63 protein-coding genes and 1 pseudogene are annotated in these 53,471 nt (G+C 66.9%); 44 read left to right on the top strand and 20 right to left on the bottom strand.

Features of this window, described 5'->3' with window-relative positions; translation table 11 throughout:
• Window positions 1-375: 375 nt before the first annotated feature.
• From ALA01S_RS11180 to ALA01S_RS11165, 5 genes are read right to left on the bottom strand one after another with little or no spacing between them, the layout of a single operon-like run.
• Complete coding sequence (locus ALA01S_RS11180; RefSeq protein WP_066336047.1) at window positions 376-1,080, bottom strand: hypothetical protein; 705 nt, start codon at window positions 1,078-1,080, stop codon at window positions 376-378.
• Window positions 1,081-1,134: 54 nt separating this feature from the next.
• Window positions 1,135-1,296, bottom strand: a complete 162-nt coding sequence (locus ALA01S_RS32860; RefSeq protein ID WP_157118925.1) for a hypothetical protein — start codon at window positions 1,294-1,296, stop codon at window positions 1,135-1,137.
• Window positions 1,289-1,510, bottom strand: a complete 222-nt coding sequence (locus tag ALA01S_RS11175) for a hypothetical protein (RefSeq protein WP_066336045.1) — start codon at window positions 1,508-1,510, stop codon at window positions 1,289-1,291. The genes ALA01S_RS32860 and ALA01S_RS11175 overlap by 8 nt, the downstream gene beginning before the upstream one ends.
• On the bottom strand, window positions 1,507-1,860 hold the full coding sequence (locus ALA01S_RS32855) for a hypothetical protein (protein WP_157118924.1): 354 nt from the start codon (window positions 1,858-1,860) through the stop codon (window positions 1,507-1,509). Before ALA01S_RS32855 ends, ALA01S_RS11175 begins: the two co-directional genes overlap by 4 nt.
• A gap of 17 nt (window positions 1,861-1,877) precedes the next feature.
• Complete coding sequence (locus ALA01S_RS11165; RefSeq protein ID WP_157118923.1) at window positions 1,878-2,234, bottom strand: hypothetical protein; 357 nt, start codon at window positions 2,232-2,234, stop codon at window positions 1,878-1,880.
• Between the two features lie 240 nt (window positions 2,235-2,474).
• Here ALA01S_RS11165 and ALA01S_RS11160 point away from each other — a divergent pair, with 240 nt between their 5' ends.
• Together ALA01S_RS11160 and ALA01S_RS31710 are read left to right on the top strand one after the other, a co-directional pair.
• Window positions 2,475-2,936 carry a helix-turn-helix domain-containing protein gene (locus tag ALA01S_RS11160; RefSeq protein ID WP_169805898.1) on the top strand — a complete coding sequence of 154 codons (462 nt, stop codon included), beginning with the start codon at window positions 2,475-2,477 and terminating at the stop codon, window positions 2,934-2,936.
• Window positions 2,897-3,448: an IS630 family transposase gene (locus ALA01S_RS31710; protein WP_084267442.1), complete on the top strand. Its 552-nt coding sequence runs from the start codon at window positions 2,897-2,899 to the stop codon at window positions 3,446-3,448. The genes ALA01S_RS11160 and ALA01S_RS31710 overlap by 40 nt, the downstream gene beginning before the upstream one ends.
• 95 nt (window positions 3,449-3,543) lie before the next feature.
• Here ALA01S_RS31710 and ALA01S_RS11155 read toward each other — a convergent pair whose 3' ends face one another.
• A complete protein-coding gene (locus ALA01S_RS11155) occupies window positions 3,544-4,035 on the bottom strand; it encodes a helix-turn-helix domain-containing protein (protein WP_066336040.1) in 492 nt (163 codons plus the stop codon).
• 138 nt (window positions 4,036-4,173) lie between these two features.
• On the opposite strand from ALA01S_RS11155, the gene ALA01S_RS11150 reads away from it, so the two are divergent.
• The 3 genes from ALA01S_RS11150 to ALA01S_RS34400 are packed head-to-tail and all read left to right on the top strand — an operon-like array spanning window position 4,174 to window position 6,626.
• The gene (locus ALA01S_RS11150) at window positions 4,174-4,623 is read left to right on the top strand and encodes a hypothetical protein (RefSeq protein ID WP_066336036.1); all 450 of its coding nucleotides are present in this window, start codon (window positions 4,174-4,176) and stop codon (window positions 4,621-4,623) included.
• A gap of 26 nt (window positions 4,624-4,649) precedes the next feature.
• Entirely contained in the window at window positions 4,650-5,015 is a 366-nt protein-coding gene (locus tag ALA01S_RS11145) for a hypothetical protein (RefSeq protein WP_066336034.1), read from the top strand.
• A gap of 36 nt (window positions 5,016-5,051) precedes the next feature.
• On the top strand, window positions 5,052-6,626 hold the full coding sequence (locus ALA01S_RS34400) for a toll/interleukin-1 receptor domain-containing protein (RefSeq protein ID WP_066336033.1): 1,575 nt from the start codon (window positions 5,052-5,054) through the stop codon (window positions 6,624-6,626).
• 72 nt (window positions 6,627-6,698) lie between these two features.
• On the opposite strand, the gene ALA01S_RS11135 is transcribed toward ALA01S_RS34400, so the two are convergent.
• The 3 genes from ALA01S_RS11135 to ALA01S_RS11125 all read right to left on the bottom strand — a co-directional run bounded on the left by ALA01S_RS11135 (window position 6,699) and on the right by ALA01S_RS11125 (window position 8,843).
• Complete coding sequence (locus tag ALA01S_RS11135) at window positions 6,699-7,430, bottom strand: hypothetical protein (protein WP_157118922.1); 732 nt, start codon at window positions 7,428-7,430, stop codon at window positions 6,699-6,701.
• 161 nt (window positions 7,431-7,591) lie between these two features.
• Window positions 7,592-8,200, bottom strand: coding sequence for a ProQ/FINO family protein (locus ALA01S_RS11130; protein ID WP_066336030.1), 609 nt, complete (start codon window positions 8,198-8,200; stop codon window positions 7,592-7,594).
• Between the two features lie 28 nt (window positions 8,201-8,228).
• Window positions 8,229-8,843, bottom strand: a complete 615-nt coding sequence (locus ALA01S_RS11125) for a 3'-5' exonuclease (protein ID WP_066336028.1) — start codon at window positions 8,841-8,843, stop codon at window positions 8,229-8,231.
• Window positions 8,844-9,268: 425 nt separating this feature from the next.
• Here ALA01S_RS11125 and ALA01S_RS11120 point away from each other — a divergent pair, with 425 nt between their 5' ends.
• The 10 genes from ALA01S_RS11120 to ALA01S_RS11080 all read left to right on the top strand — a co-directional run bounded on the left by ALA01S_RS11120 (window position 9,269) and on the right by ALA01S_RS11080 (window position 18,827).
• On the top strand, window positions 9,269-10,180 hold the full coding sequence (locus tag ALA01S_RS11120; protein WP_238455768.1) for an RNA-guided endonuclease InsQ/TnpB family protein: 912 nt from the start codon (window positions 9,269-9,271) through the stop codon (window positions 10,178-10,180).
• 1,242 nt (window positions 10,181-11,422) lie between these two features.
• Window positions 11,423-12,481 carry a DUF932 domain-containing protein gene (locus ALA01S_RS11115; protein ID WP_066336026.1) on the top strand — a complete coding sequence of 353 codons (1,059 nt, stop codon included), beginning with the start codon at window positions 11,423-11,425 and terminating at the stop codon, window positions 12,479-12,481.
• 90 nt (window positions 12,482-12,571) lie between these two features.
• Window positions 12,572-12,844: a hypothetical protein gene (locus ALA01S_RS32845; RefSeq protein ID WP_157118921.1), complete on the top strand. Its 273-nt coding sequence runs from the start codon at window positions 12,572-12,574 to the stop codon at window positions 12,842-12,844.
• A gap of 336 nt (window positions 12,845-13,180) precedes the next feature.
• On the top strand, window positions 13,181-13,591 hold the full coding sequence (locus ALA01S_RS11110) for a TrfB-related DNA-binding protein (RefSeq protein WP_066336023.1): 411 nt from the start codon (window positions 13,181-13,183) through the stop codon (window positions 13,589-13,591).
• Complete coding sequence (locus ALA01S_RS11105; protein WP_066336021.1) at window positions 13,588-14,415, top strand: ParA family protein; 828 nt, start codon at window positions 13,588-13,590, stop codon at window positions 14,413-14,415. The genes ALA01S_RS11110 and ALA01S_RS11105 overlap by 4 nt, the downstream gene beginning before the upstream one ends.
• Window positions 14,416-14,435: 20 nt before the next feature.
• Window positions 14,436-15,500 (top strand): ParB/RepB/Spo0J family partition protein, encoded by a 1,065-nt coding sequence (locus ALA01S_RS11100; protein WP_066336019.1) that lies wholly within the window; start codon window positions 14,436-14,438, stop codon window positions 15,498-15,500.
• An 823-nt stretch (window positions 15,501-16,323) separates the two neighbouring features.
• Window positions 16,324-16,926, top strand: a complete 603-nt coding sequence (gene mobC / locus ALA01S_RS31705; protein WP_084267440.1) for a plasmid mobilization relaxosome protein MobC — start codon at window positions 16,324-16,326, stop codon at window positions 16,924-16,926.
• Window positions 16,886-17,887 (top strand): relaxase/mobilization nuclease domain-containing protein, encoded by a 1,002-nt coding sequence (locus ALA01S_RS11090; protein ID WP_066336015.1) that lies wholly within the window; start codon window positions 16,886-16,888, stop codon window positions 17,885-17,887. Before mobC ends, ALA01S_RS11090 begins: the two co-directional genes overlap by 41 nt.
• A gap of 229 nt (window positions 17,888-18,116) precedes the next feature.
• Complete coding sequence (locus ALA01S_RS11085; protein WP_066336013.1) at window positions 18,117-18,359, top strand: hypothetical protein; 243 nt, start codon at window positions 18,117-18,119, stop codon at window positions 18,357-18,359.
• 204 nt (window positions 18,360-18,563) lie between these two features.
• Window positions 18,564-18,827: an H-NS histone family protein gene (locus ALA01S_RS11080; protein ID WP_066336010.1), complete on the top strand. Its 264-nt coding sequence runs from the start codon at window positions 18,564-18,566 to the stop codon at window positions 18,825-18,827.
• A gap of 96 nt (window positions 18,828-18,923) precedes the next feature.
• Here ALA01S_RS11080 and ALA01S_RS11075 read toward each other — a convergent pair whose 3' ends face one another.
• The 3 genes from ALA01S_RS11075 to ALA01S_RS11065 form a co-directional block, all read right to left on the bottom strand.
• On the bottom strand, window positions 18,924-19,571 hold the full coding sequence (locus ALA01S_RS11075) for a helix-turn-helix domain-containing protein (RefSeq protein WP_066336006.1): 648 nt from the start codon (window positions 19,569-19,571) through the stop codon (window positions 18,924-18,926).
• Between the two features lie 29 nt (window positions 19,572-19,600).
• Entirely contained in the window at window positions 19,601-19,876 is a 276-nt protein-coding gene (locus ALA01S_RS11070; protein ID WP_066336004.1) for a hypothetical protein, read from the bottom strand.
• A gap of 102 nt (window positions 19,877-19,978) precedes the next feature.
• Window positions 19,979-21,070 carry a hypothetical protein gene (locus ALA01S_RS11065; protein ID WP_066336003.1) on the bottom strand — a complete coding sequence of 364 codons (1,092 nt, stop codon included), beginning with the start codon at window positions 21,068-21,070 and terminating at the stop codon, window positions 19,979-19,981.
• 537 nt (window positions 21,071-21,607) lie between these two features.
• Here ALA01S_RS11065 and ALA01S_RS11060 point away from each other — a divergent pair.
• Together ALA01S_RS11060 and ALA01S_RS11055 are read left to right on the top strand one after the other, a co-directional pair.
• Window positions 21,608-22,282: an XRE family transcriptional regulator gene (locus ALA01S_RS11060; protein ID WP_066336002.1), complete on the top strand. Its 675-nt coding sequence runs from the start codon at window positions 21,608-21,610 to the stop codon at window positions 22,280-22,282.
• A complete protein-coding gene (locus ALA01S_RS11055; RefSeq protein ID WP_066335994.1) occupies window positions 22,275-22,979 on the top strand; it encodes an RES family NAD+ phosphorylase in 705 nt (234 codons plus the stop codon). The genes ALA01S_RS11060 and ALA01S_RS11055 overlap by 8 nt, the downstream gene beginning before the upstream one ends.
• Before the next feature lie 505 nt (window positions 22,980-23,484).
• Here the strand turns inward: ALA01S_RS11055 and ALA01S_RS11050 are convergent.
• The 3 genes from ALA01S_RS11050 to ALA01S_RS11040 all read right to left on the bottom strand — a co-directional run bounded on the left by ALA01S_RS11050 (window position 23,485) and on the right by ALA01S_RS11040 (window position 27,155).
• Window positions 23,485-24,813, bottom strand: coding sequence for a cation:proton antiporter (locus ALA01S_RS11050; protein ID WP_084267438.1), 1,329 nt, complete (start codon window positions 24,811-24,813; stop codon window positions 23,485-23,487).
• A 93-nt stretch (window positions 24,814-24,906) separates the two neighbouring features.
• The gene (locus ALA01S_RS11045; protein WP_066335992.1) at window positions 24,907-25,707 is read right to left on the bottom strand and encodes a formate/nitrite transporter family protein; all 801 of its coding nucleotides are present in this window, start codon (window positions 25,705-25,707) and stop codon (window positions 24,907-24,909) included.
• Between the two features lie 143 nt (window positions 25,708-25,850).
• Window positions 25,851-27,155: a chloride channel protein gene (locus ALA01S_RS11040; RefSeq protein WP_238455767.1), complete on the bottom strand. Its 1,305-nt coding sequence runs from the start codon at window positions 27,153-27,155 to the stop codon at window positions 25,851-25,853.
• 310 nt (window positions 27,156-27,465) lie between these two features.
• Between ALA01S_RS11040 and ALA01S_RS11035 the strand changes: the two genes are divergently transcribed.
• From ALA01S_RS11035 to ALA01S_RS11020, 4 genes are all read left to right on the top strand, one after another.
• A complete protein-coding gene (locus ALA01S_RS11035) occupies window positions 27,466-28,314 on the top strand; it encodes a DUF3014 domain-containing protein (protein WP_066335986.1) in 849 nt (282 codons plus the stop codon).
• A 6-nt stretch (window positions 28,315-28,320) separates the two neighbouring features.
• Window positions 28,321-29,514: a cation:proton antiporter gene (locus tag ALA01S_RS11030; RefSeq protein WP_066335984.1), complete on the top strand. Its 1,194-nt coding sequence runs from the start codon at window positions 28,321-28,323 to the stop codon at window positions 29,512-29,514.
• Window position 29,515: 1 nt separating this feature from the next.
• Window positions 29,516-30,643: a YbdK family carboxylate-amine ligase gene (locus tag ALA01S_RS11025; protein ID WP_066335982.1), complete on the top strand. Its 1,128-nt coding sequence runs from the start codon at window positions 29,516-29,518 to the stop codon at window positions 30,641-30,643.
• Between the two features lie 191 nt (window positions 30,644-30,834).
• Window positions 30,835-31,794 (top strand): mechanosensitive ion channel family protein, encoded by a 960-nt coding sequence (locus ALA01S_RS11020; RefSeq protein WP_066335981.1) that lies wholly within the window; start codon window positions 30,835-30,837, stop codon window positions 31,792-31,794.
• Window positions 31,795-31,823: 29 nt separating this feature from the next.
• Here ALA01S_RS11020 and ALA01S_RS11015 read toward each other — a convergent pair whose 3' ends face one another.
• Complete coding sequence (locus ALA01S_RS11015; protein WP_066335980.1) at window positions 31,824-32,612, bottom strand: potassium channel family protein; 789 nt, start codon at window positions 32,610-32,612, stop codon at window positions 31,824-31,826.
• 11 nt (window positions 32,613-32,623) lie between these two features.
• Window positions 32,624-33,178 carry a DUF421 domain-containing protein gene (locus tag ALA01S_RS11010; RefSeq protein WP_066335979.1) on the bottom strand — a complete coding sequence of 185 codons (555 nt, stop codon included), beginning with the start codon at window positions 33,176-33,178 and terminating at the stop codon, window positions 32,624-32,626.
• Window positions 33,179-33,275: 97 nt separating this feature from the next.
• Between ALA01S_RS11010 and ALA01S_RS11005 the strand changes: the two genes are divergently transcribed.
• Window positions 33,276-34,616 carry a DUF2254 domain-containing protein gene (locus tag ALA01S_RS11005; RefSeq protein ID WP_066335978.1) on the top strand — a complete coding sequence of 447 codons (1,341 nt, stop codon included), beginning with the start codon at window positions 33,276-33,278 and terminating at the stop codon, window positions 34,614-34,616.
• A 189-nt stretch (window positions 34,617-34,805) separates the two neighbouring features.
• Window positions 34,806-35,129, top strand: a complete 324-nt coding sequence (locus tag ALA01S_RS11000) for a DUF1840 domain-containing protein (protein WP_066335976.1) — start codon at window positions 34,806-34,808, stop codon at window positions 35,127-35,129.
• Between the two features lie 113 nt (window positions 35,130-35,242).
• On the opposite strand, the gene ALA01S_RS10995 is transcribed toward ALA01S_RS11000, so the two are convergent.
• Window positions 35,243-36,172: a cation diffusion facilitator family transporter gene (locus tag ALA01S_RS10995; RefSeq protein ID WP_066336078.1), complete on the bottom strand. Its 930-nt coding sequence runs from the start codon at window positions 36,170-36,172 to the stop codon at window positions 35,243-35,245.
• Window positions 36,173-36,230: 58 nt separating this feature from the next.
• Window positions 36,231-36,415, bottom strand: a pseudogene (locus ALA01S_RS34710) (heavy metal translocating P-type ATPase); the annotation flags it as partial.
• A gap of 702 nt (window positions 36,416-37,117) precedes the next feature.
• On the opposite strand from ALA01S_RS34710, the gene ALA01S_RS32835 reads away from it, so the two are divergent.
• The 4 genes from ALA01S_RS32835 (at window position 37,118) to ALA01S_RS10975 (ending at window position 39,291) form a co-directional block, all read left to right on the top strand.
• Window positions 37,118-37,492 carry a hypothetical protein gene (locus tag ALA01S_RS32835; protein ID WP_157118920.1) on the top strand — a complete coding sequence of 125 codons (375 nt, stop codon included), beginning with the start codon at window positions 37,118-37,120 and terminating at the stop codon, window positions 37,490-37,492.
• A 98-nt stretch (window positions 37,493-37,590) separates the two neighbouring features.
• A complete protein-coding gene (locus ALA01S_RS10985) occupies window positions 37,591-37,926 on the top strand; it encodes a four-helix bundle copper-binding protein (protein WP_066335973.1) in 336 nt (111 codons plus the stop codon).
• A gap of 452 nt (window positions 37,927-38,378) precedes the next feature.
• On the top strand, window positions 38,379-38,825 hold the full coding sequence (locus tag ALA01S_RS10980; RefSeq protein ID WP_238455766.1) for a DUF1622 domain-containing protein: 447 nt from the start codon (window positions 38,379-38,381) through the stop codon (window positions 38,823-38,825).
• Window positions 38,815-39,291, top strand: coding sequence for an HPP family protein (locus ALA01S_RS10975; protein ID WP_218011451.1), 477 nt, complete (start codon window positions 38,815-38,817; stop codon window positions 39,289-39,291). Before ALA01S_RS10980 ends, ALA01S_RS10975 begins: the two co-directional genes overlap by 11 nt.
• A gap of 265 nt (window positions 39,292-39,556) precedes the next feature.
• Here ALA01S_RS10975 and ALA01S_RS10970 read toward each other — a convergent pair whose 3' ends face one another.
• Window positions 39,557-39,793: a hypothetical protein gene (locus ALA01S_RS10970; protein ID WP_238455765.1), complete on the bottom strand. Its 237-nt coding sequence runs from the start codon at window positions 39,791-39,793 to the stop codon at window positions 39,557-39,559.
• 74 nt (window positions 39,794-39,867) lie between these two features.
• Here ALA01S_RS10970 and otsB point away from each other — a divergent pair, with 74 nt between their 5' ends.
• From otsB to ALA01S_RS10890, 17 genes are all read left to right on the top strand, one after another.
• A complete protein-coding gene (gene otsB, locus ALA01S_RS10965; RefSeq protein WP_157118919.1) occupies window positions 39,868-40,659 on the top strand; it encodes a trehalose-phosphatase in 792 nt (263 codons plus the stop codon).
• On the top strand, window positions 40,656-42,035 hold the full coding sequence (locus tag ALA01S_RS10960; protein ID WP_066335960.1) for an alpha,alpha-trehalose-phosphate synthase (UDP-forming): 1,380 nt from the start codon (window positions 40,656-40,658) through the stop codon (window positions 42,033-42,035). The genes otsB and ALA01S_RS10960 overlap by 4 nt, the downstream gene beginning before the upstream one ends.
• Window positions 42,032-42,961, top strand: coding sequence for a mechanosensitive ion channel family protein (locus tag ALA01S_RS10955; RefSeq protein ID WP_066335958.1), 930 nt, complete (start codon window positions 42,032-42,034; stop codon window positions 42,959-42,961). Before ALA01S_RS10960 ends, ALA01S_RS10955 begins: the two co-directional genes overlap by 4 nt.
• Before the next feature lie 102 nt (window positions 42,962-43,063).
• The gene (locus ALA01S_RS10950) at window positions 43,064-44,242 is read left to right on the top strand and encodes a cation:proton antiporter (protein WP_066335956.1); all 1,179 of its coding nucleotides are present in this window, start codon (window positions 43,064-43,066) and stop codon (window positions 44,240-44,242) included.
• A 181-nt stretch (window positions 44,243-44,423) separates the two neighbouring features.
• The gene (locus ALA01S_RS10945) at window positions 44,424-44,882 is read left to right on the top strand and encodes a hypothetical protein (protein WP_066335953.1); all 459 of its coding nucleotides are present in this window, start codon (window positions 44,424-44,426) and stop codon (window positions 44,880-44,882) included.
• Between the two features lie 410 nt (window positions 44,883-45,292).
• A complete protein-coding gene (locus tag ALA01S_RS10940; RefSeq protein ID WP_066335947.1) occupies window positions 45,293-45,535 on the top strand; it encodes an alanine:cation symporter family protein in 243 nt (80 codons plus the stop codon).
• Between the two features lie 154 nt (window positions 45,536-45,689).
• A complete protein-coding gene (locus ALA01S_RS10935; RefSeq protein ID WP_084267435.1) occupies window positions 45,690-46,199 on the top strand; it encodes a MarR family winged helix-turn-helix transcriptional regulator in 510 nt (169 codons plus the stop codon).
• A gap of 249 nt (window positions 46,200-46,448) precedes the next feature.
• Window positions 46,449-46,934 (top strand): beta/gamma crystallin domain-containing protein, encoded by a 486-nt coding sequence (locus ALA01S_RS10930; protein ID WP_066335942.1) that lies wholly within the window; start codon window positions 46,449-46,451, stop codon window positions 46,932-46,934.
• A gap of 408 nt (window positions 46,935-47,342) precedes the next feature.
• Window positions 47,343-47,828, top strand: coding sequence for a beta/gamma crystallin domain-containing protein (locus tag ALA01S_RS32830; RefSeq protein ID WP_169805897.1), 486 nt, complete (start codon window positions 47,343-47,345; stop codon window positions 47,826-47,828).
• Between the two features lie 56 nt (window positions 47,829-47,884).
• Window positions 47,885-48,274, top strand: coding sequence for a carboxypeptidase regulatory-like domain-containing protein (locus tag ALA01S_RS10920; protein ID WP_157118917.1), 390 nt, complete (start codon window positions 47,885-47,887; stop codon window positions 48,272-48,274).
• A 220-nt stretch (window positions 48,275-48,494) separates the two neighbouring features.
• Window positions 48,495-48,986, top strand: coding sequence for a DUF4426 domain-containing protein (locus tag ALA01S_RS10915; protein WP_157118916.1), 492 nt, complete (start codon window positions 48,495-48,497; stop codon window positions 48,984-48,986).
• 114 nt (window positions 48,987-49,100) lie between these two features.
• Window positions 49,101-49,343, top strand: a complete 243-nt coding sequence (locus ALA01S_RS10910; RefSeq protein WP_066335927.1) for a hypothetical protein — start codon at window positions 49,101-49,103, stop codon at window positions 49,341-49,343.
• 27 nt (window positions 49,344-49,370) lie between these two features.
• On the top strand, window positions 49,371-49,616 hold the full coding sequence (locus tag ALA01S_RS10905) for a hypothetical protein (RefSeq protein WP_157118915.1): 246 nt from the start codon (window positions 49,371-49,373) through the stop codon (window positions 49,614-49,616).
• Window positions 49,617-49,652: 36 nt separating this feature from the next.
• Complete coding sequence (locus ALA01S_RS32825; protein WP_157118914.1) at window positions 49,653-49,826, top strand: hypothetical protein; 174 nt, start codon at window positions 49,653-49,655, stop codon at window positions 49,824-49,826.
• Window positions 49,811-50,395: a thioredoxin fold domain-containing protein gene (locus tag ALA01S_RS10900; RefSeq protein WP_066335925.1), complete on the top strand. Its 585-nt coding sequence runs from the start codon at window positions 49,811-49,813 to the stop codon at window positions 50,393-50,395. The genes ALA01S_RS32825 and ALA01S_RS10900 overlap by 16 nt, the downstream gene beginning before the upstream one ends.
• A 248-nt stretch (window positions 50,396-50,643) precedes the next feature.
• The gene (locus tag ALA01S_RS10895; protein ID WP_066335923.1) at window positions 50,644-51,936 is read left to right on the top strand and encodes an alpha-hydroxy acid oxidase; all 1,293 of its coding nucleotides are present in this window, start codon (window positions 50,644-50,646) and stop codon (window positions 51,934-51,936) included.
• Window positions 51,937-52,124: 188 nt separating this feature from the next.
• Window positions 52,125-53,471, top strand: a 1,347-nt coding sequence (locus tag ALA01S_RS10890; RefSeq protein WP_066335921.1) for a thiamine pyrophosphate-requiring protein, incomplete at its 3' end; no start/stop codon positions are given.

Raw genomic sequence — 53,471 nt, 5'->3', positions numbered from 1 at the left:
TCCGTGGCACTGCCACGGCGTTGTCATGCTGTGGCGGCCTGCACGAGGCGAACATTGGAGGCAACGCTTGAGCTTGTCGGCCTTCAGGGCCGTGCCCCAGGCTTCCAGTGCTGGCGGTGTGCCTTGCGGCATCTGGCAACTTGGCGATGGCCGGCGTTGCGCCTTCGAGCTCCCGGCCATCATCGTGGGCAGCATGTCACGAAGCTGGCCGGCGCAGCGCTTCACCCTCGAACTTCTTGCCTCGCTCTCGCTACAGAATGCGGTCGCGGTGACCAAGGTTGCCGCGCGCTGCAGCTTCATCGGCCCCGAGTCCGCAGACCGGGGCCTTTTTTTCGTTGCCAAGCGCCAGGGCGGGTCCAGGGCGGGACTGCGGCGTCAGAACGGGCAGCCGTTGGGGCAGCCCCACGCCCTGGCCTTGGCCAGCAGCCGGAACGAGCCGCGCCAGTACGAGGGGCCGCACCATGCGCTGCCGGGCTCGAACACCATGCCCAGGCGCTGCGGCTGCACGAGCGTCACGCGACCGATGCGCCCGTCCATGCCCTGCACCGTGTCGCCCACGGACAGCGGTTCGCTGTAGGGGTCGAAGGCGGTGGCGGCGCCCTCCCCTGCCATGGCCACCAGTTCATCGTCGCCCTCGGCAGGGCACACCGGCGCGAGATACGCCGGCATGAAAGCCCAGGGCACGCCGTCCAGCGTCACCAGCACCAGCCCGAGCGAGGCGCAGCCCGAGTACGCGACCACGACGCCCTCACGGCCGGCCAGGGCGGCGGCTTCTTCGGGCTCGAATGGATTCAGATCCTGCTCCAGCAGATCGTCGGCGGTGGCATCGATGCGCACGCGCTGCCCCGGCCGGAACGCGGAGCGCGCCGTGGCGGGCACCCTGGCCTGTATCGCAGCAGCGCCTTGCGGGAGGACATAGCTCGGCACGAACGACAGCTTCCCGTGCGTGCCGGTGGAGATTGCGCCCAGCGGCGTGCTGCGGCTGGCTTCCAGCGCCAGCCGCTGGCGCAGGTGGGGCTTGAGCGTGGCCTTGTGGGCATCGGTGAAACGGTTGCCAGTTATGGGACCAAGTGGCGACATGGCTGGTACTCCAGAAGGCCGGCAGGAAGGGCCGCCAACCAAGGCCCAGGGGACTCAGTACGGGACGAAGGGCGCGGACGCCAGCGCCAGCAGCAGAGCGGCGATGAAGCCAAGCACGTCCCAGGGAAAGGACCGGGGACGGTCGCGCGTGTGGTCGAACACGTCAGCCGCGGCCTGCTTGGCGAGGGCTTTGTCGGTGTCGTGCACATCAGGCATTGCCAGCCTCCGGATTGCGGATCGGACAGCCGCCGCCACGCAGGCAGCGGTGCTGGTACTGGCATGGCGGGCACGCCGGGTCCTCGCCCTCCTCGGCCACGCAGGCGGTCTCGTGCTCGCGGATCAGGGCATCGACCCGCAGTTGCCCGGTGGAGTCCGTGGGCCGGTGCGCTGCGAGCCAGTGAATCGCCGCTCGGCGGACGGCGCTGCTCATGCCATCGCTCCCAGGGCGCGCGACACCGCCACATGCGCCGCTTCCACCAGTACCGCGATCCGGGCCTCCAGGGCTTGTGCCTCGGACGCGGCGCGCAGAGCGGGAAGAGCAGTCAGTGCCTGGGCAACGGTGAACAGGTCCGGGGCCGCCTTGAGCAGGTGGGCTGTTGCCAGGACCGGCACCACAGCCACCAAGCCGCCAGGACACGGGAGGTTGTCGTGATGCAGGGTTCGCCCGCTGGCTCCCAGGTAGTAAGGGCCGGGCTCGAATGCGAAATGCAGGCCACCACAAGAAGGCTGCTGGCTGGCGGTTGCCGCATGGCCCCGCGCCGGGGGCCACGGGCTGCGCATGATGCACGGCCCTTCCATCACAGCCCCGCGCGGCAGTAGTGGACGTGATCGCGTTGGGCGATCCAGCGGTCTTCGGCGGCGTAAGCCGCCCAGAGGTCGGCGTAGTCGTCGGGCTCGCTGTCGTCAGCGAAGAGGCCGTTGTAGTGGCCTTCCGCTTGCGCGAGCCACTTCTTCAGCTGTTCGGCGTGGAAGAAGCCGGCGTCTTCGCAGAGATCGACGCCGCTTTGGCCGATGACGCAGACGGTCGGAATGATTTCGACGTCACGGCCCCGGTGGTCCTCGTTGACTTCGACCTCGTACCCGATGACGACCGGGATGCCGGCGAAGGTGCTGTCGAATTTAAAGACATCAGGAGAAAACTGGAAACTGCTCACTGCTATCTCCATTAGCACCTGCGCTGGTGCATGGAGATTATTTTAATAGAATGTGCGCATCATTCTCTAATGATGGTCAATAATACATAAGTCATTAACAACAAATATTTATATTTAAAGCCGAGTCATTGCGATTGACACCGGCGTATCCAGACGAAGTTTTGTGTGCGTATAGGATTGCGAGTCTGCGATGAGTTTGGGCATTGAACAGCAATGGGAAGACGTACACAGCCGCTGGTGTTGAGCGAGCAGGACAAACTGACGCTGGAGCAGGCAGTGAAGAAACACGCTGATTGGCGAGTGCGCGAGCGAGCACAGACGCTGCTGCTATTGGGGCAAAGCTTGGATTGCGCTGAGGTGGCCCGGCGCCAGGGGCTGTGTGTACTGACGGTGCGCACCACGCGCCGGGCGTGGCGTGAAGAAGGTTTGGCCGGGCTGGCTGACAAGTCCCGCTGCGGCGCGCCGCCCAAGCTCACGGAATTGGAGGTACGGCGTCTGGTGCAATGGGCCAATGATGAAGCGCTGACGGCGCCTGCGCTGTTGGCTCGCCACCAAGAGGCGCACGGCACTGAGGTGCACGTCAACACGTTGGTGACGGCGCTCAAGCGTCGGGGCTTGGTGTGGAAGCGCACGCGCCACAGCCTTAAAAAAGACGCGATCCCGTGCGCTTCGAGCAAGCCTGCCGAGACGTCCAAGCCCTGAGGACCCGGGCGCAGGCTGGAGAGATCGAACTGGCCTATCTGGACGAGGCGGGTTTTGCGCAAGTGCCGCCCAACCGCAGCGCCTGGACCGTGCAAGGCCAGCAGCACGGCATAGATGCCGCGCGGGGCAAGAGACTCAACGTCATGGGTGCTTTGCTCAGCAGCGGTGGCCTCTTCAGCGCGCATACGTGGTGCAGTTTTACCGCCGACCTTTTCGTTGCCTTTCTGGGCCTGTTGCGCCAGCACGTGGGAAAGCCGCTTACCGTCATTCTTGATAATGCGCGCTTTCACACTGCACAGGACATTCAGCCTCATTTGAAATTACTCCACGATCAAGGAGTGACGCTGTATTTCTTAAGCCCCTATAGCCCGGAACTCAATCGTATAGAAAAGCTGTGGTATTTGATGAAGCATCGCTGGCTTGCACTCAGACGACGCGACACGCAGGAACTGGAGCGCGATATCCTTCATATTCTTGATAACTTTGGATCAACTTATAAAATGGCATTTTGAGTAAAAATATTTATTGTTGATGACTTATCTAGTGGCACACGTTTTCGATTTAAAATTTAAAACAGTTCCGTGCAATGCGTATGAGATTGGAAAAGCTAACTTGAATCTTTTTTGAGATGGTTTCCCGGCTGCTCATTCAGACGCCCACCAGCAACCACACCGTTAAGGAAAGCGCGCACCTCGCGCTCATCGGTCAAGCCGCAGGCCACGGCATGCTGGATGACACGCACCAAGTCCGACATGGGCAACCCGATGGCGTCAGGGCGCCGGATGGGCGCGGCCTTGATCTCCTGGGGCGGTACCGGCGCGGGCTGCCGCTGCACGGTGTGTTCGATCCTGGCCTCGGGCTCCTTGAGTCCCAGCAACTCATCGACGGAAACGCCGTAGTGCAGCGCCATCCATCGCAGCACGAACGGATCGGGCAAGGCACGCCCCGTCTCCCAAGTCGAAACCGTGCCGAGTCCCTTGCCCAGAGCGGCGGCAACTTCGCCCTGCCTGAAGCCCTGGCCGTTGCGGGCGTTCTTGCGAGCCCGGCGAAACCGCTCGCCCATCTCCCGCCGCAGCTGAGCTTCGTTGTCATCTTCCATGCGGGCGACTGTAATGACTCAAGCGCAAGAAAAATCTAAATTCGTTCAAGTTCTATCCTGGACCCCCTTGTCAAGGCAGGCACGGTGCGAGGAAATTGCACCCAGACGACACTGCTGCAGATCGCCACGGAGGTTTCCATGTCGCCGCGCGCCGAGTTCGTTGATGTCCTGTTCGACCGGCTCTCACTGCGCTACGGCTGCGCCTTTCTCGCGCGCTGGAAGGGGCTGGATCTGCAAGCCGTGAAGGCCGACTGGGCGCGCGAGTTGGCCAGCTACGCCGAGCGGCCGGAAGCCATCGAGCACGCGCTGGCGCTGCTGGACCCGAATGAGCCCCCCACCGCGGCTTGCTTGCGCGACCTGTGCAGCACCGTGCCAGCGCCAGCGTTCCGCGCGAAACCCGAACCCAAGCAGGCGCAGCGCGCGGCTGAGATCCGGCACAAGTACCTGCGCCCGGTGCCGCCCAGAACGGGCCGAGAGCGCGCCTGGGCCGCCGACATGGTGCAGCGTGCCAACGCCGGCGAGCGCGTATCGGGATACGGACTGCGCCTGGCGCTGGACGCACTGAAGCGGCAGGGCCCGCTGCGATAGGCCCACCGCTGGCAGGAGCGCGCACGATGAAGAAGCCACAGCCGCAGGTGGAATGGACCGTGGACGGCATGGACGACGTGATCGTGACCGCGGACGGCGACCTGACGGAAGACGAGGTGCGCGACGCGCTGCACTTCGATGGCCGTGTCATGGCGCGTGTTGAGCTGTCCCCGCGCGAAGTCCCGGTGCCCAAGGGTTCGAGCCCCAAGTTCGGCAAGAACGCCAAGTACCACGCCCCCGCCCTGATCTACGCGCGTCAGGGTCTGTCGGTTGTTCAGGAGCGATACCAGGTCCAGTTGCCGCCGGGCAGCCTGAACACTCCCGCCCCGGAGATCGGCGTCAAGCTCGCGCGCATCGCCGCCAGCGACTGGACCGAGCGCACCGTGCATTGAAAGCAATGGCTACTCTTGAACGCCGTGGAGGTCCCGATGAACGTCATCACCGTGATGCTGTTCGATGAGCAGTTCGGCACGCTGGTCGCCGCGGCCAGGACCGCGCAGGACCAGGCCAAGGCGTGCGCGAGCAGCCTGGGGCTCTCGCCGGCGCTCGGGCTCCAGTACCGTGATCGCGCTGCGGCGCTGGGCAATGCCGCCATGGCGCTGCAGATGAACGCGCGCCCGGGCAACGTGAGCGCCGAGCTGGCGGACCTTAAGGAGCGGCACGAGGCTCTGCTGCGCCAGCTCGACAAGGAAAAGGCCCGCGGCGACACGCTGGCCGCAGCGCAGCGCTGCGCAACGCGCTGGAGCGGCTGGGCCCGGCTGCCGGCTCGGCGCCCGTCCAGGCGGCACCCGCGCACGTCTCGCACCCCTGAGGCGCCACGCTCCGCGGCCGTGCCACCGGCCACGCCCATGAGTGACCTCTTCCTGAGCTACCGCCGGCCAGACTGCCCCACCGCCACGGGCCGGCTGGCCGACCGGCTCCACGCCGAGTTCGACGCCGAGCGCGTGTTCCTCGACGTGGGCGACATCGTGCCCGGCGCCGACTTCGTGCAGACACTGGAGCGTGCGCTGGTCAGCGCCACGGTGGTGCTGGCGCTCGTGGGCCCCGGCTGGCTGCGTGCGGCGGCAGGCGACGGCCGCCGCCGCCTCGACGACCCGGACGACTTCGTGCGGCGCGAGATCGAGCTGGCGCTGCGCCAGGGCAAGCCAGTGATACCCGTGCTGCTGGAGGGCGCCCGGATGCCCGGGCCGCAGGACCTTCCACCCTCGATGCGGGACTTCGCGACCTGCCAGGCGGTGGTGCTGGCCACCGATCGCTGGGACGCCGACACGGCAGCGCTCCTCGACGTGCTGGCGTCGCGCTACGGTATCCATCCCGGTGCAGCCGCCGCCCGGCACGCGAGGGCCTGGTGGCGCTGGCCGGCGCGGTGGCTGACGGACCTGGCGGAGCTGCTGGCCCATCCCCGTGCCCTCGTCCTGCGGCGAGTGGGAAACGGCGTGAGTGCCGGCACCGACGCCGCCATGCTGCAGGCGCTGGTGCTGTGCCTGGTGCTGGGCGCGGTGCTGGAGGGGCCGCTGCAGCGCTGGGTGGTGCCCGGCGTCACCCTCGGGCTGCTGACGGCCACGGCGCTGTCGTCGGTGCTGGCCGGGGCCTGGCGCGTGGTGCGGCGCGCACCCTGCTGGCGCCGCATCTGGCCGCCGCTGGCCTACCTGTTCAGCGGCGCGTGGCTGTACTTCTGCGCAGGCGCCTTCGTGATGTTCCTGGGCGTCGAGCTGGTCCAGCCCCACGTGCTGGAGCGCTTCCTGGCGCAGGCCCGCCAGGAAGGCATGGCCGGGCTGCCCGCGGCATCCGCCTTGGTCGCGCAGGCGACCCGGGGCCCGGCACTGGCGGGTGTCGCGCTCGGCAGCGCGGTCTGGCTGGCGGGCGTGGCCTGGTGCGTGAGAGGCTGGGCGGTGTTTCGCATCGTCTTGGATGCGGGCCGCTTGGCAGCCTGGGGCGCCACGCTGCTGTGGTTGGTCGTGTTGGCCGCGCTTGGCACGCTGACCGGATGGCTCGCAGCGTAGCGCTGCGGGCTGCCGCTGCCGCGGCGGGCAGCGCACTGGCGATCCCGCTGCGGCTGAACAGGGTGTCCGCCCTCAGCGCCCGCTCGGTCCGGTGTGCTCGCCTTCGGGCTGCAGCCTTGCCAGCCGCCACATCACGCGCTGCGCGATCAACCGCGCGGTCCCCGGCTCGACCATCAATCGAACGGCCAGCAGGTCACCGCGCTGATCCTGCGACAGCCGCTGCCAGTCGGCTGGCGCCGACTCCTTGCCTGCGGCCATGCGCTCGATCAGGTTGCCGGCCTCGATCAGCAACTCACCCGGCTCCGGCGCGCATTGCAGCAGCACGGCGCCGCGCTCGTTCGTGGCGGCGTGCCAGCCCAGCGGCAGCAGCCCGAACAGCTCGTGGTCCAGCCAGGGCGAGGCATCGAAAGGGGCTGCTGCCGTGCTCGTGGACGGCTCAGGGGCATCCTCGCGCCACAGCTCGACGGCGTCAGGCCCGATGCGGCCCAGCCGGTAGGCCCTGGCCAGTCGAGCGCCGTCACGGCGACAGGCGTCCAGAACCCGGATCCGCTCCATCATGCCTTTCTGGTGACGAGCAGCGTGGCTGCGCACGGTGCAATCAACGGCCGATGTCCGCATCGTCGTCTCCCCCGCCAGGCACGCCGTCATGCCCCAGGCTGTAGAGCACGTATCCACACCCAGCCGCGCCCTGCAGTCTTGCAGGGCCTCCAGTTGCACGCAGGTCACCGGCGCTTCCTGAGGCTGCTGGTGCGGCATACCCCATGGCGCAGCAACACCAAGGAGCAGCGCGACGATGACGAGCATCAGCGTCAGGAAAGCGCCGCGCGACCCCGTGCGGGGGCTGTCTGGTCGGATGGCTCATGGGGTGGACGAGGTGGAGGGCTCTCGGTGGCAGGCCGCGGCGCCAAGGCCCGGACCATCGGCGCCTGGAGCCGCTGCAGGGTCTGGGCCGCAGGCTGTGAGACTTACTCGACAGGAGTAGCTGCAGGAGCCACCGCGTCACTTGGGAGCTCATGCCGCCGGGCCGCAGTGTCGCGACGTTTGTGCAGCTTCTTGGTGGCATAGGCAACCTGCTCGGGCGTGACCTCGCCTTCGACCTCGCCGGCCAAGTTGAAGCGCGCTCCGCCGGCCGCGACGGCCTCGAAGTAGGCGTCGGAGGTGGCCTGCGCCGACAGTGCCAGCTTGAGCGGGATGCACCCCAGTGGCAGGCGGCCAGCCTTGCGCTCGGCGTCGAGCACCTTGCCGGTGCCGATGGCCATCGGCCGCACGCTGGTGAAGAGGCCCGGGAAGTGCTCGGCGAGCACCCGAAGCGCGGCCTCGGCCTTGGCCGCCTGGCGGTGCTGGCGCTCGGCGTCGCTCAAGGGCTCCTGCCGGGGGCTGGCGGGTGGCACATCGGCGCTGGCCGCCTCCCCGGCTTGTGAGGGCACGGCGGGCGGCGTCGGCGCCTTGGCCTTGAGCCTGAGCACCGGCCGGTCCGCCCTTGTTTGCGCGATGGCCGGCGCCGCCTGGGGCTGCTCGTTGGCGACGATCACGACGCGGCGCTGCTTGCGATGGATGACGGGTTCGGTGCTCATCGTGGTGGGGGCATGCTGCCCGAATAACTCAAGCTGCCTGGCACTGCTGCGAGAAAAGCCGCTCCAGCCGCACGCGGGGCGTGGCCTGGGCACGCGACAGAAGCGCGTGGCTCACGTCCGTGACACCGTAGCGCCGGGCCACGTCGGCACCGATGCGGCACCACAGGTGGCTGGCCATCTCGGCGTCCACCATGGCGCGGTGGGCGCGGCCGGGCCTGGGCAGCTGTAGCGCGTCAACAAGGACCCCGAGCTTGTGGCTTGTGCACTCGGGGTACAGGCGCCGCGCCAGCAGCATCGTGCAGGCAAAGGGGCTGTTGGCATCCAGCGCCAGCCGCTGCAGCTCAGCCTGCCAGAACTTGCGATCGAACGAGGCGTTGTGTGCCACGACCGGCAGCGCGCCGATGAAGCGCGCCGCGTCTCGCATGACTTGGCCCACCGAGGGTGCCGTGGCCACCATCGCGTTGCTGATGCCGGTGAGATCAGTGATGAAGGCCGGGATGCGCCGACCCGGGTTCATGAGGCTCTGAAAACGATCAACGATGCGGCCGCCCTCCACCAGCACGATGGCGATCTCGGTGGGCCGGTCACCCATGTCCGGGCTCAGGCCCGTGGTTTCGAAGTCGAGGACTGCGACGCGCTCCATGTGTCTTCCCTGCAGCAGCCGCAAGGATAGCGACCACAGGCCACCTGCCCATCACAGCACGGCACTAAGCAAAATTCGTGCCATGTAATTGCCGCTGGGTCACCTTGAGGCCAGCGGAAAGAGGGTCGAGACCATCACAAGGCTCCGCAAGAAACCTCGGCATTCATGCCGGGGAGGGATAGCGGTACGCGCGAAGCGGTAATGCACTCGAGACGTGGTGTCCGCACGAGCGTTCTCCTATGCTGTACGGAATGACAGTCCGTATGCTTCGTCTGCGCATCAAGGACCGCCACGCCAAGTGGCTGTCCGAGCGCGCACGTGAGGTAAACACGGTCTGAAACTACTGCAACGAGCTCAGCTACAAGGTCTGGGAGCGCGAGCGGCGCTTCCTGAGCGGCTTCGACTTCTGGCCGTTCCTCAAGGGCGTGACCAAGGAAGGGCTCGGCCTGCCGGTACAGACGGTGCAGGAGGTCGCCGAGCAGTACGCGGTGAAGCGTCGAACGGCCAAGAGGACAAGGCTGGCGTGGCGCAAGTCCGGCGGCGCGCGGCGCAGCCTGGGCTGGCTGCCGTTCAAGGTGCGCACCATCCGCTACGCGCACGGGCAGGTCTGCTACGCCGGACAGTGGCTGTCGCTGTGGGACAGCTACGGACTGGGCAGCTTCGAGTTGCGCGCGGGTTGCATCAGCGAGGATGCGCGCGGGCGCTGGTACTTGAACGTCACGGTCAACGAGCCCGATTTCGTCGGCCCGCTGCCCATGCCGCCCGTGAGCGAATGCATCGGCATCGACCTGGGCCTGAAGGAGCTCGCGGCGCTGTCCAGCGGGGAGAAGATCGCCGCGCAGCGCTTCTACCGTGACCTCGATCCGGCGCTTGCCGCCGCGCAGCGCGCGGGCAAGAAGGCTCGCACCAAGGCGATCCACGCCAAGATCGCCAACCGGCGACGTGATCACCTCCAGAAGTTCTCCACCACCCTGGTGCGCCAGCACCGGGGTATCTTCGTTGGCAGCGTCAACGCCCAAGCCCTCGCCCGCACGAGCTTTGCAAAGAGCGTGCTCGACGCGGGCTGGAGTTCGTTGCGGACCATGCTGCAGACCAAGTGCGATCGCGCAGGCGTGTGGTTCCGCGAGGTCAACGAAGCGTTCTCCACCCAGACCTGTTCTTCGTGCGGATCGATGCCGCCGGAGCGGCCGAGAGGTATCGCAGGCCTTGGAATAAGAGAGTGGACGTGCAGCGCATGTGGGGCGGTCCACGACCGCGACGTAAACGCGGCACGGAACATTCTCGCGGTCGGGCATGGCCGTCTCGCAGGAGGAATCACCGTCCTTCGGGGCGTGTGAGGATGTCAATACAGGCGCCGAGCCTTCTACGGCCGCTGCGTTATGTTCCCAGGCCACACCGCAGCCAGCTTGGGTTTTTCCCGGTCGCGCAAGGGCTTGGAAACGCGCGCTTCGTGCTCGATCATCAAACTGTTCCAGCGCATGCTGAGCTGCAGTTCGAAAGGCCGACATGGGGCACGTGGTACACCAAAGTCGGGCCGTACACGGCCTGGCACTGATCCTGGCCCTTCTCTTCGCGCTCTAGCCTGCCGGCTTGTCTGCCCCCACTGTAGAAGCCGCCGGGGCTGCTGCGTTACAGGCGCAAGCCCTGGCTCCCTTGGTGCAAGGCTTCTGGGAAACGGTGGTGATGTACGCGGGCCGCTGACGCAGTTGATTGCTCGTTGCGCGAGCGGGGATGTCCAACGCCCCGGAGCAACGGAGCACACGCAACGCCGACAAGTTGCCCACGGCGGCGCAGTTGCAGCGACCTGTGCAGCACCGCGCCGGTGCGGGCTGTCACGCCGAGCCCTGACCCAAGCAGCCGCAGCGCATGGCCGAGGTCCGGGGCAAGTACCCGCCTCGGCGGCGCCCATAACCGGCAAAGAGAGCGGGCCTGGGCCTCGCAGATGGTGCAGCGTGCAAACGCCGGCGAGCGCGTGTCGGGCTACAGCCTGCGCGTTGTGCTGGATTCACTCAAGCGGCCAGGCTCGTAGGTTTAACCGGCTGCGGCGTGCACCAAGCGCGCCACGCTGACCAGCACCAAAAATCGGCAGCAAGTCGGCAGCCCCAGCCATCAAGGGGCTGCACCGCGCTGATCAGGCCAGTACCGGGTCCTGGGGCAGGCGGCGCGTGCACTGAACGTGTACCGCGCGGCTGCAGCTCACCTCAACTGACCGCGCAGGACGCCGGGAGCGCAAGGCCAACCAAGCAGGTGTCCGGCAGTAGTGGCCAAGAGCCGCCATCAGAAAGAATGAGGACCGAGCGCGGCAACGCCCGGACCTCGCCAACCGCTGGAGCGAAAGGCACAGCCTGAGGCTGCGCCGCAAGTCTAGTGCCTCGCGGCGGCCATCCAGGGTTAGGCCACCAACGAATTGACGAAGCCAAGAACGTGGTGTGAGCGTGTTCACACTCTGTATCTCTGCATGCCTTGTATTTTAGCTTTATATAATTTATATTTAATACATCGCAGCACACGAAGTGTAGCGATCCGGGGCCCAGGGACGGCGGCAACCGTCCCCCCGGTTCAACCGCTGGAGAACCTTGATGGCACATCTCATCGACACCACCACAGGCCGCGCCGCTATCGCTTTCGTCGGCGAGGCCCCATGGCACAAGCTGGGGCGGCGCCTGACGGCGGGCGCTGACCTCGAAACCTGGCGGCGCGAAGCCGGACTGGCGTACACGGTCCAGCGCACATCCGTCCTCTTCCAGCGTGCCGATGCCGGCGCCGCCGACCGCATCGAGGCGCTGGAAGGCCGGGACGTGCTGTATCGCTCGGACACGGGCAGCGCCCTAAGCGTCGTGAGCAGCGGCTATCAGGTAGTGCAGCCGGGCGAAGTGCTCGACTTTTTCGGCAAGCTCGCGGAGGCTGGCGGGTTCGTGCTGGAAACGGCCGGCGCTCTCTCGGACGGCAAGCGGGTCTGGGGGCTGGCGAAGGTCAACGACGGCGCCCCGGTTGTCGGCCAGGACACGGTGCGTCCTTACCTGCTGCTGGCGACCTCCTACGACGGGACGATGGCCACCACCGCCAAGTTCACCGCCATCCGGGTCGTGTGCCACAACACGCTGACGATGGCGGCCGGTACGGGATTGAACGTCACGGGCGGGCAAACCGAACAGGACACCACCGAAGGGCCGGTGGTGCAGTGCGTGCGCGTCCCGCACATGAAGAAGTTCGACGCGGGCGCCGTGCGCCAGCAACTCGGCATCGTGCTCACGGCCTGGGACCGCTGGCTGGTGGAGGCGCGGCTGCTGGTGCAGGTGGACGTGACGGAAGCGCAGGCTGACCGATTCGTGTCTGATCTGCTTTCCACCGTTCAGCGCCCGCCCAAGGGGCAGCCTCTGCCGGACGTGCGCGCGAGCCGCGGCTACAAGCGGCTGATGGGCCTCTTTGGCGGCGAACAGATCGGCGCCGACCTCTGCGGCAGGAGGAGCGCATGGGCGCTGCTCAACGCGGTCACGGACTACGTGGATCATGAGCGCGGGCGCAGCGACGACACGCGCATGACCTCGGCATGGTTCGGCGCTGGCGAGGGCCTGAAGTTGCGCGCCTGGGAGGCAGTGCGCGAGTTGGCCGCGAAGGCCGGCGCCCTGCCCGCCTAACGCCACTGCCTGCGGGCAGACGCCCCGCCATCCACGCCGGCCTTGCCCGGCGTGGTGCAACCCCCCTCCTCCACACCCAGGAGTGAGCTCATGTCCTTGCTCATCGTGACTGATCAGCCGCCCGGCCCGTTGCCTGAGCAGTCGTCAGCACATGCCCCCGACACCCATGCAGCACGGGTTCGCCGCGTATCGCATGAGGAATTTCAACAGACGCTGCAGCGGGCCAGCTTCGGACTGGGCGCAGGCTTGGCCTTCAAGTACGACGCCAGGCGTGACGAAACCATCTGGACGCTTGACGGCAAGCCCATCGGGCTCACGGTGGGCCGCGTCGGCGCCACGGCTGCCTGCTATCTGATCGCCTGACCCACGCGGCACACGTGCCCAGTGGAGTGCAGGAGTAGGGGGCAGCAAGGCTGCCTTCGAATGGTGCTGCGAGGCGTTGCGGGGCCGCCACGAAGCCGCATCGCTGCAGCTTGCCATGGGCCAGCAACACGCCGTGAATCTCGACTTGGTGGCAGCACTGCGTGAGTGCGTGGCCCAGCTGGAGCAGGTACAGGCTCCCCTGGCAGCCGGAGCACGCGACACCCTGGGACGCTTCCAAGTCAGCGCATCAAGCCCTGCAAGTAGCGGCTGCCGACAGGAAAATGCGTAATAATCAGGAATTACATCGGAATTACTTATGTTGATGCAGGCAGGAACATGTCAAAACCGCCCAAGGTGCTGCTGACACCGGAGCAGTTCGAGCGTGCCGTGCGAGAGGGGCACACGCTCGCAGACCGTTCGCTCAAGCTGGCCCGGGCGATGTTGGTGGACGGCGTCCCCACAGTACAGGCCGCAGAGGCGGCGGGCGTGAAGCCGGCGCAGGCCAGCCAGACCAAGGCGCGCGTCCTGAAGTGGCACGCCACGGCACAGAGCCGCAAGCTGTCCGCCGAGGATTTCATGGCAGCCAAGCCGCTGCGCGAGGCTCTGATGGAGGCGCTGCGGCCCGAAATGTTGAAGCTCCAGCGCGCGGGTTATCCAGTGACGGCGCTGGTCGAGTACCTGGCAGCCAATGACGTGACAGCAACGCCGGAAGAAGTGCAGGCGCTGATTGAGAAAGGCAACGTATGAAGATCCTGGCTCTGGCGGTTCGCAAGGGCGGCGTCGGCAAGTCCGCCGTCGCGTTCCTGACCGCGCGGCATTTCGCGCACAGCGGCCTGCGTGTCCTGGCCATCGACATCGACGACCAGGGCCACCTGTCCAAGCCGATCCGGCGCTCGGGCAAGGCCGTGGTGGCCGAGATCACGGCAGACCAGCTGTTCACGGACCCCGATGCCGCAATTCCCGTGGCGCCGTTCGTGCTGGTACCAGCCGGGCCTGGGCTCACGCAGCTTGAGCGGGAATCCGGTAAGGGTAGGGACGTTCGCAACACGCTGGCCTCCAACTTCCGGGCGGCGCTTTTGCGGGCGAAGGGGAGCTTCGACGTGGCCGTGATCGACACGCCGCCGGGCATTGATATCCGCCTGCTGGCCGCGCTGGTGTCGGCCAGCCACGTTCTGTCGCCGATCCAGCTCAGCGACCAGTCCATCAGCGGCCTTGTCCAGTTGCTCAAGGACCCGGCCGTGGGGATCGAGCGCATCAAGGAAATGCTCAATCCGCAGCTGGACTTCCTGGGCATCCTGCCCAACATGGTCGAGCGCAACCCGAATCAGGTTCAAGGCATGAACGACCTGATGGCAAACCCGACGTTCTTTTCGCGGCTGTTCTCACTCGTGGACGAACCGAAGACGGCAGCCGATATCTGCCGCATCCCGAAACGCGAAGTGATCCGCGAATGCCATACCGAAGGGCTGCTGCCCTTCGAGTGGAAGGACAAGACGGCGGCGCGAGACGCGTGGAAGGAACTGCGCCCGGTGCTGGATCGCATCGGCGTTCGGATGGGGGTCATGGCATGAGCAGGACTGCACGACTGGACTTGGGCGACCTGGATGCTCCCCTTGAGCGGGCCACGGTATCGGACGGCAAGCCGCTGCTGCTCGATCCCCAGACGATCCGGTCCAGCCGCTGGGCGAACCGGCATGAGAGCTCTTTTCAGGACGCAGATTTCGAGGAACTGAAAGCAGAGATTGAAAGTGCCGGCGGCAATGTGCAGCCGATCAAGGTCCGGCCGCTCGAGGCGGGGGCTGGTGGAGTGAGGTACGAGGTGGTTTTTGGCCATCGACGCTACCGAGCTTGCCTGGAGCTGGGCCTGAAGGTTGCGGCGATTACGGAAGAAGTCGGCGACCTCCAGTTGTGGATGCAGATGGAACGGGAGAACCGCAGCCGCAAGGATCTCTCTGCCTGGGAGCAGGGAGTGGCGTACCAGCGCGCGCTGGATGCTGGGTTTTTCCCAAATGCCTTGGCAATGTCCAAAGCCATCGGGCGCAGTGTCGGCGCGGTGTCCGGCGCGCTCGCCATTGCGAACTTGCCGGTAGAAGTGATCGCAGCGTTTGCCTCGCCAAGCGATGTTCAGTTCCGGTATGCGAAGGAGCTGCGGGATGCGGTGGTACAAGCGCCGGAAGCGGTGCTGGCCGCCGCCAAGGCGTTGAAGGACACCGGCCCCCAGCCAGCGGCCGAGGTGTTCAAGAAGCTCACCGAGGCTGCGTCTGGTGCTTTTCAACCCTTGAAAACGGCCAGCGACGCTGTAGCTGCTGCACCCAGTGAAGAAGAGGCTCCTGCAGTTCCAGACAAGTTTCAACCGTTGAAAACGGCTACTGAGGCTGACGTAGAAAACCCTCAGGACAGCCACTTCGACGCGTCGTCCAGCGATTTTCAACCGTTGAAAACGAACGGATTAGCAGTGCCGGGCGACAAGGGCAACGGGGCTCCGAAAAGCAGGACCGAGGCAATGGCTGTTCCAGAGCGCCGAGCGAAGATCGGTGGCAAGCCGGTTGTGTTCCGGGCCAGCGGCAAGAGCACAGTCCTGGAGATCGATGCTGCTTTGCTTCCGCAAGAGCAGTGGGCTGACTTCGAAAAGATGCTTCGCAAGTTGTGGAAGTAGGGCCACCAGCCACACAGCCGGGCACATCCGCTGAACCGAATGACGAAGCCGCTGCGGGCGGCTTTTTCGTGTTTTGACGGTGCAGGGCTGAAAACGCTTGTTGCCCGGCCAGTCCTGCAAAGCTGGCCGTTGGCCGCCTTTGACTGCGGCCGCGCCCGCTACAGCGGGCGTTCGGTGTGAAGCGATGCCCCGCTTGGCTGCCGTTTTCAACGGTTGAAAACGCCCTGCGACCGTCCAGTAGAGGTCAGCAGCGCTGGGAGTGGATGAGCGAACTCCCTCTCCAGCCGGTGTTTTCAACGGTTGAAAAACGCCCGCGCCCGGCCTACCAAGGCCAGCGACACCAGGGGTGTTCGATGATCGAACCCCCCTTCTTGGCCAACGTTTTCGACGGTCGAAAATGGGCCGCACTCGGCCCGCCGAGCACAGCGAAACGGGATGGACGCGGCTGCTTCCATAGCTTGCCGGTTGCCCCTCAGGAGCCAGAAGCAGCCGATCCATGTGCTGATCTGGCTTGATGACGTAGCTGGGGAAGGCTAGTCCAGCCGGCACTCTGCGCCGTGCCCAGCCGGTTGTCGGCTGTCGTAGTCGGTGATCGCACCCGATACAGCGGCCCCTTGGTACGACGCGATGCAAGCTCGCGTAACGCTCCAACACCCCACAGATAAAGCATTGCAGGATAGGCTGTCCGCCGTATTTGGTGTGCGCTGCGCTTTGGATTTCAAGGAGCCGCCGCGATGACCGACCTGTACACCGTGCTGCCTGATGTAGTCCACCCGCTGTACGCGAGCTGGCCGCCAACATGGGCTGGTAACGGGGAGGGCGCATGACGACACCCCGCAAGCGGGAAACGCTCACGGTCGATGTGCGCGGCCTGAAAGAGCCAATCGCCGAGGCCAGCGGCGGCCAGCCCAGCCCGTGGGTGCGATCGCTCATCGAGGCTGCCCTGCAGGCGCCCAGCCGTCCGTCCACGCGTGTCTCTCCCAGGCGGCCTCATGACAACGGGAGCAAGCTGACTGTCTGGCTCTCGACCCTCGAGCGCCAGGCGCTGTTGGAAGGCGCTCTGGCTGAAGGCCTGTCCCAAGCCGAGTACGTGGGACGCCTGGCCACCAGCCGCAACGCCGGCGGCGCCTTCATCGGCCATGAGGCGCTGAAGCGGCTTGCCGAATCGAACCTGCAGCTCGTGAAGATCGGCGTCAACCTGAACCAGATCGCGCGCGCGCTCAACGCCATGGGGCAGGGCGCTCCGGGGGAGTTCAAGGATCAGGACCGCGAGCGCATCGAGGCGGCCGCGCGGGCCGCGCTCGATCATGTCGAGCTGGTGGCCAGCCTCATCGACCACCTGGAAGTCACGCGGCGCAAGGCAGGGCGCCGGCGGAGGGCAGAGCATGCCAACGATCACCAGCACGCCCCGGGGCCCCGCGGTTGACGGCATCCTGCTGCAGTGGGGAGCGGTGCTGTTCGAGAACGCACCGCAGAGATTCAAGGGCGCCAAGGACCCGCATCCGAACTTGAAGCTGAGAAGCCGCAACGCCGGCGAGATCCGCGACGAGATCCGGGCGCTGACACGGCACGATCCCCAGGTCATGGTGAAGCTCCTGAGCGACCAGAAGGGCATGCGTGACGTGCGCAAGGTGCTCAAGTACATCAGCCGTGACCACACGCTGCCGCTGCAGGACGAGCAGAGAGACGTCTACGAGGGAGCCGCAGCAACCGTTGGCCTTGCTGAGCAGTTCAGGTACGCGAGCTACACGGTTCCCGAAGACGACGGCAAGTGGCGCGAGACCTTCCACATGGAGCTCGGGATGAGCCGCGGTTCGGTGGACGTGGCCACGCTCCAGGAGTCCGTGCGGGCGTTTGCCGAGGCCGAGTTCCCGGGCCACAAGTACGCATGGGCCTTCCATGACCATCAGGAGCACCCGCACGTGCATCTGGTCGTGCGCACCGTCAACAGCGACTTCAAGCGGCTCAATCCCCGCAAGGCCGATCTGCACCGCTGGCGCGAAACGTTCGCGGCCGAACTGCGGCTGCGCGGGGTCGAAGCCCGGGCGACACGCCGTGCGACGCGGGGTGCGACAAAGGCCAGCACTGTCCAGTGGGAAGCCGATGCTGCCGAACAGGGACGCTTGCGCAAGAGCCGCGGCAACGGCGTCGCCCTGCGGGAAGACACGATGCTCGCCGCCCTCACAGCCTGGAAGCACGTTTACAACGCGCTGGCCAGGTCAGACGATCCACAGGACCAGCAGCTCGCGCGCGATGTCAAAGCCTACTTGGCGCGCACGCCGATGGCGCAGCACTTGGCTGACTCTCGGCGAGCCCGGCAAACCCAGCAGCCCGATCCCCTAGCGGTCAGGCAAGAGCCAACGCGCCCGCAGCGCCGGTCACGCTGAGACGACGACGTGGAATCCATCGCAAGGCGGGGACCCGATGGCGAAGATTGGATGCGTGCGTGCTGGATGCCGGGATCGCTTTGGCGCAGCGGGATCCAAAGGCGCATCTCGACCTGCAATGCCAACTTCGAATTCCGCGAAATAAGCTGGGTGTGTCGAGGACTGATCGCTGGGACTACGATGGTCCCAGCCACTCCGCGTGGAACGCTACCGAGAAAGCGCAGTAGGGATGGATAACCGCAGACAGCAGTTCATGCTTGCCTTCGTGGCCTACATGAACTTGCGCCGGATCGAGGACGAGGAACTGCGGCGCAGGCTGCTTGCCGACATGAACCGCAAGGTGGACGAGATGGTGGCCAAGGGAGAGGCCATTCCGGACATCACGCCGGAAAGGCTGATCGAGCTGGAGATGGAGCGTCAAGCCATAGAGGAACGCGCACCGGAGCAGGACGGGCCGGAGATCAGTTTCTAGGGAAGGGCAGTGAGCGGCGGCTCGCAGACTTGCCGGCCCGGAAGCCGCGCAGGAATCGGGCACCAGTTTGGTCAGCCGGCGGAGCAAGACAGAGGGCCGGAACAGTCAGCAGCATGGCGCTTCAGGCCCGTTGCGTGATGCCGATAGGGGGTCACAATCTACGCATTCCGCGTTGCCCCAAGGAATTCGAAAGCACTTTCCCGCATGTACATGACTGATGAAGTCCCGACCGGCTGGGTCAAGCCGGTGGCCAAGCCCACGCCCGAATCCTTGAGGGCCCGCATTGCTGAACTGCGCGCCGAACTGGCCGAGGCCGAGAGCCAACTGCGCGAGATGGAAGAGGGCGCGCGGCTGGAGGCGCTGGTGAGAGTGCGCAACCTCATGCGCGCGTTCGAATTGACGCCGGCCGACTTGGGGTTGGTGCCGGTTCCAAAGCGCCGCGGCCGGCCGCCCAAGGTCGCGGCGTGATGTTGTAGCCAGCCCCGGTCTCTGGCCCTATTGAATATGCCGTCGACACAACGGCGGCGTCTGCGTGGGTCTGCTCCAACGTCGAACGCAGACGCCTCACCTGCGCCGGACTTCTACTACGGCGCGTTGGCCAACCTTGTACAGACTGCATGGGGCGCCGGGACCAAGCGGTTTGCAGCGAACCGCCCAACCGTGCTCCAGCACTTTTTCCAGCATCTCGGATTCGCTGACCTCTTGGCTTGCTGCGAGCGTCTTGCCTCCCTTGCCTCCCTTGCCTCCCTTGCCGCCCGGCGAGACGCGAAACGCTAACTTGCCGGTCGTGGAGTTCTGCATCATGCAGGGAAACACCTCGATGCCTGAGCGCAGGACGAAGGACAAGGCGCGAGACAGCTTGGTGCCGGGGTGCGGGCTCGGAGCATCGTTTCCTGGTCCAAACGCGTGGACAGTCCGAGCCGGCATTTCAGCAGGCTCGGCATGAGGCGTCTTGAGATGGCGCTTGATCACCGACCAGACGTCTGGCTCGTACTCTTTCAAGCACAGCGACAGGAACTCCAATTCATCGACGCCCAAGGCGGCAGCAAGCGCGGGCACGCGTGCAAGCGGCATCTTTGTTTCGCCGGTCTTGATCATCGAGAGGACATTGGAGCGCGGAAAACCAGCTGCCTCAGCGATTCGCTTCTGAGTCTTGGGAGACGCCTCGACGTGGTGGGTAATGAATTCGGCGACGGTGATGGCGTGGGTCATGGTGAATTTGTTCTTCCTGGGTGCGTTGGTCAGTGCCGACGGATGCGCTCAAGCCGATGGGCGGCCGTGATCAGAACGTCGTCGGCATCGTTGACCACCAGGTAGACGTCCAGATGCTGTTCGAGCACGCCGGCCAGCGTGCCGGCATAGGCCTTCACGCGGCGCCGCGCCCCCTTGTCGAGGAACACCTTGGACACCCCTGCGCCAGCTCGCTCGCGGGAGCCGAACTCCAGCAGCAGATCGACGACGAGCGGCGGGATGCCGCGTTGCTGGCAACGGGCGCGGGCGTGGCGGGAACTGTGCATGCGAGCCTCCTTGGTCTTTCGGCAATGCAGCGGCGTGACCCTTGGCCATCCAGGGCTGTCGCTGGGGGGTAACGGTGCGGCGACCAGCCAGGTCGCCAGTGATCAGGCCAGGTGGGATGGAGAAGCCAGACTGGCTTCGATCTCCTTGTTGATCGACTTCAAGGCCTGTGTGGCCAAGCCTTGACGGACGCGCATGACGAACAGATCAGGCGAGAGGCCAAGAGCCTCAGCGAGATCCCGCATCCGGGCCGCATCGGCAAGATCTTCGCTTTGGAGACCGACTCCCCAGAAGCCGCCTTCGGTGTAGGTCACGCCGAACTTCCTCAGCCGCGCGGCCAATGCCTCGCGCTGTGCGTCATCTGCCGCAGTGCTCCAGGCATAACGGGCGCTCTGACAGACCGCCTGGTGGATGTCGAACGTTGACGAAAAGGTCATTTTGACCAGATCGACGGGCGTCTCCTTGACGAACTTCACGACCGGCTCGACGTAGCGGCCCTTGGCGATCAGCCAGGCCTTGGCTACGTCCGCCGCGATGCGCGTGGACCCGTTCTCGTCACGGTGCGTCTTGAGCGCGTTGGGCTTCCTTGGGTTTGCAGCGGTGCGGATGCTGCTCTCCTCCATGCCGGCCAGCAGTGCCATCTGGCGGATCGTCAGCGCTTGGCCGGTATACCAGCCATCCTCGGCCGTGGAGCTACCCAGGCTCAGGAAGCCTTCGCCGCCCTCGAGCACTACGCGCGCGTTGGCGGTCTCGGCCACCTGTGCGCACAGCGCCGCGATCTGCTGGGCGTCCTTGGCGCCGGAATCCCGGTACATGGCCGCCACATAGGAAGTCTTCATGTCGAGGACAACGGCAGCCGCCCACGTGTAATCGCTGTCAGGCCCCATCGGCTCTGCGCCTTCGTAGCGCACGCCGTGGTACGCGAAGTCGTACAGCCGTGACAACGTGTCGATCAGCGGAGTGGCTTCAATGGCGCTGGGCGTCAGCCCCAGATCAGATGCCGAAAACTCTTGGGTCAGGAAATCACTGTCGTTCCTGCACGGGTTTTCCGGAAGCAATGCCCTGATGGCAGCCACCGGGACGAAGGAGGCGAGTTCCCGAAACTGGAGCAGGTACAGCTCAGGGATGGCGTTCAGAAGCTCTTCCTTGCTGACCGGAGCCGGCAGGCTGTAAGGAGTGCCTGTAGTATGGTTCATGCCTGACGCGTTGAATATATCCTTGATGCGTTGATGCACTGTAGCCGACCTTGCGGCACACTGCAACACACTCGATATATAGATGGTGCGTCACTTCGATGGAGACGATTTCTCGCACGAGCCTCCCAAGCAGCGGCAAGCTCATCGAGACAGCGGCCGCCGGCTTGGCAGCGCCGATGCCCTGATGCTTGCACCAGACGGCGTGACATTGCAGGAGTGGGCCGAGTCCTCGTCTTGAGCGTCGAGCCATTGCGCAAGGTGGTCCAGCCCTGGTTCAGCATCGACATGCAGGGCATGGCGAGCCTCATAGCCAAAGAAAAGCTCCGCGCGCAACAGACGGCGCAGTAAGCCACTTCGTTCAGGCAGCGACTTGGAGGCGATGGAGGGACAACGCGTGTGCCGAGACCTGTTTTCCAAGTTGGCCCGCGAAGAGAAGGGCATCGCCGTGCCCGTCGGCGCACAGGACGCTGTCGGCGTCTGGAGGTTATGGCAGATATGCTATCGTGCAGTAACCTTCATAATCCGTGGAGAGCATCCATGAACGCTGTTCAAGAGCATCCGGGGATCTCTACCCTGACCGGGACACCGGAGGAGGTCCTGGCCCGGCTTGGGAAGTCCCACGCGGATCGTGTGCTGGTGGTCGCCTTTGACCATATCCGACCGACCGACTTTGAGGCCCTGGCGGAGAACGTCTCCAATGTCGCGTCCTCCATGTTCGAGGTGCTGCTCGAACGTCATGGACCGGAGTCGATGGAGCGGTTGGCCCAGGCGTTGGTGCCGCGCACGCCACCTTCGCCACGCCTGCTCAAGGAGGCGGCCATGCTGGTGCAGGCGCGCAAGGCCGTACTGGAGAGCGGAGACTGGCTCAGCGCGGCCGACGTCGCCCAGTTGGCCGGACTGAGCACGCGCAACCCCAGCGCCCAGCCCAACAAGTGGAAGAGGCAAGGCCTGATCTTCGCCATCCATCACAACGGCGTCGACTACTACCCCGGCTATGGGCTGGATCGCGATGCCGGCTTTCGCCCGCTCAAGGCGCTGGCCCAGGTCATCGAAATCTTCGCCGGCCACAAGGATGGCTGGGGCATGGCCTACTGGTTCCGGTCACACAACGGCTTCCTGGGCGGCAAGCGGCCGCAGGACCTGCTGGGCACCCAGCCGCACAGGGTGATCGACGCAGCCCGTGACGAGGTCCAGGAAATCGCACATGGCTAAGCGCGCGGCCAGGCCCGCGGGCGGGGCAGCGTCGCCGGATGAGCCGTCCTCGTCCGCCACGCCGGCGCCGCCGGACCCTCTCCATGTCACCCTGACCCGCCTGAGCGCGGGTGACGTGCTGCATCGCGTCCACTTGGAGAAGTACGGAGCCGACCAGTTCAATCCCGGCGTCCACGGCAATGCACGCTTCAGCCCGATCCGCAACGAGCAGGGCCAGCCCATTCCCACCCTGTATGCCGGCACCACCATGCCCTGCGCGCTGATGGAAACGGTGTTCCATGACGTGCCGCATGTGCCGGGATTCAAGAGCTTCGACAAGGGCAAGCTCGCTGATCAGCAGCATTCGACCGTCGAGGTCACGCAGGAGCTCAAGCTTGCCGACCTGCGCAGCTTGGCGCTGCGCAAGCTGGGCATCTCTCGCAAGCAACTGATCGATACCGAAAAGGATCAGTACCCAGCCACGCGAAAGTGGGCTGAAGCGGTGCATCGCCAGTGCCTTGAGGTGCAGGGGCTGTCATGGGTCTCCAGGCAGGATGACTCGGCACGCGCGTTCGTCTTTTTCGGTGACCGCGTTCCCGCGGGTGCACTTCAGCAACGAGGCGATTCACGCAGCCTGCTGCAAGACGCTGACGCCTACAGCGAGGTCCTTAATCTGGCTGAGCGGATCGGCGTGAGCATCGTGCCGGGCAAAGTCTGAATGAAGCGCTTTCGGATTGGCAAAAGAGGGTGACACGTGCTGCTGCCGCATCGGCAGCAACTGGATCTGCTCGAGCGCTGCCATCACGGGCGTCCCTGCGCAATCGACAGGACTTTGCTGGCTGCCACCACATAACGGCACGGGATCGCGGCAAGTACTTGTCGCGCACCAGTTTGCCAGCTGCCCAGTGCTGAACAGCTCACTTGCTGACGGTTTCAGCTACGAGAGATTATGGGCAATTATCTGGGTTAAAAAGCGCTCCAAACCAGCTTCTGTGCTGTTTGCGCCATGAAGCCATGGCCCGCCACCGCCTGCACCAAGTACGCGGCTATGGGGCAAGTGGGGCGTGATGCCTGCAGCCGTTCCTGCTGGCGCCAGGGTGCGGCAATCGGCGGGGATCCCATGACTCTGTTGGGCTGCGGCCGGGCGCTGTGCAATCACGGCGGGCAGCAGCGTTTTCAACAATCACAGGGTGCTCAACTTGCGTAGTGAGCTGGGGCCCGCATCAGCTGCCGGAACGATGACTGCTCGGCTGACCAGCGGCCGCTGGCAGGCCCGGATCGTTTGGGCTGGCGCGCTCGCCAGCAGGTTCAAGGGCGGACTGGCACACGGAAGCCTTGACCACCTTGCGGATGGACAGGCCCTGCACCAGCACGGAGAAAACCACCACCGCGTAGGTCAGAGGCACCAGCAGCTCCCGCCCCGCACTCTCGGGCACTGACAGCGCCAGCGCCACCGAGATGCCGCCGCGCAGGCCACCCCAGGTCAGCACCCAGGCCGAACCGCCGGGCAGCTTGAACCAGCGCGGTGCCAGCGCCACCGGCAGGCCCACCGTGATGCCGCGTGCCAGCAGCGTGACGGCGATGGCCACGGCCACGGCGCCCGCGCTGTCCGGGCCGAAGGAGATGAGGATCACCTCCATCCCGATCAGCACAAACAGCACGGCGTTGAGGATCTCGTCGATCAGCTCCCAAAACAGGTCGACGTGGTGCCTGGTGTTGTCCGACATGCCAAGCGCCCGGCCGTGGTTGCCCACTACCAGGCCGGCCGCCACCATCGCCAGCGGTGCCGACACGTGCAGGTGCGCCGCCAGCGAGGAGCCGCCGGCCACCATGGCCAGCGTCAGCAGCACCTCCACCTGGTAGTGGTCGATGCTGCGCAGCAGCACGAAGGTGGCCCAGCCCAGCGCCAAGCCCAAGGCCAGGCCCCCTCCGGCCTCGTGCAGCAGCAGCACGGCGGCCTCGCCCGCGGTCGGTACGCTGCCGCTGGCGGCAATGCCCAACAGCAGCGCGAAAATCACCACGCCCACGCCGTCGTTGAACAGCGACTCTCCCGCGATAACCAGCTCCACGTCGCGTGGCGCTCCGGCGGACTTGAGGATGCCCAGTACCGCAATCGGGTCGGTGGGCGAGATAAGCGCGCCGAATAGCAGGCAGGTCAGCAGCGGCAGCTCCCAATCCACCAGCGGCAGTACTGCCCACAGCGCGATGCCCACCACCAGCGTGGACAGCAGCGTGCCACCCACCGCCAGCGCCGTGATCTGCCAGCGATAGCGGCGCAGCTCGCTGAGGTCGATGTGCAGCGCGCCGGCGAACAGCAGCAGCGACAGCATCCCCTGCAGCAGCACGTCCGAGAAGTCGATGGAGGCCATCAGGGAAGCCTCGAAGTCGCGCAGGCCGGGCAGCCAGCCCAGCAGGTCCACCCCTATCAGAGCCACAGACAGCAGCAGCGCGGCGGCCATGACGCCAATGGTGGTGGGCAGGCCGACAAAGCGCTGGTTCAGGTAGGCCAGCAGTGCCGTGACGACGAGGCAGATAGCGGCGATGTCGAGCATGGGGTGCACGGATGCGATGCGAGCGCGCGTGGCAACTCGCAGCGACGGGTTGACGGTAGGGGGCGGAAGGCAGGAGCCGTGCCCGGAACGGCTTCAGACTTCCTTCATCACCTGGGCGTGCGAGATCAGGGCAAACAGCGCGGTGCCACCGATCACGTTTCCCAGCAGCACGGGTAGCGTGAAGCGCACAAGCATGTCCAGCGCGCCAAACTCGCCCGTGACCAGCAGCAGGAACGCTTCGGTACTGCCGGCGATGATGTGGGCGAAGCCGCCAACGCCGATCAGGTAAGTCATCAGCGTGACGACATGAAATTGTGCCACCCCGGCCGCCGGAATCAGCCACACCATCGCCGCCATCAGGTAGCCCGCCGTGATGCCCTGTACGCCCGCGGCCAGGGCATCATGCCGCATGGCATGGCGGCTGGTCTCCAGCATGGCTTGGCGCAGCGCGTCATCGACCGCCGGCGTGAACGCGAAAAACAGCGCCGCCAGCAGCGTGCCGACCAGGTTGGCCACCAGCACGATGCTCCAGATGCGCAGCGCGCTGGCCAGCTTGCGACGGTCGGGCTGCTGGAGCAGCGGCAGCAGCACGGTGATGGTGGTTTCGGTGAAGAGCTGCTGGCGTGACATCACCACCATCAGAAAGCCCACGGGGTAGCCCAGCGCGACGACCAACTCGCGCCACGGCGCTGCGGGCAGGTGGTGGCGCAGCACCGCCTGCGCCAGCAACGAAAAGCTCATCGACAAGCCCGCCGCCACCCCTGACCACCACAAGGACACGGCCGGCCGCGCCATCTCCTGTTCACCCAGGCGGCGCACGGTTTCGTAGATCACCGGGGTGCGCGGTGTGGTCTGCTCCTCGACCTTGTCGGCCTCTTCCTGATCCTTGTCCATGGCTGTGATGCTGGCAACGCGCAAGCCCCGGTGGCAGCAAATGACACACCCTGAAACGGTTCGGCGAACCTTGGCCCGCGCTGCAGGCTTGCGGCGTGCGGAAGCTCTACGACTTGCGGGAGGCGATTCCAGTACCGACAACGTCAGGCGGGCCGCGCCTGCGGCGCTGCGGGCGACAAGCGTCCGGCGCGCTCTATATAGGGTAGCGAGAGCAGCTCGTACAGCGGATGGCCGATCCAGCGCGACACCAGGCTGGCACCCAGCGCCGCCGCCATCAAGCTCAGCACCATGGCGTGGCCGTCCACCATCTCCATCACGATGATGAAGGCCGTCAGTGGCGCCCGGGTCACCGCGGCCAGGAACGCAGTCATGCCCAACGCGATCAGTGGCGCCGCGTTGGTCTGCGGTCCCCAGAGCAGCGCAATGTCGTGGCCGATGCCTGCACCGATGGCCAGCGACGGCGCAAAGATGCCCCCTGGCACGCCGGACCAGGCCGCCAGCCACGTCGCCACGAAGCGGAACAGCACGTACAGGCCGGGGACATCGCCTGAGCCCTCCAGCAGGCCCCGGGTGTACTCGTAGCCGCTACCCCAGCTGGTGCCGCCGCTGGCCAGTCCCAGCGCGGCAATGGCCAGCCCGCATGCGCTGGCGAAGGCCACCGGATGCTGCCGTCGCCACGGCGCGATGCGGCCCTGCGTGCCGGTCAGCGAGGCGTGCAGCAGCCGTGCGAAGACTCCACCGGCCAGGGCACTGACCAACACCACGGCAACACCCGACCATAGCCAGCCCGCAGCCGTCGCAGGCACGCGAATCACGCCGAAGTACGCGGCGTTGCCGAAGGCCGAAACGCCCACGACGCCGGCCAGCACGATGGCGCAGATGATGAGGCCACTGCTACGGTGCTCGATCTTGCGGTGCAACTCCTCGATGGCGAACATCACGCCCGCCAATGGCGCATTGAAGGCCGCGGCGATGCCCGCGGCGCCGCCGGCGATCAGCAGCGCGTGGCTCGACACCGACGTGCCCGCGGGCAGCCAACGCCGGGCGTTGTGCATCACGCCGGCGGCAATCTGCACCGACGGCCCCTCCCGTCCGATGGCCAGGCCGCCAAGCAGGCCGCCGGCAGTCAACAGCATCTTTGCCAGACTCAGCCGCAGCGACACCAGCCAATGCCGCCCGGGCTCGTCAACCACCGGGTCCAGCGCGGCCATGACCTGTGGAATGCCGGAGCCCGCCGCGCTGGGGAAATGCCGCAGCGTGAGCCAGGCCATGGCGCCACAGCATGCTGGCGTCCACAGCAGCGGCAGCCATGTGGCCGAACCCTGCACGAGGTGAAAGCCTCTGAGTGCCTGTTCCGTCAGCCAGGTGAAGGCCACGACGGCCGCGCCCGCCAGGCCCGCATGCACCAACACTGCAATGCGCGCCAGCCACTCTCGCCAGTTCGCCAAGTCTTGCCGCACCGCTGCGGCGATGCGGGGCTGGCGCGGTGGCCGGTGCGGTTCGGACCGTTCGTGCATCGCAAGGCCTATCAATGTTTGTACAAAACAGTCATCGTACTGCCGTCAAAAAGATCACAGACCGGCGAACGGCCAGCCCACGCCGCATGTCCCAGCATGCGGAGCGTGCCGCGGTTTGCATCTGCCACAAGCGGCGTGGTGAGACCGCGCTCCTGACGCGAGCCGATCCCTGTAGCCTGCGTTGTACATTTATACAAATGAACATCTGTTTTCTGTCCTGCACTGGCGGTGGAGCCTTGTCATGACCCCCATCGGCCGCGCATTGTCTGCGGGCGCCGTTGTCGCTACGGCTGCGGTGGCAACCTTGCTGTGGCGTGGCCACGAAGACGCCGCTCCGTCCGAGCCCACACGGCCCGCTTCCGAGACGGTTTCCGCGCCAGCACCAGGTGCCTCCAGCACAGCGCCGCCGGCTGCCGTGGCGGCCTCGCAGCCCGACGCGGGGCAGGGCGTCGAGGTGCCTGCAGCCGCGGTGCCGTTGGCCGCGGCGGAACTCGGCACGGCGCTTACCGATCTGATCGGCCGCAAGGCCGTCCTGACTTTCCTGCAGCTGGACGATTTCGCGCGTCGCCTGGTCGCCACGGTGGACAACCTGGGCCGCATCCATGCGCCGTCGCGGCTGTGGCCGGTCAACCCGATGCCGGGCCGCTTCATGGTGGAGCCGCGCGAAGGGGGCACCGTCATCGCCGCCGACAACAGCTTGCGCTACACCCCGTTCGTGCTGCTGGTCGAGACGGTGGACGTGGCGCGCGCCGTCGACCTGTACGTGCGCCTGTACCCCGAACTGCAGAGGAGCTACGAGGAGCTGGGCTACCCGCACGGCTACTTCAACCAGCGTCTGCTGCAGGTGATCGACCAGCTATTGGCCACGCCGCAGGTGCCGCAGCCCCTGCGGGTGCAGCTCACCGAGGTCAAGGGCCCGATTCCGGCCGAACAGCCCTGGACCCGTTATGAGCTCGCCGACCCTGAGCTGGAGGCGATGTCGGCAGGGCAGAAGATGCTGCTGCGCACGGGCGAAGTGAACGCACGCCGGCTCAAGGCCAAGCTGGCGGAGTTCCGCATGGAGCTGCTGCGCCACATCGGGCAGCGGTGACGCACGGTGGAAAGCTTCGAAAAACTCTTCGTCACCACCGAGCTGGGCTGGCCGCTGCTGCTGGCGCTGGCCTGGGTCGTGGGCGAACTGGGGCACCGATGGACGACGCTGCCGCGCATCAGCCTGTATGCGCTGGTGGGTTTTGTGTGCGCCCAACTGCACGGCACGCTGCTGCCGACGGTGGGCGACAACACCGGCATGCTGCTGGCCAACGTCTCGTTCGGGCTGATCCTGTTCGAGTTCGGCTACCGCATCAACCTGCGCTGGCTGCGCACCAACCCCTGGCTGGGCGCGACAGGGCTGCTGGAGTCGGCGGCAACCTTCCTGGCGGTCTATGCGCTGTCGCGCGCGTGGGGGGCGCCCACGCTGACGGCGCTGCTGTTGGCCTCGCTGTCGATGTCCACGTCGCCCGCGGCCGTGATGCGGGTGGTCAACGAACAGCGCTGCTCCGGTCAGGTGACGGAGCGCCTGCTGCACCTGGCCGCGCTCAATTGCGTGCTGTCGGTGTTCGTGTTCAAGGTCGTCGTGGGCTTCTGGGCTTTCGAGAGTTCCGGCAACGTCTGGCAGGCGATGTCTAGCAGCGCGCTGGTGCTTGTGGCCTCGGCGGCGTTGGGCGTCGTTTTCGGTCTGGGCATGCCGGCCTTGCTGCGCTACCTGGGACCGGCCAGCCGGGATGCGACAGTGGCCTTCGCCGTCGCCGTGATCCTGCTGGTTGGCATTACCCACGCCTTCAAACTGTCGCCGCTGCTGGCGGCACTGGCCTTCGGCCTGATGGCACGCCATCGGCGCATCGTGCTGACGCAGACACAGCGCAACTTTGGCGCGCTGGGAGACCTGCTTGCGGTGGCGCTGTTCACCTACACGGCCATGACACTGGAATGGAACCGGGTTCTGGCCGGCCTGGGGCTGGCGCTGACCCTGGTCGTATTGCGCCTGCTGGTCAAGGTGGCGTGCGTCACGGCGCTGGCGCATGCCAGCGGCAGCTCCTGGCGCAAGGGGGCGTTGACCGGGCTGGCGCTGACGCCGATCTCCGTGTTCGTGATCCTGCTGCTGGACCAGACCCGCTACCTGGGCATAGACCTGCTGGACCAGCTCGCGCCGCTGGCTGCGGCGACCTTGCTGCTTGAATTCATCGGCCCGGCGGTGACGCAGCGCGCGTTGCGCAGCGCCGGCGAATGCCGTGACATGGAAGAGGCCTGACATGCCCCTGGAACCGTTCAAGACCTCCGCGCCGCTGACACTGGGCGTGGAGCTGGAGTTGCAGCTGGTGTCGCTAAGCGACTTCGACCTCGTCGAAGCCAGCCCCGACATGCTGGAGCTGATGCAGCGCAAGCGCTTCCCGGGCCACGTCGTGCCCGAGATCACGGAGAGCATGATCGAGGTGTCCACGGACGTGCACGTGGACCACGACGGTCTGCTGCGGCAGCTGCGCGACATCCGCGATGCGCTGGTGGCGGCTGGCGACACGCTCAACGTGGGCGTGTGCGGCGGCGGAACGCACCCGTTCCAACAGTGGAACGAGCGTCGCATCTACGCCAAGCCGCGCTTCAAGGAGGTGTCGGCGTTGTACGGCTACCTGGCCAAGCAGTTCACGATCTTCGGCCAGCATGTGCACGTGGGCTGCCGCAGCGGCGACGAGGCGCTGTTCCTGCTGCATTCACTGGGCCGCTACATCCCGCACTTCATTGCGCTGTCGGCCTCCTCGCCCTTCGTGCAGCGCAACGACACGCTGTTCCACTCGGCGCGGCTGAACTCGGTGTTTGCCTTTCCCCTGAGCGGGCGCGCGCCTTTCGTGCTGCGCTGGGACGAGTTCGAAAGCGGCTATTTCGCGCACATGGAGCGCACGGGCATCGTCAAGAGCATGAAGGACTTCTACTGGGACATCCGGCCCAAGCCCGAGTTCGGCACGATCGAGCTGCGGGTGTGCGACACGCCGCTGACGGTGGAGCGCGCGGCGGCGCTGGCCGGCTACCTGCAGACGCTGAGCCACAGCCTGCTGGAGCGCACGCAGGCGCCGCCCGAGGAGCAGGACTACCTCGTCTACAACTACAACCGCTTTCAGGCCTGCCGCTTCGGCCTGGACGGCACGCTGGTCGATCCCAAGACCTACACGTCACGCTCGCTGCGCGAGGACATCCAGGACACGCTGCAGCGGCTGGCACCGCATGCCGACACGCTCGGCTCCCAGGCCGCGCTGGAGCACATCCGCGAGCTCACTGCTGTAGGTAACGACGCTTCCTTCTTGCGCGGCCAGTACCGCGAGCGGGGCAGTGCCGAAGGGATGGTTGAGGCCGCCATCAAGGGTTTCAGGCGTTCCCGCCCGGACTGACTGCAGTGGGTCGTACACGGGCCCCACGCCCGTGGCTCGCGCAGCGCCTGGTGGATCGTCGCGCTGTCCGTGTGGGCATGAACCTGCTGTTTGGCGCTTTTCACCTCACCGCTGGCGTGTGCCTGGGGCCGGGGAACGTCCGGGCACGGGAACCGTGCTTGCCTTCCAGGGCATCCACCCTGGGGTTCACGATGCAACTGTTTGGCATCCGTCTGGTCGGCATCAACGAGGTCACCGGCCACAAGCTGCTGCTCACGCTGATATTGATTGCCGTGCTGGCGCTGCTCGGCCTGGCGCTGGGCGCGCTCATCCGCGCGCTCACCACCCACGCCGGCGCGCGCCGCGAGCGCGTGCGCTTCTGGGCCCGCCAGGGACGCAGCCTGCTCATCGCCGTCGTCGGGCTGGTGGGCGTGCTGTCGATCTGGTTCGACAATCCCGGAACGCTCACCACCGCGGTGGGTCTGGTCACCGCCGGCTTGGCCTTCGCGCTGCAGAAGGTCGTCACGTCGCTGGCGGGCTACTTCGTGATCCTGCGCGGCAAGAACTTCACGGTGGGCGACCGCATCACCATGGGCGGCGTGCGCGGCGACGTGGTGGCTCTGGGCTTCATCCAGACCACCATCATGGAGATGGGCCAGCCGCCAGCGGTGCAGGGCGCCGACCCGGCGATGTGGGTGCGCAGCCGCCAGTTCACCGGCCGCATCGTCACGGTGGCGAACTCCAAGATCTTCGACGAGCCGATCTACAACTACACGCGCGAGTTCCCCTTCATCTGGGAAGAGCTGATGCTGCCCATCGCCTACCGCGACGACCGCGCCCGGGCCGAAGCGATCCTGCTCGAAGCCGCCCGCAGGCATGCCGTGCGCGCCGACGACCTGCCGGCCGAGCTGCGCGAGCGGCTGCAGCACCAGTACCACGTCAACCCGGCCGACTTCGAGCCGCGCGTGTATTGGCGGCTGACCGACAACTGGCTGGAGCTGAGCGTGCGGCTGCTGGCGCGCGACCATGGCGTGCGCGAGCTCAAGGACGCGATGAGCCGCGAAGTGCTGGCCGCGCTGGACGCCGCAGGCATCGGGCTGGCCTCGGCCACCTTCGAGGTTGTGGGCCTGCCGCCGCTGCGCATCCAGCGCCAAGCGCCGCAACAGGGCTGAGAAGCCCCGGAGGGCACCTGCCTCCCGGGTCACCGCCGCTGTCGCACCAGCTCCTCGCGCAGCGCCGCCACCTCGCGCCGCAGCGCCTCGATGGCCTGCGCGCTGGGCAGCTCGCCCTCGTCGCTTTCGGCATCGCGCCCGACGAAGTAGGTGGCCAGCGTCGCCGTGACGTAGCCGAACACCGCGAAGGCGTAAAGCGCCAGCAGCACGCACAGCGCCCGGCCTTCGGGCGTCTCGGGCCAGTACTGCGAGCCCATGGTGGTCATCATCATCGCCGTCCACCACAGCGCCTCGCCGTAGCTGCGCAGGCCGCCCTGGACCTCGCTTTCGAAGGCGTACATGCCGGCCGCCCCGGCGACCGTCACCAGCGCGGTCAGCAGCACGACGTAGCCGAAGCCGCGCCGGCCGAAGCTCGCGCTCAGGGCGCGGATGCCGCGGTTGAGCGAGCCCACCACGCGCACCAGGCGCACGCCGCGCGCCGCCCGCAGCAGCCGGGCCAGGCGGAACACCCGCAGCGCCGGCAGCAGCAGCGACACCGCCGTGAGCCAATGCGTGCGCAAGTAGCGCAGCTTGCGCGGCGCGATGGTGAGCTCCACCAGGAAATGCACCACGAACACGGCCCAGATCACGGTGCTGACCGTCTGCAGCAGCGGCGCCAGCCCGCGCGTGAGGTCCAGCACTAGCAGCGCCAGCCAGACGAAGCTCAGTACCAGCATCGGCGTGTCGAGCAGGTCGGCCACGCGGTGCAGCAGGTCCGCGCGCTCGGCCTCCACGGCTTCGTCGTCCGGGCTGGGCAGGGTGGGCAGGGACGCGGACATGGCGGGGCGGCTCAGGACTGGTCCGTCCGGGGCACCGAGTGGCGCCGGGCCTCGGCCTGGGCGCCCTGCACGTGCGCCAGCGCCGTGCGCGGGCCGTCCACGGGCGCACGGATGACGTTGAGGCTGCCGTCGGTCTCCAGCACCACGGCGGCGACCTCTTCCAGGCGCCCGATGCCCTGCTGACGCACGGCCGAGCGCAGCTCGTCTTCCGTGACGCGATCGCGCTTCATCGCCGCTTGCAGGAAGCGGCCCTCCAGGAACAGCAGGCTGGGCTCGGACTTGATCAGCCGGCTCACGCGCGGTGAGCGCACCGACAGCCAGGTGAGCGCGCCCTGCAGCAGCACCAGCAGCGCCAGCGCCGTGAGCCCTTCGGCCAGCGCCACGTCCTTGGACAGCAGCACGGTGGCCAGCGTCGAGCCCAGCGCCACCGTGACGATCAGGTCGAAGGCGTTGAGCTTGGACAGCGTGCGCTTGCCCGTGACGCGCAGCAGCAGCACCAGGGCCACGTAGGCCAGCGTGCCGATGACGAGGATGCGTGCCAGCGGCATCCAGCCGTCGAAGAACATTTCGGGGCCTCCGCGCAGTTGCGTGCCGTGTCCAGCAACGCGCATACCGCCAGCAACGCGCGTACCGCGGGCGCAACGGTTGCCCAGGAGCCATGCGATGAGCCCCCTTCGAGAGCTGTGGCTGCGACTGCAAGCGAGCCTGTGGTTCGTACCGACGCTGGTCGTGGCCGGCTGCATCGTCTTGGCCGTGCTGCTGGTGGAGTCGCACGGCTGGGTAGACGCCGATCTGGCAGCGCGCTGGCCGCGCCTGTTCGGCGCTGGCACCGACGGCGCGCGCAGCATGCTCTCGGCCATCGCCACGTCGATGGTCACCGTGGCCGGCGTGGTGTTTTCGATGACGCTCGTGGCACTGTCGCTGGCATCGAGCCAGTACTCGCCGCGGGTGCTGCGCAACTTCATGAGCGACCGCCCGACGCAGCTGGTGCTGGGCGTGTTCGTGGGCATCTTCGCCTACTGCCTGGTGGTGCTGCGCACGGTGCGCAGCGACGACGACGGTCCCGCTTTTCTGCCCTCGCTGGCGGTGCTGGGCGGCGTGGTGCTGGCGCTGTTCGGCGTGGCGATGCTGATCTACTTCATCCACCACGTGGCCACGGCGATCCAGGTGTCCTCGATCCTGGAGCGCATCGCGGGCGACACCCTCCAGGCCATCGACCGGCTGTTTCCGCAGGTACTGGGCAAGGAGCTGCCCGCCGAAGAAGCTTGGCAGGGCAGGCTGCCGCAACACTGGTGCGAGGTCACGGCGCCCGCGACGGGCTATCTCGTGGGCGTGGACGACGCCGGGTTGCTTGATTTCGCCGTGAAGCGCCAGCGCGTGGTGCAACTGGCCCACTGCATCGGCGACTTCGTGATCCAGGATCGGCCGCTGGTGCGGGTCAGCGGCACCGAGCCGCTCGACGCCGCCGAGGCCCGCGCGCTGTGCCGGCTGTTTTCCCTGCAGCCTCAGCGCACCGTGCACCAGGATGCACCCTATGGCGTGCAGCAGATCGTGGACGTGGCGCTCAAGGCGCTGTCGCCCGGCATCAACGACCCCACCACGGCGGTGATGTGCATCGACCACCTGTGCGCGCTGCTGGTGCGTCTGGTGGGGCGCCATGTGCCGTCGCCGTACCGCAGCGACGAGCAGGGGTTGCGCGTGGTGGCCCGCGGGCCGGATTTCGAGGCCTTGACGGCGCTGGCCTTGGATGCCATTGCCGAGCACGCGCGCGGTGACGTCGAGGTCTTCGCGCGGCTGCTGCACACGCTGGAGACGCTGGCTGCCTGCACGGCAGAGCCCGCGCGCCGGCAGGCGCTGCTGCGCCGCCTGGTGCTGATCACGGACGCCGTGGCGCGCAGCGTCGAGTCACCACAGCGGCGCGAGGACCTGCTGGCACGGGCTTGCACGCTCGCAGCGCAGCTTGACGCTGCGAACACTGCCGGGGCTCGGTGGGCGGCAGGTTGAACGGGCCGGCAAGCCCCGGCGCTGGCGCTGCCGGACCGACGCTCCTGGGCGCCCCGCTTGCTTCGGTTCGCTTGTAACGTGGGTGTCCTGGCCGTGCACCGCACCCCCGGGCACGATACGCAGGAGCGCTGAGGCCCCGCTGCAGATGCGCAAGCAGTAATTCACTTCAACTCGACGACAAACCAAACCATGCTCTACAAGTTCAAGTCCAAGGCGGCCGGCGACGTGGTGATGCTCGGCCCGAACGGCGACCAGTTGCTGCGGCTGTTGGGGCGCGAGCCGGCGCCCCAGGGCATTTTCGAAGTCGCGGACATGCCGGCGCTGCGCGCCGCGCTGGAGCAGGCGGTGCTCGCGGAAGAGGCTGAACAGGCCAGGGCGCAGGCCGAGGCCACCGCCGAAGGGCATCGCTTGCCGGTGCACGAGGGTGTCGGCCTGCGCCAGCGTGTGTGGCCGCTGCTGGACATGATGAAGCGCGCCGAAGCCGCCCATCATCCGATCGTCTGGGGCGTGTAGCGGCCGGGCCGTCGAGCATCGCCGCGCGAGCGAGGCTCGGCGAGACGGGTGGCTTGGGCCCGGTGCTGGCCTGTGATGCTGGTCAGGGCGTGCGCCCCGCGCGTTTCTCCTGGTCAGTGCACGTGACCAGCATGGACGTCGGTGGCTGGACCATAGGCATGCGGCTCCTTGGCCTGCTCGCAGGGCTCCCGCTCCACCTGAACCGTGGCGTGGTGCAGGCCCCAGCGTTGCGCGGCGAGCTCGCGCACGCGGTGCATCAGCGCGAAGCCGTCCTGCGCCATCGGCGTGCACACCACATGCACGCTCAGGCTCGCCTTGCCGCTGGCGATCGACCACACGTGCAGGTCATGTACGTCGGCCACGCCTTCCATGCCGCGCAAGCCCTGTTCGATCTCGCCCAGGTCCAGCCCTTCGGGCACCCCTTCGAGCAGCACGTTCAAGCTCTCGCGCAGCAGTTGCCCAGTGCGCGGCAGCACCCACAGCGCGATGGCCACCGCCACCACCGAGTCCACCCAGGCCCAGCCGGTGAAGCGGATCAAGAGAGCGCCCGCGATCACGCCCAGCGAGCCCAGCATGTCGCTCCAGACCTCCAGGTACGCACCCTTGACGTTGAGGTTCGACTCCTTGCCGCCGGAGAGCAGCCGCATGCCGATGAGGTTGACCGCCAGGCCGGCCACGGCGACCCACAGCATCAAACCTGGTTCCACTGCCGCCGGCTCTTGCAGCCGCTGCCACGCTTCCCACAGGATGTAGGCCGCGGCCGCGATCAACAGCACGGCATTGAAAGCCGCGGCCAGGATCTCGAAGCGGTGATAGCCGAAGGTGCGGCGCGCATCGGCCGCTCGCCGGGCGACGCGCGTGGCCGCCAGCGCGATGGCCAGCGCCGCCGTGTCGGTGAACATGTGCGCCGCGTCGGACAGCAGCGCCAGACTGTCGGCCAGCACGCCACCGATGACCTCGGCCACGAGGAAACCGGTGGTCAGCAGCAGCGTGGCCTTGAGCGCATGCTCGTTGTCGCTGTCGTGGTGGTGGGTGTGGGCCATGAACGCTTCCGCCTTGGCCAGGCTCCGGCAACGGCCGTACCCTTGGGCCGCCATCACCTCATCGTGCCGCGCCCTTCCAGCGCCGCAACATCAACGCATTGGTCACCACGCTGACGCTGCTGAAGGCCATCGCCGCCCAGCCACGACCGGGTTGAGCAGCTCCAGCGCTGCCAGCGGCACGCCCACCACGTTGTAGACGAAGGCCCAGAACAGGTTCTGGCGGATCTTGGCGTAGGTGCGGCGCACCGTGCCCGGGGTGGGCGGCGAGCAGCTGCCACATGCTCAGGCCGTAGCGGGCCGAAGTGCCCAGGGCCACGAGCGAGCCGGTCCATGTTGCCGCTGCCCGCGCGCAACGCCTTCCAGCCGGCGCGGTAGAAGCGCGCGCCCAGCCAGAACTGCACCGGCGTGGCCGGCGCCCACTGCAGCCAGCCTGGCAATATCCAGTGCGCGCCCGCCAGCAACCCCAGCATTGGCAGCACCAGCACCAGCACCAGCACCAGCACCAGCACCAGCGGCAGCGGCAGCGGCAGCGACAGCAGCACCGCCACCACTACCGGCCACCACTCGGGCCGCGTCGTCGCATGCGCCGCGGGGGCGTCTGCCGGGCGTGCGGCATAGCCGGCCTTCTCGATGGCCGCGACCAGCGTGGAAGTGTCGGCCTCGCGCGTGGCAACGGTCAACGCTGGCAGCCCAAACCTTGCTACGATGGGAGGGTCAAGCAGCTTGGCTGCTGCCGTGGCGATGTACGTGGGCCATGGCTGTTCCACTGTTGCAGGCTCACGACAACGGCCGTGCCCCGATGCTGTCGGCGAGGTGCTCCACGCGTCATGACGCCACGGAATGTCGTTTGCTCGCGCCGGCCATACGCCGCGAGCCGTGGGGCTGTCCCTCGCGACTGCGCTTGGAGCTTCGAGTGCGCATGTGACTGCTCTTCCATGCATTGCCATGCTCTCCCGATTACGCCGTCTCCCACTACAGCGCGCGCTGGTCGCGCTGCTGGTGATGGCTTTGCTGTCGGTGGCCAGCGCGGCGCATGCCTGCAAGGCCGCGCAGATGCTGTCGCTGACGGTTGCCGCCGCAGCGGGCCTGCATGGCGGGCATGCCATGGCGCACGACGCCGATGCTGGCGATGCGGCGCATCAGCCGGCGGAGCTGCTGCGGCATGGCGGCCCTTGCCACCTCCTGATCAACGTGGCGTTGCCCAGCGGCTCCAGCCAAGCCGTCGCCGAGGCGCCTTCAGCGCCATGGCCGACGGTACTGAACTTGGGCTTCAGCTCCTGCAGCTGGCCGCCGCCGAAGCACCGGCCTCGCACTGCATGAGCTGCCGCTAGGTCCACCGCACCGGAAGGTCCGGCGCGGCTGGCTCCCCACGTCAACGGCCGGTGCGCCGGCCTTTCAGGACTTTCAGGAGATTCACCATGGCTCACGAGCAATTCCAAGCCTGCGTCCAGGCCTGCAACGACTGCGCCGACGCCTGTAACCATTGCGCTGCCGCCTGCCTGCAGGAGCCCGACGTACAGATGATGGCGGGCTGCATCGCGCTGGACATGGACTGTGCCGCCATCTGCCGGCTGGCCGCCGGCTATATGTCGCGCGGCAGCCGCTTCGCGGCCCAGCTCTGCCGCCAGTGCGCCGACGTGTGCCAAGCCTGTGGCGATGAATGCGCCAAGCACCAGCATGATCACTGTCAAGCCTGTGCGCAGGCGTGCCGGCGCTGCGCCGAGGAATGCCGACGCGTGGCCACGGCCGCATAAGCGGCTTCATCGTCCAGCCGGCTCCTTCACGGGCGCCGGCACATGGCCAAGGCCGGCCCGCTGCTTCGTCTGGCGGGCCGGCCTTGCAGCGTGTGCGTGCCGGCTGCAACACGGCAAGGTGGCCCCGCCTTGAACCTGACCCGCCGCCTCGCAGTGCACGAGGCGTCATGGCGTTTCGCATCGCGTGCGCTGTCCAGCACCTGCAGGGCGTTTGAAAACATTGGTGCAAATATGACAGGAGCGCATACCTGTCTTGGCAACGACCGGAGCGAGCCGGCGCGCGGCAGCAAGCCGATGCGGACCGTCTGTGATGCATGGGTACGCGCGTCGCAGTGGTGCCGCTCTCGGGGACCACGCCGTACCGCATTCGGCCCGTACAGCTCAAAGGGCTCGGCACGCGGGGGGCTCCTGACGGTCCGCTGCCTGCCGGCCGGCCTCACACGCAGGCACGGGTGTTCACCATCCACCGTGACGTCGAGGGATTGTCCGTGAGCTATGCCGATGCCGAAGAGTCTGTCCAACGTGCCGTCGAGTGGCTGCGCTTGCTGGTGGAGACGCTGGGCGCGATCGTCATTGCCACAGGCATCGTGGTGGCCGTCTTTGGCTTGATCCGGCACGCATTGCATGCCCGCGGCACGAGCTTCACGCCCATCCGCCTCTCCTTCGCACGCTTCCTGACACTGGCGCTCGAGCTGCAGCTGGCTGCCGACATCCTGTCCACCTCGGTGGCCCCGACCTGGGAGCGCATCGGCAAGCTCGCGGCCATTGCCGTCATCCGCACCGCGCTCAACTATTTCCTGAGCCGCGAGATGAAGGACGAGCAGGCCGCCGAGGAGCCCGCTCTGCGCGGGCACGCCACGGCGCCCGATGCGCCGGGAAAGTCCTCCCGTGGCCGGTGAGCGCCCTGCGCGACGCGGCGGTCTTCGCGGCGAGCTGTTGCTGGCGCTGCTGCCCTCCGCCACGGTGCTGTTGGTGTTGGCTTTCGTGGAAGCGCTGGCGCGGCAGCGGCTGCTGTTCGCGTCGCTGGCTTCCAGCGCGTTCCTGATCTACCTTGACCCCCAGCACGAGATGAACCGGGTGCGCACGCTGGTGTTGTTGCAGCTCGGCGCCGCCTGCATCGGGTGGCTTTGCCATGCCGTGCTCGGTTCAGGCTACCTGTTCGCAGGGCTGTCCATGCTGCTGGTGATCCTGGTCATGGTGTCGTTCCGGCTCATGCATCCACCGGCCGTGTCCACGGCGTTGAGCTTCGGGCTGCGAGCCGCGGGCGAACAGAGCCTGATCCTGTTCATGACGGCGCTCGCCATCACGGCCGTGCTGGTCGCGCTGCAGCAAGCCGTGTCGCGCCTGGCGCGGCGGCTGCGCTGAAGCGCACACCTCGGCCGCCGACGCGCGCAGACGGCGACCGGGATCGCAACCCTCACGACTGCGTCCAGCCGACAACGATCAATCGGCAGATCGGGTCCAACCACCGGCCGCTGGCGATGATCTTGGCTGCGGGCAGCCGTCAACCGGGCGCAAGAGCCGACACGACTTTGCAAGTCATGGAGCGCAAGGCCCGCTGACGGGCCGTGGGTGCTTGCATGGCCGCCGCGACGTTGGCCACCGTGAGCGCGAAATGCCCGCGCCGGCGTCAGTGCCGCCGTACCACCGGCCAGGCGAACTCGCGTCCGATCATGGCGCGCGCAAACAAATAGTTGGCCTTGGCGGGTTCGCTCAGCGCGTCAACGTCCACCCGTCCGTCAGCGTCGCACGGGAAGACCAGCGCGTAGCCATCACGGAAAAGCGACGGAAAGCGCAATTCGAACTGCCGTTGTTGCACAGGCGATGGCATATGAGCTTTCGACGATTCCTGCCCTGCTTGGTGCATCAAGCGTGCCTGCCTTGGCGAAGCTCAAGGCCAAGACGTTCTGAAATAAATTCGTACCAATGTAATATACGGTGATGGATATGTACCCGCACGAAGTCTTGCCCAGCATGGAAAGCGGTCCGGGCATGCCGGAGCCCGGTTGTGCTGTTTTCTTCGATTTCGACGGCACTCTGGTTGAGATCGCACCTGGACCGGCGGCGGTCGTGGTGGATCCAGGTCTGCCGCTGCTGCTGCTGCGGCTGGCGACGCAACTCAACGGGGCGGTGGCCGTCGTCAGCGGCCGTGCGCTGGCCGATATCGATGCCTTGCTCGGGCTGCCCGGGCTGTGTGCCGCGGGCGTGCATGGCGCCGAGTGGCGCACTCTGGACGCCCCTGTGCGGCGTGTCACAGGGCCGGCACTGTTAGCGGCCGCTGGGCCATTGCAGCAGCTTTGTGATCGGTTTCCGGAGCTGCATCTGGAGCGCAAGCCCGGCGCCATCGCGTTGCACTACCGGCAGGCGCCGGAGCTTGAAGCACAGTGCCTGCAGGCGATGAGCGAGGCGTTGGCGTGCGTGCAGGGCATGACCTTGCAGCGCGGCAAAATGGTTGTGGAGCTCAAGCCGCGTGGTGCCAGCAAGGCGGTCGCCGTGCGGCGTTTTCTGGCGCAGCGTCCATTCCGGCACCGGCGACCGTGGTTTTTCGGCGACGACGTCACGGACGAGTGCGCGTTCGAGGCGGTGCGGGCTGCCGGTGGCGTGGCGGTGAAGGTCGGCCCGGGCGAGACACTGGCGGAGCACCGCTTGGCCGGACCGCAGGAGGTCGGAGCCTGGCTGGCACGGGCCGTGCAGCGACTGCAGGGCGCTTTCGGCGCGGCAAGGGCGTCATGAGCCGCCTGGTGGTCGTTTCCAACCGCGTGGCCGACCCGCGCCGCGTGGCCGCAGGCGGACTGGCGGTTGCGCTGGGTGATGCGCTGGCGGCCTCGGGCGGGCTGTGGTTCGGGGCCGATGCCGAGGTCGCCGAGGACCACTGCGCGGGGGTCGGCGAAGTGCGCACGCAGCAGGCGGGGCGCGTGACGCTGGCCACCGTGGTGCTGGGCCGCAGCGATTACGAACGGTACTACCGCGGCTACGCCAACGGCGTGCTGTGGCCGGTGTTCCACTACCGGCTGGACCTGGCGCAGTTCGATGCCGGCCATCTGGAGGGCTACCGGCGCGTGAACCGCCTGTTCGCGCAGCAGTTGCGTCCAATGCTGCGTCCTGACGATGTGGTGTGGGTCCACGACTACCACCTCATTCCGCTGGCCGCGGAGCTGCGCGCACTGGGCTGCCAGCAGCGCATCGGCTTTTTTCTGCACATTCCGCTGCCGCCACCGCTGATCCTGGCGGCGCTGCCTGCGCACGACTGGCTCATTCGCGCGCTCTTCGCCTATGACCTGGTTGGGCTGCAAAGCCAGGCCGACCTCAACCATCTGCACCGCTACCTCGCGGTCGAGGCGCGCGCGGAAGTGCTCTCGGACAAACTGTTCGGCGCCTTCAACCGCGTGCTGCGCGCCGGCGCATTTCCCATCGGCATCGACGTGGCGGAATTCGAGGCGATGACGCAGGCCGCGCCGGCACAAAAGACACTGGCTATGCTGCGCGAGCAGTATGCGCAGCGCAGATTGCTCGTGGGCGTGGACCGGCTTGACTATTCCAAGGGGCTGCCGCAGCGCCTGCGTGCCATGCAAACGCTGCTGGAGCGCCATCCTGAAGCGCGCTACAGCGCGACGCTGATCCAGGTCGCCGCACCCTCACGCGAGGAAGTCGACGCCTACGGCGACATCCGCCGCGAGCTTGAGGGGCTGGCCGGCGCCATCAACGGCGACTTCGGCGACTTGGACTGGATGCCCGTGCGCTACCTGCACCGCACCATGGCGCGCAACCGTGTGCCGGGTTTGTACCGCGCCAGCCGCGTGGCGCTGGTGACGCCGCTGCGCGATGGCATGAACCTCGTGGCCAAGGAGTTCATTGCGGCGCAGGACCCGGCCGACCCGGGCGTGCTGGTGCTTTCGCGCTTTGCTGGCGCGGCCGAGCAGCTCACCGACGCGTTGCTGGTCAACCCCTACGACACCGAGGCCACGGCCGAGGCGATACGGCGCGCGCTGCAGATGCCGCTGCAGGAGCGCCAGGTGCGCCATGAGCGGTTGCTGGCCGAGATCCGACGCCATGACGTGCACTGGTGGCGCCGAACCTTTCTCGACACCTTGATGGAGACCAAGGCATGACCCAAGAACTGCTGGCGCAGGCCGCGCTGCTGTGGGGACCGCTGGGCGGCGCGACGCTGGTAGGCCTGCGCGTGCTGCTGATCATCGCCGCGAGCGTGGTGCTCATCCATGTGCTGCAGGGCGCCATCCGCCGCTTGCGCATCCGGCTCGCCAGCCGCATGGAAGACCGTGAAGCGGTGCGCCGGGCCGAGACCCTGGGCCGCGTCTGCCGCTACCTCACGGCGGTGGTGATCTCGCTGATCGCGGGCATGCTGGTGCTGGCCGAGATCGGCATCTCGGTGGCTCCCATCCTGGGGGCCGCCGGCGTGGTGGGGCTGGCTGTGGGCTTCGGCGCGCAGAGCCTCGTCAAGGACTACTTCACCGGCTTTTTCCTGCTGCTGGAGGACCAGATACGGCAGGGCGACGTGGTCAAGCTCGGCGCGCACGGCGGGCTGGTGGAGGACGTGACGCTGCGCTACGTGCGGCTGCGCGACTACGACGGCAACGTGCACTTCGTGCCCAACGGCGAGATCAAGACCGTGGTCAACATGAGTCGCGGCCACGCGCAGGCAGTCATGGACGTGGGCGTGGCCTACCGCGAGAACACCGACGAGGTCATGGCCGTGATGCGCGAGGTCGGTGCGCAGATGCGTGCCGCCCCGGACTTTGCCCCGAAGCTGCTCGACGAACTGGAGATCGCTGGCGTGGAAAGCTGGGGCGACTCGGCCGTGGTGCTGCGCTGCCGCTTCAAGTGCGTGGCGCTGGAGCAGTGGAACGTCCGGCGAGAGTACCTGCGCCGGCTCAAGCATGCCTTCGATGCCCTGGGCATCGAAATCCCGTTTCCGCATCTCACGGTCTATGCGGGACAGGACAAGCGTGGTGCGGCACCCGAATGGCCACTGCGCCTGGTCGGCGCGCAGCCGCCCCAGGCGCCACGGGGCGACTGAACGCCGCGCGGCTTGCCCACCGGTGAAGGAGCTCGCACCGCCGCCTGGCGCACGCACCCATCACACAATTGACGGTCCTCACACCCCAGGCTTCCAGCACGCATGCCCGTCCTCACCCAAGAACTTGCCTACATCGCCCTGATCTTTGGCCTCATGGTGGTCCCGCGCATGCTTCAGCGCTGGAACATGCCCGCGCCGCTGAGCGCTTTCGCCCTGGGCATGCTGGCCGCAGCCCTGATGGGTGGAAGCAGCGCTGACGGCACACTGGCGCTGCTGGCGACGCTGGGCATTTCGTCGCTGTTCCTGTTTGCAGGGTTGGAAGTGGAGCTCTCCGGGCTGCGGCGTGGCCTGTGGCCGTTGCTGGCGCATCTGGCCTTTCATGCACTGGCGCTGGGCGCCGCCGTGTGGCTGGCAACCCGGCTCGTGCCGCTGGAGTGGCGCAGCGCGACGCTGGTGGCGCTGGCGGTGCTGACACCGTCCACGGGTTTCATCCTGGAGTCGCTGCCTCGGCTCGGCCTCGATGAGTACGAAAACTTCTGGGTCATGAACAAGGCCATCGGTGGCGAGCTGCTGGCGCTGGTGGTCCTGTTCTTGACGCTGCAGTCCGAGTCGCTGGGGCGATTGGCGCTGTCCGGCGCCGCGCTGCTGGCCATGCTGGCCGGCTTGCCGCTGCTGTTTCTTGCGCTTATGCGGCACGTCGTACCGTATGCGCGGGGCTGCGAGTTCTCGCTGCTGGTGATGGTGGGCGTGGTGGCGGCCTGGCTCACCAAGCAGCTCGGCGTGTACTACCTGGTAGGCGCCTTCGTGGCTGGCCTGGTGGCGCGCCTGCTGCAAGAGCGCGTACCGACGCTGGCCTCGCCGGCCAACCTGCACGCGGTCAGGCTTTTCGCCTCCTTTTTCGTGCCGTTCTACTTCTTTTACCGAGGCCTGCACGTGCCTGGCGGCGCCCTGCAGTGGGAGGCGCTGGGGCTGGGGCTGCTGCTGGCCAGCGCGGCCCTGCCGCTGCGCGTGGGCTGGCTGTGGCTGCAGCGGCGCGTGATGTTCCGGGAAGACGCGCGCAGCAGCTTGCGCGTGGCCCTGGCGCTGTCGCCCACGCTGATCTTCACGCTGGTGCTGGCTGGCATCCTGCGCGAGCGTTTCGGCTTGCCTGATGCCTGGTACGGGGCGCTGCTGGTCTATGCGGCACTGAGCACGCTGCTGCCCTCGCTGGCCTTCCCCCTCGCCACCTGGCCCCTGGCGACGCCGGCAGCCACGCCGGCTGCCGGCAGGCAGGGAGCCTGATGGGCATGGACGCCCTTGCGAGCCATCAAACCGGCTTTATTCATCGGGGTAGGCCGCAAGCGCAAGAACGCGATCGAGATTCACCTGCAGGTTGCAGGTGCCAGATGTTTTGCCATAGAGGTGGCGCTGGGTAAATGGCGGGCCGGGCATGGAAATAATCAATGGTGTGTGGTAATTCAAGATGCGGATTTTAGATATTGTCATTGGCACAGGAGCCGCCGTGTGCGTGTTCGCGGCCCAGGCCGACGTCGTGGCGGTCCAGTACTCGGCCAGGACAAAAAACACTGATGCCCCGACCGTCCTTCCGCATGCCAAAATCATCTTGTTCCAGCCTTTCCATGCATACGAAATAATCGGGGATATCGAGGTTCGTGGCATAACGAGTCCTGCGGGCGACTTCACGGAACAAATGCGCGCCCTCGACGCCATGAACGTTGACGCGCTGACCTTGTACGAACGCGCAGAGGACGCGGAAGGTTCTGAACTGGTTGAGCAGGTGCTGTGCGAAGAAGCCACGAAACATGGGGCGCAGTTTGTCATCGTCATCCAAAAAGCCGTCGCGAAAATCTCGGGCAACGTCGTCATGCATTACGTCCGGGCAAAAGCTATCCGAAACATGGAACAAGCCGCAGCACCGTGAACGGTGCCGGCCCTGCAGCGTCTGACGGTTTCAAGCGTCGGCCACTTGTATTGGCTTTGAATCCTTTTAATTCCCTGAATTAAACGTGTCGCGTAGCCCGCCTGCAGGTACGCGAGGAGCCTTGCGGGACGTTTGCCAACGTCGTGGCGGTCACGCTGCAATGGCTGCGGTCCATCGCTTGCAATGGTATTGCCGCTCCTGCGTTCTGGCATTTATGGAATAGCGTTGATGGCAGGAGATATGGCTCCCGAACCTCGCCTGGTGAACGATGGAGCCGCGTGGCGAAACCTTGTCAGGATGCAGGGGTGCCAGGACACCGGCCCGGCCACAGTTGCACCGCCGGCGCCGACCGATTGCTTGGGGCTGACCTTCGACGGCACGGAGCAGGTCTGGCCGAGCACCTGCCTGGCATGGAAACGGGGCCGGGCTACACCCAGGCCGCGGTGGAGTCGATGCTGCCGGGCTTGGGCGCCAGCTTCGTGGCGCTGGCGCTGATGTTCTTCGCCTTCACCACCATCGTGGCCTACTGCTACATCGCCGAGACGAACGTCGCCTACATCAACCGTCGCGTGCACCGGCCGTGGCTGAGCCTGGTGCTCAAGGCGGCGATGCTGGGCTCGGTATGCGTGGGTGCGCTGCCTCTGCCCAGGTGACGGCTGCGCCAAGCCCGCAGCATCCGCCGCACGCCGAGCCCGACGCGTGAGACGCCGCAGGCATGGCGCCGCGCGCAGGCACTGGTTTCCCGGGACAATGATGCCGATGATTCGGCTGCTACCTGCCAGCCGCTCTCAGACAACGCCTCGTTCCATGCCCACAGCACGTATTTCAAAGTCCACTCCGGTGCAGCAGTCCAGACACGAGGAGCTTGCCGGGGAAGTCCTGCGCCAGTTCCGCCAGGTGTTCAACGCCGTCAAGACGCATTTCCAGCAAGTAGAGAAGAAAGTTGGACTGGGAGGTGCTCAGGTGTGGGCGCTCAGCGTGATTCGCGACCATGCCGGCATCCGGGTCACGGAACTGGCCCAGGCCATGGACATCCACCAGTCCACCGCCAGCAATCTGGTCAAGGGTCTCATCGAACGGGAGTTGGTCTCGTCGTTCAAGGACGGCCCGGACAAGCGCGTGGTGCGGCTCAAGCTCAAGCCTGCGGGCACCAAAGTGCTCAAGGCCGTGCCAGGCCCTTTCGAAGGGGTGCTGCCCAGTGCGCTGAATGCCATGGATGCCGCCACGCTCAAGCGGCTTCATGCGGATTTGCAAGCACTGCTCAGTGAGCTGCATGCCGACGAGGAAGCGGCCCAGCTCCCTCTGGCCGACATGTGACCCTGTACGCAGCGCAGGCAAAAGCTTCAGAACATTTGTACAAAATAGGTCTTGCCGGTTTTTTGGTGCGGGCTGGGGCCAGAGCGCTGCTCCACACGTGCACATACGGATGCCTGAAATTGGGGCAACGCTTTTCCCCATGTCGGGTTCGTGGAATGGGTGTTGCCGCCTCCCCATGGATGCTGGCGCTGCGGGCGCATCGAGCCCCGGACAGCCGGTCATCGGGGCCCTACTGCGAAGGAGGTGGCCATGTTCACGAGGCATGTCGTCCTGGCAGCCGCACTTGTCGTGTCGCTGGGCCGCGCTGTGTCTGCGCCGGGCGACCTTGAGGTCAACAAGCCGTACCGAGTTGGCGACACCGTCGTCCCGGCGCCCTACGCCACCAACCCGCGGCTCGACGGCATCCTGGTGTTGATGTCGGCCGCGCAAGGCAACAGCGACCGCCTGGGCGACGGCTGCTGGGTCAGGTTCTACGACGGCGAGAACTTCCGTGGCCAGATGCTGACGCTGGTGGGGCTGGTTGACCTGCCCAGGATGGGCGTGGCCAAGCCCGCGTGGCGGGAGTGGGACAGCGCCGTGGTCGGTCCGACAGCCAGGGTCGTCGCCTACGACAAGGAAAACTACCGCGACCGGACCGCCACGCTGACGGCGGGACAGCGCATCCCCAGCCTCGACGATGCCCAGTTGGGCTGGTTCGAGGACATCGAGTCCGTTCGCGTGAGCTGCTCCGAGTAGGGCCGTCGCGGCATGCGACGGCGTCGGCAGTGCCCGTTGGTGCGCAGGCTGCCAGCGGGCGCTGCGGCGCCATGCCAGAGCCTGCGTCCCATCCCGTGCGGCCCTGTCATCGGCATCGCGATCGCGAGGCATGCGCCTCGTGCCGACAAATGTTCAATGGCAACGGAACCTCCAAAAAAATATTTGTACAAATAATATGAGCCGGTTCCCGGCTTGGACGGTCAACGTACAGGGCATGTCCCTCGTTGAACAGTCACGTGGTGCGGCGTCATGCAAAGTGTATTTGTACAAAGAATTGTTGGATTTTTCATGGTGGGACGGCGTTGCCGATCCCTGGGGGAGACCGATTCTTGCGATGGGGAAGCAGGGCTCCGTGCCGACTTGCAAACCGCAGGAAAGGAGTCAGACATGGCCTTCAGAAAAGTTGCAGCCGCGACGGCAGTGTTGTTGGCGCTCAGTGGCGCCGTGATGGCCCAGGGGACGGCCGGTGACAAGAAGCCTGATCGGTCCCCACAGGCGACGGCGCCAGTGGACAAGGGCACTGTGCCGAAGCTGGACGCCGTGCTGGTGCTGATGCCCGCGGCGCAAGGCAGCAGCGAGAGTCTGGGCAACGGCTGTTGGGTCCGGTTCTACGACGGGGAGAACTACCACGGTGCCTCGCTGACGCTCGTGGGCCCCATCGACATGCCCAAGATGGACGTGCCTGGACCGGCATGGCGCGAATGGGACAGCGCGGTGGTGGGGCCGAAGGCGCGGGTCATCACCTATGACAACGAGAACTACCGGGACCGCACCGCGACGCTGGCAGCGGGGCAGCACTATCCCAAGCTTGACGATTCCAAGCTGGGATGGTTCGAGGAAATCCACTCGGCGCGGGTGAGCTGCACCGGGTGAGGCTCGTGGCAACAGCCATCCGTGAGCGCATTCTTGAATTGCAAAGGAGTTGGGCTATGAAGAACGGTATGACGGCCATCGCTTTCAGTGCAGCCCTGGCCATGGGCTCGGTCGCCGCGCTTGCGGCCCCGCAACAAGGCGGCCCTGACGTGATCGTTGGCGGGGTGGGGGCCACGTCGCAGCAGATGATGCGGCAGGTCGCGCCCCAGTACGGTCTGGGCATGACGTTCGCGACCCGCAGCGGTGACTACCTTGCCGACGTGGGCGTGGTGATCCGCGACCAGCAAGGGCGCGAGGTGGTTTCGACGGTGAGCGAAGGCCCGATGATGCTGGTGGACCTGCCTGGCGGGCGCTACGCGGTGGAAGCCACGTACCAAGGGCGGGAGCTGGAACGGCGGGTGACGGTGCCGGAGTCCGGCCACCGGCAGCTGGTGATGCACTGGTAAACATTTTGCAGTGCCAAGGCGCCGCTGGGACGCCTGGCGCGAGCCCTGGGCCTTGGACGGCTTGGGGCCGGGCCGTCGTCAGCGGGCTGTGTTGCCGCTGCCCGAGCCGGCAGGCTGTCCCGGCAGCGGACCGGTCGGGCGGACGTTGCCGGGGCGGATCTCGACGGCGGTGGACTGCACGTTGCAATCAGCGCAGGCTGTGGTGCCACAAGGAGCGGGCATGTTGAGCTTCGAAGGTCGATTTCTCACGCAACGGGCAGCTTCGCCTGCCGGCCTCGCGACATGGCGGGTGAGCTTTGCCGTGCTGGCCCTCGCCCCGCTGCTGGCCTGGGGACAGGCGCATGAGCAGCACGAGGGCAACTACGTGCTGCGTGCCAGCACCGTGAGTGCCGAGGCCTTGCCCGAGCCCATGCGCCGCGCGCATGGCATCCCGTCGGGTTCTGGCAAGGCCGTGCTCAACGTCACGGTGCAGCGCCTGCTCGGCAGCCAGACCCTCAACGTGCCGGCCCGCGTCGAGGTCACTGCGCAAAACCTCATGGGCGTGACCACCAGCGTCGACGTGCGCCAGGTCTTGACCAACGGGATGGTGTCCTACCTCGGCGTCTATGACTTCCTGCCGCGCGAGGTGCTGGAGTTCCGCATCCGGGCGTGGCCGCAGGGGACGAAGTCCAGCATCGCGCTGAGCTTCACCGACCGGCTCGGCCTACAGTGAGGATGGGCATCCTGGCTGCTGAGCGTGCCGTTGCCATGCGCGCTCAACCACCGAACTGAGGAGACTGCGATAAGCCCGAAGTCGTTCAAGCCAGCCTGGGCGGTTCCCCTGGCCTTGTGCTGTTCGCTGGCGCTGGCCCAGGGTGCACCGGGCACGGCGCCCAGCGGCACCGGGGGGGCGGCCAGCAGCGCCGCCATGCCGGGGGCCAGTGCCAGTGCGTCCGGCAGCACCCGCAAGGCCGCTTCCGCGAAGCAGGCCGACGCCAAGCCGATCCGTGAGCTCGAAGCGGCAGCGCAGCGGCTGCGCGACGCGATCCATGCCATGGCGCAAACGCCGGCGGGACCCCGGCGCACGTAGGCGATCAAGGACGCCAACAAGGCCCTGTTGCGCACCCACCAGGCGATGGCGGGCTTGCCGCCCGAGCTGCTGACGGCCGGTGCAAACGAGGACGACTACAAGCAGGCCATGGACCGGCTGCAGGCCGCGGCGCAGGATCTGCGCGATGCCGCGCACGCGTTGGCTCAGGACAAGGCCAGCGACCACCGCAACGAAAGCATGAAGCCCATCAACAAGGCGCTGCTGGACACGCAGCAGACCATGATCGATGCCTACATGGCCTCGGGCAAGTAGGCGGTGCACCGGGCATTTCCGGCAACGGGAGCCGGCATGTGTACCTGCACCTCGTGCGGCAAGGCCCTGGTGCGGCCGTGGCAGTCGCTGCATGTGGAAATCGAGGGCGTCGATCTCGCGGGGCCGGTGCCGCAGGTGCAGGAGCCACCGCAGTCCCGCGAGCTCAAGGACAGGCGTCGAATCTGGAGCCCATCATGCGAGCGTGCTTGATACGGGAGCGGCGTGTGCTGCTCGGAACGCTCATCGGCCTGGGCGCGATGGCGCTGTCCGGCTGTGACGCCCGGGTCGAAAACGAGAAGAAGCGGTCCACGCGCCTGGGCGACCCGGTCGGTCTGGCACAGACCGCCGCCGGCTTCTCGGTGGGATCGCCAAGAGCGCGGAAGGTGGCCTACGTGTTCTTCGACATGCAGTGCCCCCATTGCGGGCGCCTGTGGCAAGCCACCAAGCCGCTGCAGGACCGGGTGCGTTTCGTGTGGATTCCGGTGGCCCTGCTCAACGACGCCAGCCTGCAGCAGGGCGCTGCCATCCTGGCGGCGCAGGACCCGGGCGCGGCGATGGAGCAGCATGAAGCGGAGCTGCTTGGCGGCGGCAAGGGCCTCGTGGCGACGGCGGGCACTGCCGCTGAACGCGACAAGGTGCAGGCCAACACGAAGCTGCTGGAGCTGCTGGGCGTGCAGTCGGTGCCCTACATCGCCGGGCGCAACGAGAACTCGGACCGTGTCGTGACGCACAGCGGTGCGGTTTCGACGGAGAAGCTGGCGGAGCTGCTCGGCATTTGAGCAGCGTCGCTGCACCGGCTTCCAGCACAAGGAACCGGCACCGTCGGTGCCGACATGAGCCCTCTCGGTGTTTCCGCCGTCGTGGTGATCGCGATGGCCGGCTACACCGATGCGGCCGATGCCGAACGCGGCACCGCAATTGCCGCGACGCCACATGAGGGGGTGTACCGGCCCAGGGCCGCACCCCGCATCACGACCGATGAACGAACGGGGCGAGAGATCCCTGAAACACTGAAGGCCATGCGCCCATGGGCGACCCCCTGCGCCACACCGCTGTAGCCCAACTCGACGGCAGCCCCCGGCGCCGCTACTACACGGGCCGCGACCTTGCACGCGCGGTGGCGGTGGAAGACTTGCGGGCGATGACGCACCGGCGCATGCCGCGGTTCGTGCTGGAGTACCTGGAGGGCGGGGCGGAGGAGGAAGCCAGCCTTGCGCGTGACCGCAGTGCCTATGGCTACTGGCGCTTCCTGCCGCGGCAGCTGGTGGACGTGTCGCAGCGCACCCTGGCCACGCCCCTCCTTGGACGCGAAGCCTCAATGCCGCTCGTCGTCGCGCCGACCGGCCTCAACAGTCTATTCCGCCACCATGCCGACACGCTGCTTGCGCAGGCCGCGGCCGCGTGCGGCGTGCCCTTCGTGCAGAGCACGATGTCCAACGACCCGATGGAAGAGGTGGCGCGCGTGCCGGGCCTGCGCCACTGGTGGCAGCTGTACGTCTTCGGCGGCGAGGAGGTGTGGCAGGAGCTGCTGCGGCGTGCCGACGCGGCCGGCTGCGAGGCGCTGGTGCTGACCACCAACGCCCAGATCTTCGGCAACCGGGAGTGGTCCACCCGCACTCAGGCGACGAAGACCCGGCTGTCGCCGTCCAGCGCCATCGACGCTGCCCTGCATCCGCGCTGGCTGGCTTCCACGCTGCTGGCGCATGGCATGCCCGCCTTCCGCAACGTCGTGGACTTCGTGCCCAAGGATCGGCGCGGCTTCTTCGAAACCGCGTTCTGGATCCGCGAGCATCAGCCGGCCTCGCTGTCGTGGCGCACGGTCGAGCGCATCCGGCAGCGCTGGCGCAAGCCCTTCCTGCTCAAGGGACTGCTGCACCCGGACGATGTACGGCGCGCGCTGGACGCGGGCGTGGACGGCATCGTGCTCAGCACCCACGGCGGCCGCCAGCTGGACTGGACGGTGGCGCCGCTGGAGGTGCTGCCCGAGGCCCGCGCCATCGTGGGTCAGCGCGTGGCGCTCTATGTGTCCGGCGGACTGCGTCGCGGCACCGACCTGCTCAAGGCGCTGGCCCTGGGCGCCGATGCGGCGCTGGCCGGCCGCGCCGTGCTCTATGGCCTGTGTGCGGGCGGCGCCGCCGGTGCGCAGCGCGCGCTGGAGATCCTGCACCAGGAGGCGCTGGACGCGATGGGGCTGTTGGGCGTGCCCTCGGCTCGCGAGCTGGAGCCAGGGTATCTGCGTGCCGTTGACGCTCCGGGCCCTGCCGAACCTGCTGCACGGCAGGGGCACCGCGACTGGGCCAGCGACGTGTCGTCCCGCTGAAGACGTGTGCCGACAGCGTCATCGAGGCACGACAGTTCTTTCGGAAAATTTGTCCAAATGAAGTTCCGTGAGCCGGCTTCCCTCGCGTCCGGCACGCCGACGCGCGCCTGCGTGTGCAGTGAAACCCCATTCGCTTCCCGGCGCGTGGTTTGCCGCGACCCGCGGTAGCAATCAGTTGGAGGCCAGTCATGACCATGACCGTAAGCGACCAAGTGCTGCAGCGCCTGTACGCATGGGGCATACGCCGCATCTACGGCTATCCCGGCGACGGCATCAACGGCCTGATGGGGGCGCTGGACCGCTGCAGCGACCGCGTCGAGTTCATCCAGGCCCGGCACGAGGAGCTGGCGGCCTTCATGGCCTGCGCGCATGCCAAGTTCACGGGCGAGGTGGGCGTGTGCATGGCCACCTCCGGGCCCGGCGCCATCCACCTGCTCAATGGCCTGTACGACGCCAAGGCCGACCACCAGCCGGTGCTGGCGATCGTGGGGCAGCAGGCGCGCGCGGCGCTGGGGGGCGACTACCAGCAGGAGGTGGATCTGCTGAGCCTGTTCAAGGACGTGGCCCACGAGTACGTGCACATGGCCACCGTGCCGGCGCAGATCCGCCACCTGGTGGACCGCGCCATGCGCATCGCGCGCGACCAACGCACCGTCACTTGCCTCATCCTGCCCAACGACCTGCAGGAGCTGAAAGCCGAGCCCGATCCGCCGCGCGAGCACGGCACCATCCATTCCGGTATCGGGCTGACGGCCAAGCGCGTGCTGCCGGCGCAAGCCGACCTGCAGGCCGCGGCCGACGTGCTCAACGCCGGCCAGCGCGTGGCCATCCTTGCCGGCGCCGGCGCGCTGCACGCCACCGACGAACTCATCGCAGTGGCCGAGACACTGGGCGCGGGCATCGCCAAGGCACTGCTGGGCAAGATGGCCGTGCCCGACGACCTGCCCTTCGTCACCGGCTCCATCGGGCTGCTGGGCACGGTGCCGAGCTGGGACCTGATGACCGGCTGCGACACGCTGCTGATGGTGGGCTCCAGCTTTCCGTACTCGGAGTTCCTGCCCAAGGAGGGCCAGGCGCGCGGCGTGCAGATCGATGCCGACGGCCGCAAGCTCTCGCTGCGCTACCCGATGGAGATCAACCTCGTCGGCGACAGCCGGCTCACGCTGCAGGCGCTGCTGCCACTGCTGCAGCCCAAGACCGACCGCGCCTGGCGCGACAAGATCGAGGCCGGTGTGCGCCAGTGGTGGCAGGTGCTGGAGCAGCGCGCCATGAACGAGGCCAAGCCGACCAACCCGCAGCGCGTGTTCTGGGAGCTGTCGGCGCGGCTGCCCGACAACGCCATCCTCACCTGCGACTCCGGCACCAGCGCCGCCTGGTACGCGCGCGACATCAAGGCCCGCCGCGGCATGATGGGCTCGCTCTCCGGCGGCCTGGCCACCATGTGCCCGGGCGTGCCCTACGCCACCGCCGCCAAGTTCGCCTACCCGGATCGCCCGGTGGTGGCGCTGGTGGGCGACGGCGCGATGCAGATGCTC

The organism is Azohydromonas lata NBRC 102462 (assembly GCF_001571085.1).
GTDB classification, from domain to species: Bacteria; Pseudomonadota; Gammaproteobacteria; order Burkholderiales; family Burkholderiaceae_C; genus Azohydromonas; species Azohydromonas lata.
This window is presented reverse-complemented; position numbering and strand designations above follow the sequence as displayed.

Coding starts and splice junctions, on each gene's coding strand:
- ALA01S_RS11180 (WP_066336047.1), bottom strand. CDS start 1,080: ATGTCGCCACTTGGTCCCATAACTGGCAACCGTTTCACCGATGCCCAC.
- ALA01S_RS32860 (WP_157118925.1), bottom strand. CDS start 1,296: ATGCCTGATGTGCACGACACCGACAAAGCCCTCGCCAAGCAGGCCGCG.
- ALA01S_RS11175 (WP_066336045.1), bottom strand. CDS start 1,510: ATGAGCAGCGCCGTCCGCCGAGCGGCGATTCACTGGCTCGCAGCGCAC.
- ALA01S_RS32855 (WP_157118924.1), bottom strand. CDS start 1,860: ATGCGCAGCCCGTGGCCCCCGGCGCGGGGCCATGCGGCAACCGCCAGC.
- ALA01S_RS11155 (WP_066336040.1), bottom strand. CDS start 4,035: ATGGAAGATGACAACGAAGCTCAGCTGCGGCGGGAGATGGGCGAGCGG.
- ALA01S_RS11150 (WP_066336036.1), top strand. CDS start 4,174: ATGTCGCCGCGCGCCGAGTTCGTTGATGTCCTGTTCGACCGGCTCTCA.
- ALA01S_RS11145 (WP_066336034.1), top strand. CDS start 4,650: ATGAAGAAGCCACAGCCGCAGGTGGAATGGACCGTGGACGGCATGGAC.
- ALA01S_RS34400 (WP_066336033.1), top strand. CDS start 5,052: ATGAACGTCATCACCGTGATGCTGTTCGATGAGCAGTTCGGCACGCTG.
- ALA01S_RS11135 (WP_157118922.1), bottom strand. CDS start 7,430: ATGCTCGTCATCGTCGCGCTGCTCCTTGGTGTTGCTGCGCCATGGGGT.
- ALA01S_RS11130 (WP_066336030.1), bottom strand. CDS start 8,200: ATGAGCACCGAACCCGTCATCCATCGCAAGCAGCGCCGCGTCGTGATC.
- ALA01S_RS11125 (WP_066336028.1), bottom strand. CDS start 8,843: ATGGAGCGCGTCGCAGTCCTCGACTTCGAAACCACGGGCCTGAGCCCG.
- ALA01S_RS11115 (WP_066336026.1), top strand. CDS start 11,423: ATGGCACATCTCATCGACACCACCACAGGCCGCGCCGCTATCGCTTTC.
- ALA01S_RS32845 (WP_157118921.1), top strand. CDS start 12,572: ATGTCCTTGCTCATCGTGACTGATCAGCCGCCCGGCCCGTTGCCTGAG.
- ALA01S_RS11110 (WP_066336023.1), top strand. CDS start 13,181: ATGTCAAAACCGCCCAAGGTGCTGCTGACACCGGAGCAGTTCGAGCGT.
- ALA01S_RS11105 (WP_066336021.1), top strand. CDS start 13,588: ATGAAGATCCTGGCTCTGGCGGTTCGCAAGGGCGGCGTCGGCAAGTCC.
- mobC (WP_084267440.1), top strand. CDS start 16,324: ATGACGACACCCCGCAAGCGGGAAACGCTCACGGTCGATGTGCGCGGC.
- ALA01S_RS11090 (WP_066336015.1), top strand. CDS start 16,886: ATGCCAACGATCACCAGCACGCCCCGGGGCCCCGCGGTTGACGGCATC.
- ALA01S_RS11085 (WP_066336013.1), top strand. CDS start 18,117: ATGGATAACCGCAGACAGCAGTTCATGCTTGCCTTCGTGGCCTACATG.
- ALA01S_RS11080 (WP_066336010.1), top strand. CDS start 18,564: ATGTACATGACTGATGAAGTCCCGACCGGCTGGGTCAAGCCGGTGGCC.
- ALA01S_RS11075 (WP_066336006.1), bottom strand. CDS start 19,571: ATGACCCACGCCATCACCGTCGCCGAATTCATTACCCACCACGTCGAG.
- ALA01S_RS11070 (WP_066336004.1), bottom strand. CDS start 19,876: ATGCACAGTTCCCGCCACGCCCGCGCCCGTTGCCAGCAACGCGGCATC.
- ALA01S_RS11065 (WP_066336003.1), bottom strand. CDS start 21,070: ATGAACCATACTACAGGCACTCCTTACAGCCTGCCGGCTCCGGTCAGC.
- ALA01S_RS11060 (WP_066336002.1), top strand. CDS start 21,608: ATGAACGCTGTTCAAGAGCATCCGGGGATCTCTACCCTGACCGGGACA.
- ALA01S_RS11055 (WP_066335994.1), top strand. CDS start 22,275: ATGGCTAAGCGCGCGGCCAGGCCCGCGGGCGGGGCAGCGTCGCCGGAT.
- ALA01S_RS11050 (WP_084267438.1), bottom strand. CDS start 24,813: ATGCTCGACATCGCCGCTATCTGCCTCGTCGTCACGGCACTGCTGGCC.
- ALA01S_RS11045 (WP_066335992.1), bottom strand. CDS start 25,707: ATGGACAAGGATCAGGAAGAGGCCGACAAGGTCGAGGAGCAGACCACA.
- ALA01S_RS11035 (WP_066335986.1), top strand. CDS start 27,466: ATGACCCCCATCGGCCGCGCATTGTCTGCGGGCGCCGTTGTCGCTACG.
- ALA01S_RS11025 (WP_066335982.1), top strand. CDS start 29,516: ATGCCCCTGGAACCGTTCAAGACCTCCGCGCCGCTGACACTGGGCGTG.
- ALA01S_RS11020 (WP_066335981.1), top strand. CDS start 30,835: ATGCAACTGTTTGGCATCCGTCTGGTCGGCATCAACGAGGTCACCGGC.
- ALA01S_RS11015 (WP_066335980.1), bottom strand. CDS start 32,612: ATGTCCGCGTCCCTGCCCACCCTGCCCAGCCCGGACGACGAAGCCGTG.
- ALA01S_RS11010 (WP_066335979.1), bottom strand. CDS start 33,178: ATGTTCTTCGACGGCTGGATGCCGCTGGCACGCATCCTCGTCATCGGC.
- ALA01S_RS11005 (WP_066335978.1), top strand. CDS start 33,276: ATGAGCCCCCTTCGAGAGCTGTGGCTGCGACTGCAAGCGAGCCTGTGG.
- ALA01S_RS11000 (WP_066335976.1), top strand. CDS start 34,806: ATGCTCTACAAGTTCAAGTCCAAGGCGGCCGGCGACGTGGTGATGCTC.
- ALA01S_RS10995 (WP_066336078.1), bottom strand. CDS start 36,172: ATGGCCCACACCCACCACCACGACAGCGACAACGAGCATGCGCTCAAG.
- ALA01S_RS32835 (WP_157118920.1), top strand. CDS start 37,118: ATGCTCTCCCGATTACGCCGTCTCCCACTACAGCGCGCGCTGGTCGCG.
- ALA01S_RS10985 (WP_066335973.1), top strand. CDS start 37,591: ATGGCTCACGAGCAATTCCAAGCCTGCGTCCAGGCCTGCAACGACTGC.
- ALA01S_RS10970 (WP_238455765.1), bottom strand. CDS start 39,793: ATGCACCAAGCAGGGCAGGAATCGTCGAAAGCTCATATGCCATCGCCT.
- otsB (WP_157118919.1), top strand. CDS start 39,868: ATGGATATGTACCCGCACGAAGTCTTGCCCAGCATGGAAAGCGGTCCG.
- ALA01S_RS10960 (WP_066335960.1), top strand. CDS start 40,656: ATGAGCCGCCTGGTGGTCGTTTCCAACCGCGTGGCCGACCCGCGCCGC.
- ALA01S_RS10955 (WP_066335958.1), top strand. CDS start 42,032: ATGACCCAAGAACTGCTGGCGCAGGCCGCGCTGCTGTGGGGACCGCTG.
- ALA01S_RS10950 (WP_066335956.1), top strand. CDS start 43,064: ATGCCCGTCCTCACCCAAGAACTTGCCTACATCGCCCTGATCTTTGGC.
- ALA01S_RS10945 (WP_066335953.1), top strand. CDS start 44,424: ATGCGGATTTTAGATATTGTCATTGGCACAGGAGCCGCCGTGTGCGTG.
- ALA01S_RS10940 (WP_066335947.1), top strand. CDS start 45,293: ATGGAAACGGGGCCGGGCTACACCCAGGCCGCGGTGGAGTCGATGCTG.
- ALA01S_RS10935 (WP_084267435.1), top strand. CDS start 45,690: ATGCCCACAGCACGTATTTCAAAGTCCACTCCGGTGCAGCAGTCCAGA.
- ALA01S_RS10930 (WP_066335942.1), top strand. CDS start 46,449: ATGTTCACGAGGCATGTCGTCCTGGCAGCCGCACTTGTCGTGTCGCTG.
- ALA01S_RS32830 (WP_169805897.1), top strand. CDS start 47,343: ATGGCCTTCAGAAAAGTTGCAGCCGCGACGGCAGTGTTGTTGGCGCTC.
- ALA01S_RS10920 (WP_157118917.1), top strand. CDS start 47,885: ATGAAGAACGGTATGACGGCCATCGCTTTCAGTGCAGCCCTGGCCATG.
- ALA01S_RS10915 (WP_157118916.1), top strand. CDS start 48,495: ATGTTGAGCTTCGAAGGTCGATTTCTCACGCAACGGGCAGCTTCGCCT.
- ALA01S_RS32825 (WP_157118914.1), top strand. CDS start 49,653: ATGTGTACCTGCACCTCGTGCGGCAAGGCCCTGGTGCGGCCGTGGCAG.
- ALA01S_RS10900 (WP_066335925.1), top strand. CDS start 49,811: ATGCGAGCGTGCTTGATACGGGAGCGGCGTGTGCTGCTCGGAACGCTC.
- ALA01S_RS10895 (WP_066335923.1), top strand. CDS start 50,644: ATGGGCGACCCCCTGCGCCACACCGCTGTAGCCCAACTCGACGGCAGC.